The following is a 57,671-nucleotide window of genomic DNA, read 5'->3' as shown; positions in this document are numbered from 1 at the left end:
TTACTGAGTTACGTGATGCTGCAGCGGAGTATGAAATAGACTTCCAGATCTATCTGGCCCGCAAAGCGAACAAGACCCTGGGCGCCATCGACAAAGCACGTGCCGAAGGTTGCGGAGTCGATGTTGCCAGTTTCCACGAATTAGATCAATGTTTGAAACGTGGACTGAGCGCTGAGTCATTGATTGTCACCGCGGCGGTCAAATCTCGGGCGTTGCTTGAACTGGCAGTAGCGAACAATGTGGTTTTGAGCCTGGACAATATCGATGAAGTTGAAGAGCTCTTGGACATCACCGGCGCAGCTGACAAGCCGGTGCAAGTGGCACTGCGACTCGCCTCGGATCAACCAGAAATCCCTGCTACCAGATTCGGGCTTCAGGCAGGAGCGTGGCTTGAATATTTGTCGGGCAGTGAGGCTAAAGAATCTATTGAAGTGGTGGGAGCGCACTTCCACCTCAACGGGTATAGCGGTGAACAGCGTGCACTGGTCATTCAGGAGTCCTTGGAATTTGTAGACAAGTTGAATGAGGCAGGGCATGAAGTGAAATTTGTGGATATGGGCGGAGGAATCCCCATGTCTTATCTTGATGACTCGCAGCAGTGGAACGGATTCTGGGAGGCGCTCGCCGAGCTACCCGAAGGTGATGAATCAATTACCTGGAAGTCTGATCGGTTAGGGGCTAACGGGCCGAATGCCAGCAAGGCAGTGTATCCGTATCATCAGCCACTGATTCGAGGGCAGTGGCTACGCCAGATTCTTTCTACTCAGAGCGCTGACGGAAAACAAACGGTGGCGCAGATGCTCAGGGAGAGAAGAATTCAGCTTCGGTGTGAACCTGGACGGTCGCTACTTGATGGTTGTGGCCTGACCCTTGCAGAAGTTGCTTTCACCAAAACACGTAGCGACTCGGTCGCTTTGGTGGGGCTGCATATGAACAGAACCCAATGCCGTTCAACATCAGCTGATTTTCTTGTTGACCCCATTCTGATCAAGACGGCCCAACAGCCAGTAAGAGATTCAGCTGACTACAGCGGGTTTTTGGTAGGAGCGTACTGCATCGAGGAAGAACTCATCTTGCGTCGTCGTTTTGAGTTCCCCCAAGGAGTCGCCAAGGGAGATCTCGTGGCTTTCCCCAATACCGGGGGATACCTCATGCACATTATCGAAAGTGCCTCACACCAATTGCCGTTGGCAAAAAATCTGCGCTGGGAAAAAGATCAGTGGATTCCAGATGGAATCGATGACATTCACCTGAGCTGACGTGCTGTGAGTAGGTGAAACTGTGACATTAGGTTAATTGACGGATGCTAGCATCGCGACAAGAATCAAGTTATGACGCGAATCTTCAAACCGCATAGTCGCTTCGATTTGGCGTCCTTAGCTCAGGGCCGTTTCTTCGTTGCCTTCGTTCTGGTGTTTGTTGGGTGGACTTTACTATCTACGGTCTGGGGCCTAGATGACCTAGACCGGGTGACACTTGCGCCGTGGATTCATCCGCGTAGCTTTGCTGGGCAAATTGCTGAAGCCTTTGCAATTCTCACGCACCCGGCTCTAGTTTTCGTTGTCATCTTGGTCATGGCGTTCTGGTCGTTGCGCCGCCGCATGCGCAGGCTATCTGGAGCGTTGAGTGCTGTCGCATTTGTTATCCCGGTGTCGGCCGCGATTCAACTGCTTACTAACCAGGCACGGCCTTCTTCACCTTATGAAGATTCGCTGACTTATTGGTTTTCGGGGTACCCGTCCGCGCATATGGTGGCGGTGACGGTATTGGCCTGGGTGTTGGCAACATTGGGTCAAGCCAGGAGGTTGACCACCAGCTCAGCGATCCGGTCGCGGATCGTTGCGGCGCTCTTGGTCATCATGGTGTTGGCGGACCAGTGGTTTATGCGTACTCAAACCACCAGCCAGCTTATTGGCGGGATACTTCTCGGGCTGACCTGGGCCAGTGGCGTCTTAGTGGTCACAGGGGTGGGGCCCATTCTGCAAGGTTGGGCCGGACTCGGGCTACCCGCAGAACAGAATGATAAGCGTGCCGCAGTCATCTACAACCCCACCAAGGTATTGGACTTCGGGCTATTTAGGCGCCGTGTGGAGTATGAGTTACAGGCCGCCGGCTGGAAGCCGCCGCTGTGGTTAGAAACCGAGCGTGAGGATCCAGGAGTGAAGATGGCCCATCAAGCCATCGATGCCAAAGTAGACGTGGTGATCGTGGCCGGTGGCGACGGCACCGTGCGTGTGGTGTGCCAGGAATTGGCAAACCAAGGAATACCGGTGGCGCTGATCCCAGCGGGCACCGGAAACTTGCTGGCAAGAAACCTCGGGGCTTCACTGGATGAAAGTGAAGCGATTCGTACCGCACTGGCCGGTGAGGAAGTCCCGGTTGATCTGATTCGTTGCACCACGGACGCCGGCAGCTCTGTTTGTGCTGTGATGGGTGGGCTAGGTTTTGATGCCAAGATCATGGGCAACACGAATCCAGAGTTGAAAAAGACCATCAAGGCCGGAGCCTATGTGGTGGCTGCCGCGCAGCAGTTTAGCCTCACTCCTTTCGAATGCACGATGAGCATTGATGGTCAGCCGGTCCAACAGCATTCTTCGATCATGACATTGGTGGGCAATGTGGGGCGGCTGATGGGTGGAATCAATCTGATCCCTTCTGCGGTTCCCACCGATGGAAAAATTGATGCGATGATCGCTTCTCCTGCCGGTGCACGAGAATTAGCATCCCTGGCTAGAGGAATTGTTTTAGGTACTGAGGCGAAGTCGCTGAACTATCAGCAAGGTCAGGTCATTGAAATTCGTGCCGATCAACCGGTGGCTTGCCAACTAGATGGTGACTATGCCGGAGAATCAACCTTCTTCCGTGCCGAGGTCATGCCAGCGGCACTGTCCATCATGCTTAATCGAGATGCGCCACGACCTTGGCAAAAGTAGTTCAGCGCATGTACTGCCAGAGCAGTAGTCAAAGTGGTCCGAATAGACGACGCTGCGAACTTAGAACACCGAGAGACTAGATATACATCGGGAACGACCTGGTTCTAAGGAAGGAAAGTTATGAGCATTCGTAAGGCAGTCGTCGCCGTAGCCCTAGTGGGAATCGCAGCTTTCACCTACCGGTTGGTTCGCCGCAGCGCGTACAAGAAAGCACTTAGCACGCAGTGTAAAGCGCAATAGGCAGAGCTGGAACAGTATGGAGACATACGGTTCCAGCTCTGTGTCATTAGTGCTGTTGCTACGGGGAAGACCGTGGCTAACCCACGTGCACCCAAGGGCGACGCTGTAGATTCGGCTCAGCTTCGCGCAGTACCTCGCGGGTCAGCGGAGCAATCTCACCTTGTCCAAGGAAAATGAACTTGGCAACGTTCAGCAGCGGATTGCCTTCGGTCCAGCGGAAGTAGATGTGGGGCATCACTTCATACTGGTCACGTATGGCCAGACAAATCGCTGCGATGGATGTTGAGACGGACGGTGCTGTGGCTTCAAGAATCCATTGACCGTGACGGGTGATACCGCGTACCTCGATGTCTTGAGCGAAGTCCGAGTAATCACTGACCTTGATTTCCAAGAACACTACCGGGGCTCGTTGGGGAATGTGGCTGGCGAGAATGGCATGTTGATGCTTGTGAAGGTAGCGACGCTTAGAAATCTTGACTGGTTCGTGGGCAATGAGCCGAAGCAATCCTGCGCTACTGGCGCGCTGGATAATTTCCACGGCTTGGGTATCAAACATGACCGAGGTGGCGCGAAGCTCGGTAGAGCGACGGAACCTTGAGAGCAGTGAGACGACAAGTACTGCACCAATGAAGAAGGCGGCAATCTTTAGACCGTCGGGCCGTTCAACGCAGTTGGCAATGGTGGTGTAAACGAAGACCACGCTGGCGGCGCCGAAAAGAATTGTTTTACGCTTTTCACCTTTTCGTTTTGCCGAGATTGTTACTGCTATGGCTGCAGAACTCATCAGCACCAACACACCTGTCGCGTAGGCGGCACCCTGTGCATCTACGCTTGCCTTGAAGTGAAGGGTGATCCCCAGGGCAACGAGGATGACCACCAAAACTAGTGGGCGCACTGCACTGGCCCAGGCCGGGGCCATACCAAAGCGTGGCAGGTAGCGGGGGATCAGGTTGAGCATGCCGGCCAGTGCCGAAGCTCCGGCAAACCAGAGAATCAGAATGGTTGAGATGTCATAGACAGTGCCAAAACCATCGCCCATGAGGTGGTGAGCCAACCACGAGAGCGCACGGCCATTAGCCGCACCACCAGGCTCGAACTGCTCGGCAGGAATCAGAATGGTGGTCACGATGGAGGAGAGGACCAAGAAACCACTCATGATCAGAGCCGCGGTGGTCAACAACTTCTTGGCACCCTTGATGCGTCCCGCAGGGTTGGCCTCGGTATCGCCGGGAGCCTTGGAGATCTGCGGCATCACAGCAACGCCGGTTTCAAAACCTGACAGGCCCAATGCCAGCTTGGGGAACACAATCAGGCAGACCAGCAGCATCATGATCGGGTCCCCATGAGCGGTGAACAATGAATCCAACCAGTTAGAGACCGACACTGGGTGACCGACGATATTGACCGCCGCAACAATGATGATCACGAGGTTTAGCGCCAAGAAGGAGAACACCAGAGTCACTGCAATCCAGATGACTTCAGAGAAGCCGCGCAGGAACAAGGCGCCGAGCAACAATAGCAAGACGATGGTGATCGGTACTTCTTTACCGGTGAACCAGCTCGGGGTGAACGGGTTCTCAATCAAGTGAGCCGAGGCATCCGCAGCAGAGAGGGTTGCGGTGATCATGAAGTCTGTCGCGGCGAAGCCCAACAGGACTAGGACAAAGACCTTGCCCTTCCAGTGCGGCATGAGCCGTTCGAGCATGGCGATGGAACCCTGACCGTGAGGAGATTCCTGGGCCACCCGACGGTAGACCGGCAGTGCAGCAAAGAGGGTGACGGCAACAAGGATCAGGGTGGCAAAGGGTGCCAGTGCACCGGCGGCCAGTGCGGCAATAGCCGGCTGGTAGCCGAGGGTGGAGAAGTAGTCCAAGCCGGAGAGGCACATGACCTGCCACCATTTGGCGCCATGCGTTCCGCTGCTGTTCGGATCTTCCTGACCGACAGAACTGTCTGTCAGCCAGCGACGTAGGCGTGATGGCACCGTGGATTGTGGTGCCTGTTCCGACCCTTGGATCGGCGCAGATGTTCTATTCACGAAGATGAACAGTACGCCTGAAATCGAGGTAAAGCACCGTCTCAGAGCAATTATTTTTTACGCGCCAACAAACCGGCAAAATCTTGGGTCTGTTGATAGGGCTTGACGAAGAAACGGATAGCCGAGGGAACGGTTTGAAAAACGCTCTCGTCATCAATATTAGTCATTTGATCAGTCATTTTAAACAACACTGGATGGAGTGAATCGTTTATCAGTCTTCGTGAAAATCGAAGGTTCACAGCGTCGGTGGTCGAGAAAATTTACGCAAAAAATACTGTGTCCTCAGACACATTAAAATTAGGGCGTAAAGGACTTATCAAGATTTTTAGCCATCGCATTAAGGGGGCGTTAAAAGCAGGTCAGTGGTGGAGTCGTGAGAGGTGCAATGGAAACGTACTCGTGCCACAAAGTGGTGTCGCTCAAGTTGCCAAACGAGTAGAAGATCATTGAATAAGTACAGCAGTGCCCACCCAGCCTCATTCCGGTACGATCGCTTCGTACCGGCTAAGGATCCCGAACGCCAAGGAGCACTATGGACGTGTCGAATACCCCGCCGCTAGTCCACCCCTTGGTGATTGTGGCGCTCTCAGGCCATGCCGGGTCTGAAGACTTGTTGCGTCACGGGTTGGTGCAGGCCTCCCAGATGCCCGGTGCCGAAGTGATGGCAGTTCATGTTCCCGAGCGGGGGATGGGCACCAGTAGTAGCGAAAGAGACAGCGAACTGACTCGGTTGCGTGAACTAGCGGAGAGCTCTGGTGCCACCTGGCATATGGTGTTGGGCCAAGACGTCAGTGAAGCTCTACTCGGCTTTGCTCGTAGCGCACAAGCCACCCACCTGGTGGTGGCAGGAACGCTAGCTGGCAAGAGCAATCGCCAATTAGCGCGGCAGATATCTATCCAGCTCTTGCAACAAGCCACTGCTCCTGCCGACCCGCAGATTCTGGTCGTTCCTGAGTCAACTCAGAGTGAAAGGGAAACTCGCGCTCCGTCGCAGGCGGTTGCCAAACGCCACAGGCCGCGTGGCCCGCGTTGGATCCTTAGTTGGTTATTGGCCATCAGTGGACCACCTTTATTAGCTGTCGGCTTCCTACTAGGCGGCAGCGAAAGTGAACTGTTGACCTTGAACTTCTTAGGCCAGCTCTCCTTGGTGGTCTTTGTAGCTCTTTTGGGAGGCTGGTGGCCAGCGGTTACTGCAGCCTTGCTGGGCACTGGAATCTTGAACTGGTTTTTCACCCCGCCTACCGGACAATTACATATTTATGAGCCCTTCAACGTTGCGGCCCTGGTGATCTTCCTATTGGTGGCCGCTGGGGTGGCAAGAGTTGTTGACGTGGAGGTCAGACGTACTGCAGAGGCTGGTCAAGCCCGACATCAGGCAGACACGCTCTTTGAATTATCTGGCTCAGTGATCCGTGAGGGGCTGAGCGTACAGGCTCTGTTGGAATGGCTCTGCCGTTCTTATGCATTGCGTGGGGTGGCGCTGGTCAGACGGGACTCAGAGTCTACGGCGCAGAGCGCAACTGTGGCATCAGCCGGTGATCCGCCACAGGGTGAGGAAGCCAGTGATTATGCGGTAACCGTGGATACCGAGCACTTGTTAGTAATTGATGGGATCCCACGTGAGGCCTCGGATCAGGGAATCTTTGAAGCGTTCGCCGGACGCATTGCGGCGGTATTGCAACAGCGAGCCCTTTCCGAAGCGAGGCTCCAGGCTCAAGAATTAGCGGCCGGTAATGCGATGCGCACCGCCTTACTTGCTGCCGTATCCCATGACCTGCGCACACCCCTGTCAGGCATCAAGGCTTCGGCATCGAGCCTGCGCATGCAGGATGTGGTGCTCAGCGAAGAGGACACTGCCGACTTGTTGGCCACCATCGAAGAGTCTGCCGACCAACTCAGCGAAAGGATCGAGGACCTGCTGAATATGAGCCGCATCCAAGCCGGTGAGCTAGTGGTACACCGCAGCCCTATCCAGGTTGAAGATCTTGTGGCCTCCGCGGTACGTGATGTGTCAGGGCAAATCAGCCCGGCCCAGGTTCAGATCCAGCTTCCCGAAAACTGCCCAAGGGTTCGCGCAGACTACGGGCTCGCCGTGCGTGTGCTGGCCAACCTGCTAGAGAATGCGGTTCGCCACGGTGGGGGACCGTCAGTGCAGCTACGTGCCGTTCCCACCAAAGACGAGGTGAAAATTCTCGTCATTGACCACGGTGCAGGAGTACCGAAATCAGAGAAGGACCGTATTTTCCGTCCCTTCCAACGGCACGGTGACCGGGATAATTCCAGTGGCCTGGGACTGGGACTGGCTGTAGCCCGTGGTCTAGCCCAAGGTATGGAGGGGCATGTGAAAGCAGAAGACAGCCCGGGAGGTGGGGCCACAATGGTCTTCAGCCTGCCGGTAGTCGAGGAAGAACTATGAGCACCACCGTACTGATTGTTGAGGATGACGCGCAGATTGCTCGCGCCTTGCTGGTGAATCTCAGGGCACGAGGCTACCGCACACTTCATGCCGCCACCGGGGTTCAATGCCTACAGTTGGCTGCCGATGCGCACCCAGATGTGGTCCTACTGGACCTGGGCTTACCTGATCTGGAAGGTGGGGATGTGATTGACGGGATCCGTGGATGGTCAACGGTGCCGATCATTGTTGTTTCTGCCCGCCATGATTCGCACAGCAAGGTGGACGCCTTAGATCGGGGCGCCGATGATTTTGTCACCAAGCCTTTTGCCATGGATGAACTCCTAGCCAGGCTGCGGGCTGCATTGCGCCGTGCGTTACCGGATCCTGGACACGCGGTGGTGGAAACCTCTGATGGGCGTGTGCGCATCGATTTATCCGGCCACTCGGTGAGCGTCAACGGGCAAGCGGTGAGGTTGACCCGCCTGGAATGGCGCGTGCTGGAAGTATTAGCTAACAACCCGCATCGGCTCATTGGCCGGAGCGAATTGCTGACCACCGTGTGGGGTCCGGAGTATGGGGAAGAAGCCAACTACCTGCGGGTGTACATGTCGCAGCTTCGCACCAAATTAGAACCCGAACCTTCTAATCCCCGTTACTTCCTCACCGAGTTGGGAATGGGGTATCGCTTTACTCCTTGAGCAGGCAATAAATCCCTAGTACGTCTTGCCCGAGTAACCTAGCTTGCGGGAAATCTGTGCGGCGGTGGAACCCATCACGGATTTGAGTGCCTTCATCCGTTCATCGGGCATATATGGGTTGGTGGCTGACATGCTGATAGCGGCAATGATTTGTCCGCTTCCGTCGCGGATCGGTGCCGCTACACAGCGGATCCCCGGTTCGTTATCTTCTAGGTCCAGCGCAATGCCTTCATTGGCGTAGTTCTTCATTCGTGCCAAGAAAGCGTCTTTGGTTTGGTGTGGTGCCTGTTCCACCGGAGACTCTGAATCGAAGGTTGATTCCCAACGCTCTGGTGTGTCCAGTAGTAACGCTTTGCCGATACCGGTGCGGCTCAGCGGCATGCGCTGACCGACGCGTGAGCGCATCTGTGCCCCACGGGTGCCGGGAACTTTGTCGACGTAAAGTACCTGCGCTTCATCCTCTACTGCCAGGTGCACGGTGTCCTGATACTTGCGGGCGAGCTCTTCAAGGATGGGCTTAGCAATGACCGGAACTGGGCTCTGATATAGGGCGTGGAATCCGAGCTCAATGAGCGCCGGGCCCAGGCTGAAGTCAGTGCCATGGGTGCTTCGTAGAAATCCACGTTGCACCAAAAGCTTCACCATGCGTTGCGCAGCACTCTTTCCGATGTCCGCCGCTGTGGCGACCTCATTGAGGTTTGTCGCTCCACGCCCCACGGCACGCAGAATGTCTAGGCCTCGGGCCAAGGTGAGTGTTCCGGGCGGTGGTGTCTCGGCCGAATCATCCGTAGTTGGATCAGATTCTTTGACCATGTGGTCGTCCCCTTTGAAGAAACCTATGAAATCACTTCATCCCACTATATACAACGCCTTTTGAACTATTGGGATAGCTCAGCCACTATTCACATGTGAAGGGGAGCACATCTGAAAGATGATGAGCGGTCCACAAAATGAAAACAGGAGTTATGACAAACATCGCCGAAGCCCAGTTGATTGCCTTGGACTGGGGAACCACATCCGCCCGTGCTTATCTCATAGGCAATGGCGGAAGCATTGTGGCGGAACGCAGTTCAGCCCTCGGAATCATGCAAGTGGCGGCGAAAGCTCAATCAGAATCTCTGACATTGTCACGGGCATTCAATAACACCCTGACCGAATTATGCGGTGACTGGTTGGCGAGCTTTGAGAGTATCCCTGTCATTGCCTGCGGCATGGTGGGCAGTCAACAAGGCTGGGCAGAAGCTGCCTACCGGCAAGTTCCGGCAAATCTGGCAGACCCAGAATTTGAACTAGAAACTGTCGAGATTGCACCGGGCCGGGTCATGCACATCATCCCCGGGGTTTTGGACCTCAAGGAACTTCCCGATGTGATGCGTGGGGAAGAAACCCAAATCCTGGGTGCAATCGAACTCAGCGATCTTGCGCCTAATAGCCACGATGAACAGTGGTTCTTACTTCCAGGGACACACTCGAAATGGGTGAAAGTTTCCGGACGCACCATCACTGAGTTCTCCACATCGATGACCGGCGAAACCTATGCACTTCTGAGTTCACAGTCCATCCTGTCCAAACTCATTGAGCCTTCGGACAGTGTCGATTGGAATGCTTTTGAACGTGGAGTTCGGGTGTCCCAGTCACCGGAGGGCGGAGCCGACCTGATGCTGACGGCCTTTTCCGCTAGGACTCTGGTACTGACTGGACGCCTGGGGAAGGCCGAGGTCGCAGATTACCTGTCCGGTCTCATGATTGCTGCTGAGATCCGTTCTGTCATTGGTACCTCGATGACCGTTTCTGTACCGCCACTGACAATCTGTGGAAATAAAGAACTCAGCGCGAGATACACCAAGGCGCTCAATGTTTTTGGAATTGATCAGGTGCGAGAGCTTCAAGGTACAGCGCCCCGAGGCATCTGGGCGATTGCCTGTACCCAGGGCTTACTGCAGAGCGCATCGGTCTGAACCTCGAACATGATTAACGATTTTTTAGAGAAAGGGTTTGCTATGAATGAACCAAAGACTGCTTTGAAGACCGCTGGACTGGTGGCCATCTTGCGAGGGCTACATCCATCAGAAGCGCAAGCCGTGGGCGAAGTACTTTACAACAGCGGTTTCCGCTCACTGGAAGTGCCACTAAATTCCCCTGAACCGCTAAAGAGCATCGAGATTCTTCGCCGGGTACTTCCCAAGGACGCAGTAGTTGGCGCGGGAACTGTGCTCACGGTGGAGCAGGTCCGAGACTGCCAAGCAGCCGGTGCACAGATCATCGTTTCACCAAATACCAACGTGAAAGTCATTGAAGAAACCGTTGCCTTGGGAATGGATTCGTTCCCGGGAGCCGCGACTCCAAGTAATGCCTTTGACGCGATTCAGGCCGGTGCAAAGAACGTCAAGATCTTCCCTGCCGAACAAGTGGGCCTTGCCGGTTTCAAAGCATGGACCGCAGTCATCCCGAATGAGATTGGCTTGATTCCTGTCGGAGGGATCAACGAGGAAAACATGACGCAGTGGGTAGAAGCCGGAGCGACAGGATTTGGCATCGGCTCATCTCTCTACAAATCCGGCCGAAGCCTAGAAGATCTAAAAACGCGGGCGGACAACTTAGTCGCCGCCTACAAAACGACCCATGAGATGAGGAAGTCTGCATGAAAATTACAAAACTGACCACGTACATGGTGCCTCCACGTTGGCTATTTTTGAAGATCGAAACTGACGAGGGAATTGTCGGCTGGGGTGAGCCAGTACTTGAAGGCCGCGCATCCACCGTCGCTGCAGCTGTCGAAGAACTTTCCGACTACCTCATCGGTCAGGATCCAAGGAATATCGAGGACCTTTGGACCGTCATGTACCGTGGCGGCTTCTACCGTGGTGGCGGAATCGTGATGAGTGCGCTCGCCGGCATCGACCAGGCACTGTGGGATATCAAAGGTAAAGCCCTCGGGGTTCCAGCCTATGAACTACTTGGTGGCAAAGTCCGTGACAAGATCCGTGTGTATTCGTGGATTGGCGGAGACCGTCCTTCGGATACCGCAGCAGCGGCCAAGGCGGCCGTTGACCGCGGCTTCACCGCAGTGAAGATGAATGGCACCGAAGAACTGCAGTACATCGACACCTGGGACAAGGTCCAGGGGTGTTTGGAGAACGTTCAGGCTGTTAGAGATGCCGTGGGCGACAACGTAGGCATTGGTGTGGACTTCCACGGCCGTGTACACAAGCCAATGGCCAAGGTACTGCTCAAAGAACTTGAACCGTACAAACTGATGTTCATTGAAGAACCAGTGCTCAGCGAAAACGTGAACTCGATGCTGGAACCACTACGTAACTCAAGTACTCCCATTGCCTTGGGAGAGCGTCTGTTCTCCCGTTGGGATTTCAAGGATGTCTTGGCCAGTGGAGCGGTAGACATTATCCAGCCAGATCCATCGCACTGTGGCGGCATCACCGAAGCACGCAAGATCGCTTCAATGGCTGAAGCCTATGACGTGGCCGTGGCATTGCATTGCCCGCTAGGTCCAATCGCGTTGGCCGCCAACCTGCAGATTGATGCAGGTGCCTACAACGCATTCATCCAGGAACAGTCCCTGGGTATTCACTACAACAAATCCAACGATCTCCTTGATTACGTCAATGATCCGTCGGTCTTCGCCTATGAAGATGGCATGGTTGCCATTCCTGATGGCCCAGGCCTGGGCATTGATGTCAATGAAGAGTACGTCATTGAACGCGCAGCTGAAGGTCACCGCTGGCGCAACCCAATTTGGCGTCACAAGGATGGATCCTTCGCAGAATGGTAAACCGTATGTCTCAGTCGACAATGTCGTCAGCTGCCACAGTCAAAGGCACTGGGAAAGCGACAAAGATTCGCTACGCCGTAGCGTTTATGTTGTTCCTTACCGTAGTTATCAACTACATGGATCGTTCCAACCTTTCGGTAGCAGCTCCGCTGATTTCCGAAGAATTTGGACTGGACACTGCACAGCAGGGTCTGTTGCTTTCTGCCTTTGGTTGGACCTACGCTGCTATGCAGCTTCCCGGCGGATGGTTAGTAGACCGGGTTCAGCCCCGGTTGCTGTACCCAATTTGCCTGGTGCTGTGGTCTGTAGCGACCATCTTCATGGGCATGGCTGGAAGCTTCATTGCCTTGATCGTATTGCGTTTGGCGGTCGGTGGTTTCGAAGCGCCGGCCTACCCCATCAACAACAAGGTAGTCACCGCATGGTTCCCAGAACGTGAACGTGCCACAGCTATTGGTTTCTACACCTCGGGCCAGTTCATTGGCCTGGCACTGCTGACCCCGGCCTTGATCTGGTTGCAGCACGCACTGACCTGGCACTGGGTATTTGTTGTCACCGGTGGCATTGGTGTTCTCTGGGGTTTGATCTGGTTCTTTATGTACCGGAATCCTGTGGACTCGAAGAAAGCCAATGCGGCTGAAATTGAGTACATCCGTCAAGGTGGCGGACTCGTCGACCTTGGCAGCTCAAAGGCAAAGGCACCAGCTGCCAAACTAAACAAGGCTGACTTCGCGTTGGTCCTTGGACGCCGCAAGCTTTGGGGTATTTACATTGGTCAGTTCTGCCTGACCTCTACCCTGTGGTTCTTCCTGACTTGGTTCCCCACTTACTTGGTGACCTACCGTCACATGGACTACATCAAGACCGGATTCTTGACGTCGTTGCCATTCATTGCGGCCTTGGCCGGCGTACTGATCAGTGGTGTTCTCTCTGACTACATGCTCAAGCGTGGAGTAAGCCTAGGCACTTCCCGCAAGCTGCCAATCATCACCGGACTGTTGCTCTCCATGAGCATGATTGGTGCAATCTTCACCGACAGCACCGCACTGGTCATCACCTTCATGTCTATTGCCTTCTTCGGCAATGGCCTGGCTTCGATTACCTGGTCGTTGGTTTCTGCACTGGCACCGTCACGCCTGATTGGTTTGACCGGTGGCATGTTCAACTTCATCGGCAACCTGTCCTCGATTGCCACACCGATCGTGATTGGCTTACTGGTCTCGGCGACCGATTTCGGTCCAGCCTTCATCTATATGACGGTCATCGCCGCGATTGGCATCCTCTCCTACGTCTTCTTGGTAGGTAAAGTACAGCGCGTCGAAGGCTAAGACATACGTTTAATTGTTAAAGGCCACGCTTCGTTTTCTCCTAGAAGTCGAAGCGTGGTCTTCTGCGTCCAGCTGCGCCAATTAGCCATGACACTCGTTCGACTTTTCCGCTTCAAGGTGTTGTCTTGTCCGCCAGCCTGCAAAGTGTCCATGTTGGCAGATAAGATCACTGGTAACGGTAGTAGTCGATTAATGTATACGTCAGTGGGGAATTGGGTTGAAGAAGCAGATCAACGTTGTCGGGGCCGTAATCGTTCGAAACGATGAGATCCTTTGCGCGCAGCGCGGTCTTGGGGGCAGCCTCGGTGGCATGTGGGAGTTCCCAGGCGGCAAAATCGAAGCCGGCGAAACTCCTCGCCAGGCACTCGAACGTGAAATCCAAGAAGAGCTACTCTGCACCGTGGAGGTAGCCGATGAAGTTACCAGCACGACTCATGAATATGATTTCGGGATCGTGACTCTGACGACCTTCTATTGCGAATTAGTTGAAGGGGAACCGCAGCTGACGGAGCACGAAGCTACAAAGTGGCTAAAGCGCGGCGAGCTGGACACCTTGGAATGGGCTCCTGCTGATATCCCCGCCGTTGAACTCATTAAGGCGGCCTGATGTCCTCCAGCCTGGATATCTCATTCACCGGTGGGCTTTCCGGAGATGTCACCTATGGTTTTTTGGACGGCAAGAAACAGTCTCGTCGCCACCACCATCCACGTGTAGTCCTCAACGCGGACGGCAATACGGTTCTTCGTATTCTGCGCGAAGAGCTAGCACGATGCGATGAGTTCATTTTCTCAGTCGCCTTCGTGACACCTAACGCGATCGCAATGCTCAAGCAAGAGCTCGTGGAGTTTTCGGGCCGCGGCACGATCGTCACCTCGGACTATCTGGGATTCAACTCGCCGTCTGCCTTCAGCGAGTTACTGAACCTGACGAGCCTCGGCATTGATGTCCGAATCCACAACGCTGACGCATTCCACCCCAAGGGCTACATTTTTAGGTCAGCCGATGTGGTTACGGCAATGATTGGAAGCTCAAATCTTACGGGCAACGCCATCGTCAAGAATCATGAGTGGAATCTTAAAGTTACGGCAGCGAACGACAGTGACTTGGCCGGTCAGTTGGCTAACCTTGCCGGCAACCAACTCGCTGAATCTCAATCGCTGAGCCAAGAATGGATCGATCTCTACGCAGCGCAATACACCCCACCCCCACCGCGCAAGAGAATCGAAATTGCCAAGAAACTAGAGCAATCGGACGAACAGATCATTGATGAAGTCGCAGCAGGGCTTACCGAATCCAGTGGACTAGGTGGCGACATCAACTGGGCTGACCAGCTCATGCCGATTCTGCCCAACCAGATGCAGTCAGAAGCACTCAAAGCATTGGAGAAGGTTCGCCACAGCGGAGAAACGAAGGCCATTGTCATTTCGGCAACTGGCACAGGAAAAACAATACTGTCGGCACTTGAGGTGCGAGCTGCCCACCCGGAGCGGTTCTTGTTTGTTGTTCACCGCGAGCAGATCCTGGATAAGACGATCAAGGAGTACCGCCGTGTTATTGGAGGTGATCCGGAGCAGTTCGGCAAGCTAGCAGGAGCCTCCAAACAGAGTGACCGAAAATATGTTTTCGCCACAGTACAGACCCTGTCTCAATATTCGGTGTTGCAGGCGATTGAACCTGACGCTTTTGACTATGTCATTGTTGACGAAGCCCACCGAGTTGGTTCGCCGACCTACAAGAAAGTCCTCGGCTATCTGGAACCTAAATTCCTCCTGGGTCTAACCGCCACTCCTGAGCGTAGCGACGGGTTCAACGTATTCGAATTCTTTGACTACAACGTGCCTTATGAGATCCGCCTGAACCATGCTCTGGAAGAGAACATGCTTAGCCCGTTCCATTACTACGGGATAGCGGACGTGACACTTGACGATGGTTCCATCCGTGAAAGTTCGGATGATCTTTCGCACTTGGTAACGCCTGATCGAGTACATCACGTAATTGATGCTTTAAAGAAGTACGGCCAGGCGGGTACCAAACCCAAAGGTCTAATTTTCTGTTCCCGTAACGATGAAGCAAGTGCGCTATCAGCTGCTCTCAATAAGCAACAGCTGCGTGGAAGACAACTGCGAACGACCAACCTAAGTGGAGACGACTCTGTAGAACGTCGCGAGCACGTTGTCGCTCAGCTGGAATCTGGCGAACTCGACTACATTCTCACAGTGGATATCTTCAACGAAGGCGTGGACATCCCGGCTTTGAATCAAGTTGTGATGCTGCGGCAAACGCAATCAGCAATTGTCTTCGTCCAGCAGCTCGGTCGTGGACTTCGCAAAGCACCGATGAAGGATTATCTCGTTGTTATCGACTTCATTGGAAATTATGCCAACAACTACATGATTCCCATTGCTCTCTTTGGCGACGAATCTTTGAACAAGGAATCGCTCAAGGAGAAGCTAATCGCTACCGAGCAAGCTGGAGCTATGGCTGGCTTATCGAGCGTACATTTTGACAAGATTTCCCACCAAAGGGTTCTCGATTCAATTCGGAACACGAAGCTGGACAATCATCGGAACTTGTTAAAAGCTATGCAAGATATGCAGGATCGGTTGGGCCGAGTCCCAAAATTGTATGATTTTTATCGTTTTGAGTCAGTTGACCCTGTTCTGTTGGCAACGAGAGAAGGTAGCTATCCTTTACTGGTCCAAAAAATTTTGAAAGTTGATCATTTTCTCGACGAATATGAATTGTCTGCATTAAGGATGCTTTCTCGCGAAATATTACCTGCTAAAAGAATTCATGAGTTTGTACTTGTAAAGGAATTGTTAGGAGACGGAGTCGCTCCCTTAGGAAAAGTCAAAAGTAAACTGTCCGCTTTAGGGCTCAATGTGTCAGATCGAGAACTGACGAGTGCAGCTCATACTTTGACACTCGAGACTCACAACATAGTTGACAAGAACAAGTACGGTCGACCGTTAGGGGAGCTGAGAAACGATGTCGTTATTGCGGAACCTAATTTCTTGAATGCTTACAAGAATAACCCCGTGTTTGCTGATCAAGTTGACGATCTAGTTCGCACAGGTGCTGCAATTGCAGAATCCCGATACATCTCTGGGGATCCTTTCGTGACCGGTAGCCAGTATTCGTCTAAGGAGGTTACACGACTACTGGGGCTACCTCGCACCTGGGTTTCGACGTTGTTTGGCTACAAGACAGATTATGAAAATATGGTTTGTCCTATATTTGTGAAACTCGAAAAATCCGAAATGATTTCGGCCAGTATGGCCTATGAGGATGAACTTGTTGACTCAACTCATATGCGTTGGTACTCAAAGTCTAAAAGAACTCTAAAGAACAAAGAACTGCGTTTGATCGCCAACAACGAGGTTACGCTTCATGTTTTCGTGATGAAGAACGATGCAGAGGCAAAGGAATACTTCTACCTAGGGCGTGCCCACGTTGACGACGCGGTAGAGACTCATATGCCAGGTGAAAATATGGAACAGATCAATGTCGTTAGATTTGAGCTACGCTTCGAAAGTGCTATTGACACGGCGCTTTATGACTTCCTTACGCTGCGAAAGAACGCTATCGCCAGCCGTTGAAAATTTATCCTTCCATGGCTGTGGAACTGCGTAGAAGTTGCACACGTGATCAGCGTGTATCCAACCGGTCGGTTGGCGCAGGACAGATTGGCCGTTGAGTGCGCCGAAGCGTACAACGGCGGGCACGTCAGCGGTGCTGTCAGCGAACAATGCGAAATCCTGGAAAGCGGGAGTTGATCACTTTTAGGCATCAACGAAACTCAATAGAAGCGGGGAACAACGAATGAGGGTGGAGCGAATAGTAGTCGACAATGACACCGGGATCGACGATGCTCTTGCCTTGGCCTACCTCTGCTCGCTTGACCATGTGCAGATCGAAGCGGTAACCAGCACCCCAGGCAACGTCGACGTTGAGCAGGTCGCGGCCAATAACCGCGCACTGCTCAACCTCTGTGGAAAGCCAGAGGTTCCGGTACTCATCGGCGCACGCGAGCCACTCGAAATTCCATTGGTGACAACCCCTGAGACCCATGGCTCTCAGGGCGTCGGTTACGCAACGCTTCCAGATCCTGGCTCAGGTCCATCGGCAAGCAATGACGCAGCTGACTATTGGATCAAAGCGGCGCGTGCGAATCCCGGGGAACTGACAGTTCTCCTCACGGCACCCCTGACCAACTTCGCTCTGGCGCTGCGCCGCGAACCCAAGCTGCCGTGTCTGCTTCGCAAAGTGGTCATCATGGGCGGCGCCTTCTACTACCAAGGCAACACCACGCCCACCGCCGAGTGGAACACTCACGTAGACCCCCATGCGGCAAAGGAAGTTTTTGCCGCTTACACTACTGCAGCTGAACAAGGTCTTGAATCCGAGAAGCTACCTATCGTCTGCTCGTTGGATACGACAGAACGTTTCGAGATGCAGCCCGAGTTCCTAACCAAACTGGCCGAGGAAGCAGGCTGCGATGAACCAGAATTAGTTCTGGCCAGTGACGCCGAAGGAACGCTCAGCAAGGCTTCTAGTCCGTTAGTGCGCTACCTTTCTGATGCTTTACGTTTCTACTTTGAGTTCCATCGGCACTACGACCAGGGCTACATTGCTCACGTCCATGATTACTTTGCCGCCGGTGTTGCTGCCGGGACCCTTGATTACGAAACACGTCCTGCGACTATCGATGTCGAGACAGAATCACAATTACTATTTGGAACCACCATTGCGGACTTCCGTGGGCTATGGGGTAAACCAGCGAATGCGCACGTGGTCTCGCACAATGACCCACAAGCCGGCTTTGAAGAATTGGTAAGGGGCCTAGGCGCTCTGGCTCGTAAAGTAGCCACGGACTCTTAGCCGTTCAGAATGGTCAGCTAGAATTGTCAATTGGGTCGAGGTGACATAGACCCGCAGCTCGCGCGCGCCAGCATGAACTTTGGTGCGCAGTCATACCCGTACCTCAGGACTGCTTCATCATGTCATCAAATCTTCTCTTGCCCGAAGAAACTTCGTCGCAAACCCTTCGCCGCCGGATCATGGCCATTGCCGGAACCGTCATCCTCGTGGCCACCTATATTACCTTGATCACCACTCAGCCAATGGGAATCGTTGAAGGCTTAGGACAGGGCGTTGCCCTAGGTACCTTTGCTGCCTACCTGGTAGCAGCGATTCTGCTCTTGCTAGCCGTGTTGTCTGATCTCCCTGTTTCCACTTTGACTCTGATTCCAGTCGCCTTGGTCCTGAACATCATTCTTGGTCAGTTCGTTGGTTCGGTAATGATTCCTCTGTACATTGACTCCATCGGTACGGTCATCGTTGGTTTCCTTGCCGGCCGCCGCGCCGGAGCTGCCACTGGTGTACTGAGTACCTTGGTCTGGTCGCTGTTCGCTCCCACCGTTCTGCCTTTCGCAGCCGGTGCAGCACTTGTAGGTTTCCTTGCCGGAACCGCTGCACGCTTTGGCGCACTGCGTCGCATCTACTTGGCACCTATTGCTGGCGTTATTGCCGGTGTGTTGGTTGGTGTGGTCTCGTCGCCAGTAGCAACCTTCGTTTACGGTGGCACGTCGGGTGTTGGTACCGGTGCACTGGTCGCTGCGTTTAGTTCCATGGGTGATTCACTGCTTTCAGCAGTGACCAAGCAGGCGCTGATTTCTGACCCTGGAGATAAGGCTGTGGTCTTTCTGGTTGCAGCCATACTGGTGTATGCGTTGCCAAAGCGCTTGAGTGGTAGCTTCGCCTTTGTGCGTCGCTACAGCGTCTTGGGAAAGCGCGTCAGCAAGTAGTCGATACCCCATGTCCCGCACCATTAGTCTTCACCCGTTCACCATTCTGGCTGTTGCCGTAGCCGTCATTACCGTGACGACTGCCGCTAGCCAATGGTGGCTGAGCTGCACCGTCATAGGCCTGTGCCTGCTCATATCGGGATGGGCGGGAGACCTGAAGAAGTTGGCTGTCCTTAGCGGCGCCATGCTACTGCCAACGTTCCTTTCCCTGCTGTTGATTCATGGATTAATATCCAGAGATCCCGCACCTGCCATTGCACAGTGGGGGCCTATGCGCATTACCGTCCACGGGCTTGAAGTGGCTTTGTCTTTGGGCCTGCGTACGGCAGTCCTGGTCGTAGTTGGTCTGCTGTGTGGATTGCTCATTGATAAGCATCAGCTGGTAGCTGCCATTGACTTATCTCCGGTTCCTCCGCAGCTGGGATATTTGTTGGCGGCCACGTTGTTCTTGCTGCCGCAAATGGGGGAGAAACAACACCAGATCGGTGAAGCGCAGCAGCTACGCAAGGTGGGAATTGGCCGAGGGATCATCGGCTGGTTCCAACGCGTGCGGCTACGAGCGGTTCCGCTGGTTCTTGCTTCCATGCAGGATGCCCAAGACCGTGCGGTTCATTTGTCGGCACGCGGATTCCCTGCATCCGGACCACGCACGCGTTTGCGTACTGTTCCTGACTCATCGGTTCAACGTGGCATTCGTTGGGCTGCTCTGGTGTGTGCAGTGCTTGGGCCGGTACTCATCTTGGCGATTACACTCGTGGGGAGCCAGTAATCATGGACCGAAAACTCTCCGAACAGTCCACCGCAGTACTGGGGATGGACCTACACAGCTTCACCTATCTGGATAATCACGCTGCAGTCCTGCATGACATTCAGCTGGATGTACACCCAGGTTCCCTCACGGTCATTGCAGGACATTCGGGCTCCGGGAAATCAACGATCGGCGCCATCCTGGCAGGCTTACTTCCACGCCACGGCATGGACGAACTAATCGGATCTATCAAGGTAGACGAAACTCAGATTGAATTCTCTTCGTCTTCCACGCCGCGCATCGATGTCGCTCAATGGGCGAAGCATGTAGGCCTTCTGCCACAAGACTCAGGACACTACTTATCGGGCATTCGTGGCACCGTTGCTGAAGAGCTGGCCTTCTGTTTGGAAAATGCAGGAATGCCCAGAGAGCAGATGCTTCAGCGAGTCAACGACCTTGCGCAGAAGCTTTATCTTGAGCACCTGCTCGAACGCCACCCACAACAACTCTCCGGTGGCCAGGAGCGTCTGGTTGCCTTAGCTTCTTTAGCAATGAGTGAACCGGATGTCCTTGTCTTGGATGAGCCACTAGCTGGTCTGGATAAGCGGGCTACGCAGGTGGTCTCTGCGATGATCGATCTGCTTCGTGCCAACGGAACGGCACTTGTGGTGCTTGTTGATTCGGTAGGGATCTGGGCTGAAGACGCGGATGATCTTTGGCGACTAAACCAGGGGACTTTACACCGCGTTTCCGCTGCGGAACTTCTTCAGCGCACAGCGCCGTCGCTGCATCACCGACCGGTGGCTATAGACGCACAGATCTTACTGGAGCTGGACACTGTGCAGCTGTCATATCCTGGTTCATCTGGGCCTGCGGTGCGTAACGTGAACCTTCAGCTCCGTGCGGGCGAATGCCTTGGGCTGGCTGGTGCCAACGGCTCGGGTAAAACGACTGTGCTCAAGGCAATTGCGGGCTTACTGAAACCAAATGCTGGAACGCTGACACTGTCAGGGGAATCTGGGCTATTGCTGCAGAATTCTTCTGACCAACTCTTTGAACGTACCGTCCTTAGAGAAGTTTCCTTTGGAATTCCAAAGAAGAGTTCCGGGCGAGATCGAGTTCCGGAAGTTCTCGCGCAACTCGGCCTTGAATCCTACGCGCAGACTCATCCCTACGAGTTGCCGGCTTCGGCACGCAGGCTGGTCGCCCTAGCCACCGTGCTGATCCATGAACCGCAGATTCTGCTCCTTGATGAACCGACGGAAGCGCTAGATGAAGCTGGCGAAGCAGTACTCCAAGAGGTGATCGCATCGGTGCTGGATCGTGGGGGAGCGGTGGCGCTGTCTACGCATGATGAAACCTTCATGAACCGCGTTACCCGCCGGGTCATCCAGATAGGACAATCCTAAGCGCATTGAGGACTTCTTCGCCGGGCGAAGTTGTTCACCGAAAAATGATCCAGCTCATATTTTTTGAATGTGTGGAATAGATTCTCGGATTCGCTCGTTGTCCTATGCAACTGCAATTTTCCAATTCCACTTCAGGAGTCCCACCCCATGGATCTGTTCTCCCCACTAGAGCTCGGCGACCTTAAGCTGTCCAACCGATTGGTCATGGCACCATTGACCCGATCCCGCTCAGGCAAGGACGGCGTGCCCAACGCTGACGTTGTTGAGTATTACCGTCAACGCGCATCCCTTGGACTGATTGTTTCTGAAGGAACCTACCCAAGCTTCGCTGGCCAGGGCTTCGTGCGTCAGCCAGGACTGGTGACGGAAGAACAGGTTGCTGGCTGGAAGAAGGTCACCGACGCTGTGCACGGAGAAGGCGGTCTCATTGTCGCTCAGGTGATGCACGCAGGACGCGTCACCCACCCAGAAACCACCGGTGTTGACTACGTTGAGGCACCAAGTGCTATTGCCGTTGAGGGCGAGACTCGCACCTACACCGGTAAGTACGACTACCCGGTTCCACACGCGCTGGAAACCGAAGAGTTGCCACGCATCCTTGAAGAGTTTGTTGCTGCTTCCCGCAATGCTATTGCTGCTGGCTTTGACGGTGTAGAGCTCCACGGTGCCAACGGTTACCTGTTGCACGAGTTCTTGGCTCCAACCTCCAACACCCGCACCGATAACTACGGTGGTTTGCCAGAGAACCGCGCACGCTTTGTGATCGAGGTTGTCACCGCGGTAGCTAACGCCATCGGTGCCGAAAAGACCAGCCTGCGTATTTCCCCTTCGCACAACATCCAGAGCGTTATCGAAACTGATGCTGCAGATGTTCTTGCCACCTACACGGCACTGGCTGAAGGTATTGCACCACTGGGTCTATCCAGCCTGAGCATCCTGCACCATGATCCAGCTGGCGAATTGGTTCAGTCCATCCGTAAGGCTTTCGGCGGCCCAGTTATGCTGAACACCGGCTTTGGTGAAATTACCACCTACGAGGAAGCTGCTCGCGTGGCTTCTGAAGGCTTGGGCGAAGCTGTTGTAGTGGGCCGCGCAGCGATTGCTAACCCGGACTTGGTGCGTCGTTGGAAGGAAGAGCTTCCTCTGAACGAACCAGACTTCGCGACCTTCTACACCGAGGGCCCTGTCGGTTACACGGACTACCCTTTCTGGCAGAACTAGGGCTGGAAGACCTCTGATTTAGATACCAAGAAGCTACCTCTTTCATTGACAAACGAAAGCGGTAGCTTCTTTGTATCTAGAGGGTCACAAGTCGCGGTTTAGAAGAGTTTGAGTTGTTGCACATAGATGCTCGACTTTTGGATAAAGTTTGCCCGGCAGCTCACTGTCACCGATGGTTTCTGATTCATTTTCGAGAACTTGTGCCAACGCTACGGGCAGTGCGTACGTCATCGTACGCACTGTCATCCGTAACCACTCCTCATCGATCCGTGCCTCACGAGCAAATCTTGACCAATGTTTTGATGAGACTCGCCCGAACTGCCGCTCGCTGCCGATAGACATAGCGGCCTTCCGTAACCCATCCTTTTTTTGCGGAAAACCGTCAGCGTTGACGTGCTCGTAGGGTAATCCAGATGCAATGTCGTAGAACGGCGCCAGTTGTATACCGCCATCCGGAAGATGCAATATTGAGTAGTTTTTGGCATGTGCATCAGGAGCGCCTAAAAGGTAATTTCCAATGAGGCCTTCAACGAACTTTTGAACTTCAGTTTCAGGAGCGCGAGCTTGCCGAAGGGTCATAATGATTTTTAGTGCGCTGGGTCCTTTGCTCGACTCGTACTTATTTATGGGTAGCGTCGAAGTGGCCTGACAGAAGTCCTCTTGATGGATTCGATAGACGTTGTTTTCATCAAAGAGCCGATCGTACCGTTTGACGACAATCGCAGATTGCCCGTCGAACTGCATGAAATTGGTTTCTGCAACTTGCAGCCCCATGAGTCCTAGTGCCTTGAGACAAAGATGCTCATTGAGTGCTTGATCGCGAAAATCTTGGATTCCTGGCTTGAAAATGTGAGTTGTCGGTTCGCTGCCTGTGGCTTCATGCCAGCCATTCTGCCATCTCAGCGCAAATTTGCTTTGAGCCCCAGCTAGCGACCACCGTTCACGACGGACAGTCCAAGTTCCTTTGGGAGAAGAAGACAATGCCTTGATGCGCTGACCGATTTCCTTGTCAGTGCAAGGCACAAGCTCGCCTTGTGAGTCCAGGAACTCATCAATTTCATCAGGACGTACGAACTGCACGGCACCGGCGCACTCAAGTCCAATATGTTCCAGAAGGGCGAAGGGGTTCCTTGCCGAAATGCCAAAGTTATCAGCGAATGACTGGCGGACACCTTCACCTTCTGGAATTAGCCCTTCAATGAACGGATCTGTAATGGTGCGCGGGTAAGGGGCCTCGCGATAGGGTATTGTCAAAGATAATCTGGCTCTCCCTGATTCTTGCGGAATGAATCGAAACTTCCTGTTCCCAGATTGGTCCTGCTGAAGGATTCCGACCGGTTGCCCGTAGAGAAACGTCAGAAGTTCTTTCATTGGAGGCTCGAATCGTTGTCGTCAGTCCTGTTCTCGTGCTCATCGCCTGCATCTGCATCGAGACGTGTTTGATCAAATTCTTCTTCGATGTCCAGAGCAGTATTCGCGTCAGGATCTAAAGTAGAAGCATCTGAATGAGTCACTTCTCTTTGGTGGGGACGCCGCAAGGATGAAGCCGTGATCACTGACGAGGCAAGCTTCTGGAATGCAGATTCAGAGAGGGGTGATGCTGCAAGGTTCCGGAAGCCCGTCTGGTTTCCAAGTTCCTTGGCTAACTTTTGGAACGAGGACTCCCCAAGTGCCGAAGCGGCCAGGCTCTGGAATGCCGATTGGCTGGTGTTCGAGGACGCCAATTTTGGAGGAAAAGACTGGTTTGAATTTGTTGCTTTCTTTAGCGCATCCCTCGCAGCGGGAGAGAAGTCAGCCAACGATTGGTGCCGAGCATTATCTGATGGCTCGACTTGAGGTTCAGTATTGATAGAAAGATTTATTGAAATGCCGAGTGCGTCAAAGGTATCTAGAATTTTGCCGAGTTCAGCGCGCGTGCGCACTCCCTGCTCCAGTCCTATAAGCCATTTCCGAGAAACTCCCGCACGTTCAGCCAAGGCCTCTTGAGTTAGACCGAGTTTTATCCGCGCGTCGTACACAAAAGATCCAAGTTCCTTTTGGGTCGAAACTTCGCGATTCATGAGTCCTCCCATTGTGTACGTATTTACACATCAGGATAGGTGAATGTATGTACACAATCAAGAAAGTGAATGTACGTACACTTTAAGAAATGTGAACGCTTGTATACATTCTCAGATACTGGTGAACGTGTGACTAAGCCTCTGAGCCCAGATACCGAGGAAGTCTAAGAATTAGCGTCTCCAATAAAATCCTGCAATCGAGATCACGCGGAATCGGCGCCAGTGGCATTCGAAGCAGGAAGTAGCATTGCAACTTGTTGCTTTGACGGCGCAAGGAGGGCGGCTCGTTGTTTTGCACCAATGCGAGGACGTCCGGCGCACCTCGGTCGATCCTTATAGGCACGCTCTTAAGTGCGCAACCCTAAGAATCGACGATTTGAATATCGTCGGGAATCATATCCCACTGTAAATCTTGGTGGTTGTCGACGACGCTGCAGGCGGCTGACGGTTCATTGCCGTTGCGCCGGTCAGCCATATTTCTACCTCTCGCGGGGAAACGTCAAGATCATACGTTCACGCTGATCCGGCGGCTCGTCTAAGCGACTTTGCATATTCGTCGAGCACTTTAAGTACTCCACCATGTTGCCAGATTCGGTTTCGGTTGCGTCCCGATTTTTCAACCAAGACTCCACGTTCGGTCAGTTGACTTAGCGCCCGTTGAATCGTTGCATCGCCTAGACCAAGCTGATCTTTCAAGTAACGAGAGTTCACTACTGGTTGAGAGATGAGCCGAGGAAGAATTTTCCAGGCAGCTGAACTGGAACGTAGGCCTGCCAACTTTGTAGCTGATTGATCTATTTGGGTGACAAGTGAGTCGATCAGATCCTTTCCTGTGTTGGATGCGAATATTGCCGCGCTGGTAAAGGTGTCAATAATCGGCGCTGCGTTTCCTATGCGGAACGCTTTCAGTGCGTCAAAGTATGCACTCGTATTTCGTAAGATTCCCGCTGAGATTGGTGCGGTGGTGTACTGGGTAACACGGCGGCTGCGGAGCACGCTATGAACAAGTGCACGTCCCGTTCGTCCGTTTCCGTCCACGAAAGGATGGATAGTTTCAAATTGGGCGTGAGCTACTGCCACTTGAATGATCGCTGGCAGATCGGTGCGAGAAATGAACTCAACAAGATCTTCTAGGGCATCGCGCACCTGCTCGTGTTGCGGTGCGACGTAGATGGATCCGCGCGGTCCAGCAGTATCCGATCCACCGATCCAGACGAGCTCGTCCCGAATTTTTCCGGCTTCATCTTCCATACCAGCTTGTTGATTCATCAGGCTCTGATGCATTGAGAGAATGCTATCGAGACTGATGTTTTGGGCGAGATGGAGTGCAGATTCCATGGCATGGACGTTTCCCACAACGGTACGGGCGTTCGCCTTATCGCCTTCATTCAGTTCTGCCAGCGCAAGCTGGCGAGCTGTCGTCGTTAGCTGCTCAATTTGAGAGCTTGAGGAGCTTTCGGTTCTGAGTAGAACACTGGACATTGGACCTAGCTCGGGACTGTCGTTGCCTAGTTTCAACAATGAGTACACGTCGAAGTCTTGGAGAGCATGCAGGGCTTCTTCCAGCGAGGGGAACTTCAAGTCCTCTGGCTGAGGCGACCAGTCGGCAATGCGTGCTGGTATAGCTGACTTGTAAGTACCGGTTTGCCGCTTCACTTCAGCATTGCTGAAAATGTGGGGATTTGAAGGCTGCCAGGACAGTTCTTGATATGTCGTGGCAGGGACGCTGATCATCGGGTCTGCAGCGAGAGGTTTCACCAAGACGTCCTCCAAAGTGATAGTAAGATTTATCTTACTATCACTTTCTAAGAAAGTGATAGTAAGGATTTCTTTACTTTCACTTTCTTCTGCGCAGATGTACGGGTCCTGCCAGCTATCCGAACCAAGGCTTTTCAGCAGCCTTCAATGTCCCGTCATGCTTGGACATGTTCAGCCACTGATTGACGTACTCCTGGAACTGATCATCGCCCAATGGTAATAAGTACGCTTTCTGCGAGAAATTGAACGGCTTATCAGGGTGAACCGCACAGAGCTCCGGATGCTCATGGGCCACCCAACGAGTTTCTGAAGCATCAGTAGTCATCACGTCTGCACGCCCAGCGATGATCTCATCAAAAATCTTGTTGTTGTCTTTAAAGCGAATGATCTCGCCTTTGGGGTAGTTCGCGTCAGCGAACTTCTCATTGGTTCCACCGATCGGGGTAATGGACCGTACCCCTGGCTGGTTAATTTCTTTGATGGTGTCGTACTTGTCCACGTTTTCACACAGGGTGATTGGAGTCTTACCCTCATCTAGGGTGGCTTCGCTGTAGTAGGCCTGCTGGGAGCGTTCAAGGGAAATCGATACTCCACCCACCGCGATGTCGCACTTGGAAGTGAAATCAGGCATCAGATCTTTCCATGTGGTCTGCACGAATTCGGCCTCAACTTCCAGAGACTTCGCTAGGTTCTTAGCCATGTCGATATCAATACCGGACCACTCTTTAGTCTTCGGATCTAAATAGGTGAATGGACGGTAATCACCGGTGGTGCAGACCTTGAGCTTTCCGGAATCGGTAATGCTGGTCAGCCGTGACGCTGATTCTTGGGTTTCCACGTTGCTGTCCTCGGTGGGCGACTCGGGTGCGGTGCAGCCAGCTGTGAACAGAAGTGTTCCTAGAGCAAGCACGGACGCGGAACGGATGAATGACGGGATCTTCTTTGAACTGTCGGTCATAGCCATCAAACCTATTCGTTCCCTACTCAAGGGCACAAGAGATCTGACTTTTCTTACGTTCTGGAAAACCTAGCTGACTTTGCGCACTGCTGATGTAGCGTCCAATGCAGCCACAAGATCTTGGCTGTGCTGGTGTAGGGGAGCATTCAAGAAATCGGTCAGTCGGCGGTGCTCAACTAGTTCACCTTCAAAGAAGACTGCGACGTTATCGCTGACGTAGCGGATCACGTCCATGTCGTGGGAAATGACAACGAGGCTTAGCCCCATCTTGTCTCGCAACTCAAGCAACAGGTCAAGGATGTGGCGCTGCGCTACCGAGTCCAGTGCAGAGGTCGATTCATCACAGATCAATACCTGAGGTTCAGTTAATAGTGCGCGCGCGATGGCCAGCCGTTGCAGCTGTCCGCCAGAGCACTGGCTCGGACGGCGGTCCAAGAGTTCTTCGGGTAGACCTACCTGCGTTACGGCCTGCTTCATGCGTTCTCGCCCATCAGCTTCCGACAGTCGGTGTACCGCCGCGCTCATGCTGGTTCGAATTGTTAGCCGCGGATCAAAGGAGGAGAACGGTTCCTGAGCAATGATCTGCACCTGGGTAGGAACATCATCGTGCTGGTTGATGATCTGACCGGTAGTTGGCTGCTCCAGTCCGGCAAGCAATCGAGCGAACGTGCTCTTACCCGAACCCGAGCGGCCCACTACACCCAGTACCTGGCCACTATGCAAGCGCAGTGTGGTTGGATTCAATGCTGCTTTTCCCTTGGCCCGACGGGTGTAATTTTTGCTGGCACCCGCGGCTTCCAACAGGCAGACAGAGTCGCCGGCACGAGGCGACCTGATAATTGGCAGACTAGCTTCAATAAGCTCACGCGTCTTGGCATGACGATCTTTAGAGAACAATTGCGCGGTAGGGCACTGATCAACAATTTGTCCCGCGCTGACCACCACAACGCGGTCGGCAATGTGTTGGATACTGGCGATGTCGTGGGTAATGAAAAGGACACCTACGCCGCGCTCTTGCTGCTTATGGCGTAAGAGTTGCAGTACTTCAGCCTTGAGAATTGAATCTAACGAGGAGGTCGGCTCATCAGCCAGAATGAACTCCGGGTCACCAGCCAAAGCTATAGCCAACATGGCACGTTGAGCCATGCCACCGGAGAGTTGATCTGGTCGCTTGGCAGCGATGTCCTTGGCGGGGGAGAGCCCCACTTCTTCTAGCAAGGAAAGTATTTGCGTTTCGTGCGCCTTGGCTTTACCCCACCCATGAGCGCCCATAGCTTCTAACAGGTGAGCGCGAATGGTCATGCGAGGATTCATGACCCGCTTTGGCTGCTGGAACAGCATGCTGATCCGCCCACCACGCACAGCGTCCATTTCCTTGTCGCTGAGCTGATCCAGGCGTTGACCGTCAAGGAGAATCTGCCCCTCTGCGCGTAACTGATCGGGTAGTAGACCCATGATTGCTTTGGTCAAAAGAGTCTTGCCTGAACCTGAACGTCCCACCACAGCAACGAGCTCACCTGCTCGAAGAGCACCGCGAGCTTCAGAAAGTAACGATTGTTCTCCAGCGCTCACACTGAGATCGGTGAACTGAAGTTCTTTAGTCATGGATTTCCACCTCGGACTCCGTAGCCAGCACGTCCTCTCTACCGAGTACGTGGGTAATTCGGTTACCCACCAAGGTGACACAGAAGCTGACCAGGAAGATTGCAGCGCCCGGAGCGATCATGCCCCACGGGGAGCGAATGGCGTGAGGTTGAGCCTCGGCCAACATGGAACCCCAGTCAGATTGAGGTGGTTGAACGCCGATGCCGAGGTAAGACAGGGAACCGAGCAAAACCAACAACAGTCCAAAGCGCAGCGCCGCCTGGGCCAAGACTGGTCCCGCAACAAAGGGCAGAACATGGTGGCGCAGGATGAACCAGCGTGAGGCGCCTACGTGTCTTGATGCTTCTACGTGATGAGTAGACAAGACTTGCGCAGCCATGGAACGTACTAGCCGTGCTGTTGGAGTCCAAGAAACCACGCCCACCGAAAGGACCATGGTGAAGAATCCTGGACCCATTACCGCGATGATCAGCAATGCGATGACGATTTCAGGTAGCGCCAACAACAGGTCGTTGATGCGCAGGAACATTTCGTCTATCCACCCGCCGCGCAAGGCACTGAGCAGTCCGAGGACCGTTCCTACGACTAGCGAGAAGATGGTGGTGATCAATGCTACGGATAGTGAGAACTGCCCGCCGTGCAGTACACGGCTCAGGGTGTCGCGGCCCAAGGCGTCCGTGCCCAAAGGGTGTGAGAACGAAGGGCTCTGCAAGCGCTCCGCCAAGCTTTGAGTATCTGGATCATAGGGAGCGATCCATGAGGCGGTGATGGTCACGAGCGCTATAGCTAACAAGATGAAGGCAGGTGCAGACAGCAGAATCTTGGAGACATTGTTCTTAGCCATGTCGAACACCAATCCTCACATTCGGATCACTGAGCTTGTGCACCACATCGATGATGCCGGTGGCTAATACCGCGCAGGTCACCACGACCACCACTCCGCCTTGGGCTACTGGAATATCCGCATCGGTAATGGCGTCAAAAATCAATCGGCCCATACCGGGGATGGCAAAAATGACTTCCACAATGACTGATCCTCCGAGCAACCCAGCAAACCAGACACCCACCATGGTCCACAGTGGAAGCAAGCCATGAGGTATCACGTGGCGGATTAGCGCTTGGGTTCGGCTCAGACCCCGGGCTCGGGCAGCCAGCACATGTTCTGAGTCCACCGCTTGGTGCACACCGGAGCGCACCGCGACGGTGAAGAAGCTGATGGGGCGCAAAGAAAGAATGAAGACTGGCAACACCATGGAGGCGGGGGAGTCAAAACCTGCCGAAGGTAGTAGCGACCAGCGCACGGCAAAGAGCAAGACCAACAGCGGAGCCAATGCGTATTCCGGGATGGCAATCAATGCGTGAGTCGCCGAAGTGATGAGCTTATCGGGCCACGCCCCGGCACAGGTGGCGGAGAGGACGCCAAGAAGTATTGATACAAGAACCGCCACCAAAAGCGCGGTACCCGCCAGCGATAGCGTGACACCAATGGCTGGTAGCACCTGATCCGCTACCGGCGTTCCACTGATGTAGGACAGGCCCATATCCCCGCTAAAGAACTGTCCCAGCCACCTACCAAACTGCACCAGCATCGGATCATGCAGACCAAACTGATCCGCGTAGGCCTGCACTGTGGCTTCATCGGCTTCACCAATATCCATTCGCGCGCGCAGCAAGGACCGCACGGGATCCCCCGGCGAGACAAACGGGACCAAGAATACCGCGAAGGATGAAAGCAGAACTGCTGCGCCGAGTCCTACAACTCGGCGTAGCACGGTGGTTAGTGGTGACAAATTACTTGGTCTTCGCTAGATCCTTGGTTAGCACGTAGCGGGTCAACGGATCCTGCACGTAGCCCTGTACCTGATTGCCTACGCCATCGATAGCCTGCTCGTTGACCAACCACACGTTGGCTGCGTCTTCGGCCAGGATGTCGCCAGCCTGACGGTACAGATCATTGCGCTTGGTCTGGTCATTTTCTGTCAGAGCTTCAGAAATCAGTTTGTCGTAGTCCTTGTTGCAGTAGTGGCTCAAGTTGTAGCCACCCTCGCAGGTGTAGTCCGCCTGCAGGAAGCCGATAGGGTCAGCGATATCAATCATGCGGTTACGCTGGCTGAGGATCATGTCGTACTTGCCAGCCAGTACATCAGGCTCTACAGATCCGTAGGACTTGGTCACCACGTTGGCTTTCAAACCAATCTGCTTGAACTGCTCTTGGATGATGGCACCTACGCCAGCAAATTCAGCACGCTCGGTGATAGCAATGATCTCCAAAGGCTTGTCCTGCTTGTAGTCGGAGGCCTCAACAAGCTTCTTAGCTTCTTCGATGTTGACTGCGGGCACTGCCAAATCAGAGTTGGCCCACGGCTCGCTCGGTGCAAAAGGACCTGTGGCAGGCTGGGCTGCCCCTTCATAGATACTCGCTGCCATCGCTGGAAGATCCAGAGACATGGTCGCTGCCTTGCGCAGGTTCACGTCATCGAAAGGTGCGCGTGAATTGTTCAAGTACAAGGTCGAGGTACGTGGGGAGTCAGCCTTGAGCACACTGATCTTGCTGTCGGCCTCCAAGGTAGCTAAGGAAGTGGCTGGAATAGACATGGAGATATCGGCTTCACCGGTCTGCACCTGAGTGGCGCGGGTGGCGCCTTCGGTGATGTAGCGGATCTCGCCACCGGCCAGTTTCACGTCTCCGTCCCAATAGTTCTCATTGCGGTCCAACGTCAAAGACTGACCCGACTTTTCAGAGACTGGGGTAAAAGGACCAGTGCAGTGATTCATTGGATCAATGCCCTTGGAGGTGTATGCCGCCGGGGAGAGCACGCCTGCGTTCACGCTGGCCATGCGGTAAGGCAACAGTGGGTCGGCAGCCGGGGTGGTCACCCGCACGGTATCGGCATCAACGGCTTCAACCTTCTTGATGGTCTTTGGATTCACCGCGCGTGCTGGAGCAGTAGCTTTCAAGACGTGGTTCATTGCGCTGGTGACAGCCTTGGCATCAAAGGCGGTGCCGTCCTGGAACTTCACGTTCTTGCGCAGATCAAACTCCCACACAGTATCCGAAGTCTGCTTCCAAGAAGTGGCGAGCATTGGCTCAACCTTCTTCTCGGTCTGGTCATACTTGGTCAAAGTTTCCAAGCAGCCGGCGATAGAGAGCACGTATGCGTCATCGCTTTCCAAGGCCCAATTAGATACTGGTGCGCGGAAGTTGGCGACAACTACCCGGGCATCCTTATCTGCAGTGGCATTGGATGCAGAGCTAGTGGAGGTTGAACTGCAAGCAGTTAACGCAAGGGCAATAGCAGCAAATCCTGCGGCTACGCGCAGTTGTCCAAGCTTCATGGAAGGTCCTTCGGCAATACGTGATGAATTGGCTTTGAAAGTATCAAAGCCTCGGTAAGCGTACCCTAATTCCGAGTCTTGCTACGAAGTGACTAATGGGTCTGAAAAGTTGCCTCGCGCAACCGAATCTTGGGTTGTGCCAGAACAGTATCTGAGTAGCGGAAAGTTGATGTTGGCTGTGGAGGTTTTGACTGGGTTTTGCGTTTTGTGTCGCAGCTCATCATTAGTGCCCTGCGGGAATGCTTCGGCGAACTACGCGCGCTCCAAACCAGGACGCCAGCAGTAGCGGGATGATCAAGACCAGCCACGGAAGGAAGACAAATGTCTCTCCGTGTTGGGTGATGGAGAGTGACCAGCCAAAGAGCATATTGCCCAGCAGTACCGCTAGCCCGCCACAACTGGAGAGCAGGCCGAAATAGGAACCGGCGGGATGAGAGCCGGCAAACTTTGGTACGAGGCTCAGCGCTGTTGGGTTCACGCTCATGTGTCCAAGAGTCATCAACGTGACTGCGCACAGGATCCGCAATAGTTCACTGCCAGCTCCGAAAATGGTGGCAGGAAGAAAAGCCAGCAGGCTAAAACCAAGGGCGCTGCACAGATAGCCAAGACGCAACATTGCGGCCGAACCAATGCGCGCTGCAATCCATGAGATCGGAAGCTGCAGGGTCAATGTCGTGATGGAAATCCATGCGAAAACTAGTCCCAACCATTGGGTGGGCGTGTTCTGACGTTCTAACTCTAGCGGGATCGCCAGATACAACTGGTTATATGCCAAAAGGTCCGCCGCATGTAACGCACAAAAGCTGAGGAATGCTCGGTCCTTGAGGCATTCACGCAGGCTGCCACGAGGTTTGGATACTTTTCGAAGCGTGCTTTCCATTGGCGCGCTCGCCGGTTCCGGGTTGCGCAAAGTACAAGCTAAGAAGATTCCAATGATGACAAAAAAGACGGCGCCAAACCCAGCGACCGTGGAAAATCCCCAACCCCACAGGGCCGAGCCAACCAAAGGCCCGGTTACGGCACCAATTTCTCCGGTGATGCTCAACCAAGCAAAAAGTGTGGCCCTACGTACCGGCTGGTGATCGCCCTGTTCACGGGCCACCTGGGCGGCGGCCACCAGAATGTTCAGTCCAGGAGAAAACAATGCGCCACCAAAACCGGTCAGCAATGTGCCCACAACGAACAGCCAAAGCACCGGAGCACTGGCCCACAATGATGCAGCTAGTGTTAAGAATCCGGCAGCGCGCACTGCACATCCGATGAGGATCATCTTTCGTGCGCCAAAGTGGTCAGCCAAGGTGCCTCCAGCAAGGAAGAGACCCTGCTGCGCAAACGTTCTGATTCCAAGGATGAGACCCACCGCGGTGGAAGCCAGCAGGAAATCATTGGTGAGTACCACTGCCAAGAACGGCACGACAGCGTAAAAGCCGATGTTGAACAGCGTTTGGGTTCCCAGCAGTACCGGAACTTCGAAGCGTGACGAACGAGTTTTCATAGACCTTTTAGAAGCGAGTGGAGCGCTGAGCTTGGCAAGAATCTCTAGCCAGTTCATTGATCATAACCAACTGTCACCTGCCCAGATACTTCTCAGCGCACACGAAGTAATGAAGCTGGTCTGAAGAACACCCTAATTTTTCGTTTGCAACCTTGTGCAACGCTTCCACCACGTGGTGGCTGAGCGTAACGTGAAGTTGTCAGGCAGTTTGATGTCGGGCGCGGACGCCAGAGAGCAAAAACGGGGAGTAAAAATGAAAGCCGCACGCTATTACGACCAAAAAGACATTCGCATTGAAGAGATTGAAGAGCCAGAACTGCAACCTGGGACGGTAGCTATCGACGTAGCCTGGTGCGGCATCTGCGGCACTGATCTCCATGAATATCTGGAAGGGCCTATTTTTATCCCACCTGCTGGTCACCCACACCCGATTTCCGGAGAAAGCGCGCCGGTGACCATGGGCCATGAGTTCTCGGGAACCATCACCGCGCTGGGCGAAGGAATCGATGATCTTCGGGTGGGCGAAAACGTTGTGGTTGAGCCGTATATCATCCACGACGACGTGGACACCTCTCAAGGACAGCAGTACCAACTCTCCAAGGACATGAACTTCATTGGACTGGGCGGACGCGGCGGTGGACTAGCCGAGAAGATTGTTGTGCAGCGTCGTTGGGTTCACCCCATCGGGCAAATCCCCTTGGACCAGGCTGCACTCATTGAGCCATTGTCTGTAGCTCACCATGCTTTCGTTCGTTCTGGAGCGAAGGAGGGACAAGTCGCCATTGTTGGTGGCGCCGGTCCGATCGGGCTACTTACCGCGGCAGTACTGAAAGCCAAGGGTCTGAAGGTCTACATTTCCGAGCTTTCCGAAGCGCGCAAGGCAAAAGCATTGGAAACTGGCGTCGCTGAAGAAGTCTTTGACCCGCGTGAAACAGACGTTGCCCAACGCGTCCGCGAACTCACCGGTGGACGCGGAGCGGACGTCGGTTTTGAATGCTCTTCGGTTCCCGTGGTGCTCGACATGCTCGTGGATGCGGTGGCTGCCGGCGGTGTTATCGTCAACGTATCCATCTGGGGTCACAAGCCCGCAGTGGATATGCCCAAGCTGGTCCTGAAAGAAATCGACCTACGCGGAACGATCGGTTACGCCGGGGATCACCCGGACACGATCGAGTTGGTGAGCAGCGGAAAGCTAGATTTGGCACCGTTCGTCACTGGACGTATCGGGCTCGATGGACTCATCAGTGAAGGTTTTGAGCAGCTGATAAATAACAATGAACATCACGTAAAGATCATCGTTGACCCAAGGGGATAGCCTCTAAGCTTGCGCCCCGAGCTCTATGCTCTGTTCTGCTCAAGTTTTCGGGGAGTAGTTCAAGGGCTTCGCTCGTCTTAACGGAAAGAACCTGAAGAAGACCAATTAGTCATAGCGCAGGATTGTGGGTGTCGACGTGGCCATTCGAGTTGCAGTGGGCTCGTGGGGATTAGCTCTGAGCGTACAGGCTTTGCCCGGGGTGTTGCGAATGGACTCCAACTGGCAGACTGACAGGTGGAACCATTCATGAGCGACCTCAGGAGCGATATGAGTACTTACGCAGTGACCAATCCTGCCACTGGCGTGGTGGAAGCAGAATTTCCTACCGCAACCGACGAGCAGATCAAGCAGGCCGTGGACCTTAGCGCTCAGGCCTACACCCAGTGGTCCGTTTCAGAACTCGACGAACGAGTAGCGCTGCTCAATCGCGTGGCCGACATCTACGAGACCCGCGCCGAAGAGTTGGCAGCAATTATCACCCGCGAAATGGGTAAGCCGATCGAGCAGTCCCTGGGCGAGATCAGCATTGTTGTGGCCATCTATCGTTACTACGCCAAGAACGGTCCGAAGTTCCTTGAAGATGAAGAGCTGGAGATTGCATCAGGTGGACGTGCGCTAGTCCGCAAGGAATCCGTGGGTGTATTGCTGGGCATCATGCCATGGAACTTCCCGTATTATCAGGTGGCCCGCTTCGCGGCTCCAAACCTGATGAACGGCAATACGATCCTGCTCAAGCACGCACCGCAGTGCCCGGAGTCGGCTGCTGCGATGGAGCAGATTTTCCATGAGGCCGGCGCTATTGACGGTGCCTACGTCAATATCTACGCCACCAACGACCAGGTCGCTGACATCATTGCTGACCGTCGGGTGCAGGGCGTTTCACTGACCGGTTCGGAACGTGCCGGTTCCGCGGTTGCTGAAATTGCAGGACGTAACCTGAAGAAGGTCGTACTGGAACTCGGTGGTTCGGATCCATTTATCGTCTTCGACGATGCCGACATCGCCAAGACCGCCAAGCTGGGCCTGCGCGCACGTTTCGGCAATACCGGTCAGGCCTGCAACGCGGCCAAACGATTCATCGTTGACTCCTCGGTCTATGAGGACTTCTCCTCGGCCCTGGTTGAACAGGTCTCCGGCATCAAGGTGGGAGATCCAACCCAGGCGGAGAACTTCGTCGGTCCACTGTCGTCCACAGCAGCTCGTGACGGTTTGGCTGAACAGGTGCAGGACGCGATCGATAAGGGTGCCACCGTTTTGGCTGGTGGTAAGCCCGTTGATGGTCCCGGAGCATTCTATGAGCCAACCATCTTGGCCGGGGTGACCGAGAAGATGCGTGCCTTCTCTGAAGAGCTCTTCGGACCTGTAGCAGTCTTGTACAAGGTTGAGAGCGAAGAGGAAGCTGTGGCGCTGGCCAATAATTCTGATTACGGTTTAGGCGCTTCGATTCATACTCAAGATCAGGAGCGCGCTGATCGTATTGCAGCACAACTGAGCAGTGGCATGGTGGCCATTAATGAACCATCCTCCACTTCGCCAGAGCTGCCATTTGGTGGTGTGAAGCGTTCTGGTATCGGACGCGAACTGGGTAAGTTTGGTATGGATGAATTCATCAACCGTAAGCTAGTGAAGATCGCCGGACGTTAAGTCTGGACGAAAACAGGCAGCGCTCCGATGAATTGATTTTCAGTTCATCGGAGCGCTGTTGTCTCACGCGTTCCTTAATGCTTTAGACGCCTAAAGATTTACGTAGACGAGATACGTGCCCCTTGGCATCAACGCAGTATTCAATCTGCGCAATGTTTCCCGCAGTATCAACAACCGCCGTGGAACGCAGAGTTCCCTCGAACGTCTTCTCGCCAAAGGTCTTTTCACCGTAGGAGCCGTAGGCCTTGGCCACGGCATTATCTGGGTCTGAGAGCAGAGGGAAGTTTAAGGACTCATCGCTGGAGAAGCTGGCTAGTTCCTCTGGCTCATCGGGCGAGATGCCTAGGACTGAGTAGCCTGCGCCGAGCAGCGAATTCAGATTGTCACGGAAGTCGCAGGCCTCGGTGGTGCACCCTGGGGTGGCAGCTTTTGGGTAGAAGTACACAATGACGTTCTTGCCCGCGTAGTCAGAAAGTGAAACGGTTTCACCTTCGGCGTTGCGCAATGAGAATTCTGGAGCTTTCTGGCCCACGGACAACGGAGCTGAGTTTTCCGCCATGGTTCCTACTTTCGTATTGTGGTATTTGCTTTTCATTCTATGATTACTTGCTGTCTACGGCTAGTGCTGCAAGGGAAACATCCAGCCATACGTAGCTCGTTCAATTGCTCCAAAAGCCCTGCCAATGCCAGTTTCCCGATGGAAGAACCCAATGAGAAATGTTCCACTGAGACCGTACACATTTCTAATGGACCAGTAGTGCCTGCATGAAGAGGAGCCAGATGAGCGACGTACCTACAGCGATACGCACCGTTGGGATCATTGCTGATCCGGGCATCGCCCAAACGCTGGCGTCTCGGGCTTCGCAGAAATTGGAAGACCGGTTGAACCAAGCCGTCGATGCATCGTATAAGTGGAAAATCCATGTAGATTCGTACACCTTACCCATGGGCAAATCTGGTCGAGTCGCCCTGAATGACAAGGTTCCGACGCTGCGTGAGAAGCACGGTTGGAATTACATCATCTATCTCACCGATGTACCGCACTACGTCCAAGACCGTCCGGTGCGTTCGGTGGTTAGTTACCAAGAATCGTCTGCTGTAATCAGCGTCCCCAGTTTAGGCTTTGCCCGGCTAAGTGTACTCATCAAGCATCTGGCTAAACTGATTCAGGAACTATCTACCGGTCAGCCTCCCGTCGCTCCGCCGTCCCAGTTGCGTAAAAAGATCAGCATTGAAGCTAGCTTGCCCGACGGAGAGCAATCACAAGACCGGGTAACGAGCATTGAAGGTCTACGTGGTCGGCTATTGCTGATTGGCGGGATGATTCGCAGCAATCGGCCGTGGAGGCTGGTACCCAAATTATCCTCAGCGATGGCCGGTGCTGTGGCCACTGGAGCATTCGGTGTGTTCTATACGAGCATCTGGTCAATGGCCGATTACCTATCCACCCCCAGGCTTGCCTCAATAACAGTTTTCAGCATTTTGGTGCTCACCTTGTGGCTCCTGTTGCACAACCGCCTATGGGAGAAACCAGAGGGGAGTCGGCGCCGTGAACGACTCATTATTTACAACACCGCCACGGTGCTTACTGTTGCCCTCGCAGCCAGTGCGATGTACATACTGCTGTTTATTGCGCTAATGGCTGGTTCGCTGATCGTGATTGACCAAGATTACTTAGCCTCCCAGTTGGCTCACGAAGTGGGGTTGGCTGAGTACTTCAACCTGGCTTGGCTGGCCTCGTCCTTAGGGCTACTTGGAAGCGCCGTCGGATCCAGCTTTGACGACGTGGCCCGCGTTCAGCGGGCCACGTTCAGTCAACGCGAATACGAACGGCGAAACATGGAGTTTTCCATAGATAACTCTGAAGCCGACTCAGCTTAGGGAATTTGTCTAAGGCTGATTTTTGCCGCCGTTGACGTGAATGGTCGAGCCAACGATGTAGGACGCTTCATCACTGGCCAGGAATACATAAGCGGGAGAAACTTCCACAGGCTGCCCTGCACGGCCAAGCCAGGTATCGTGCCCGAATTCTGGCAAAGCTTCAACGGGCTGACCATCCGAGGGTTGCAAAGGAGTCCAGATAGGACCCGGTGCCACGGCATTGGCACGGATACCCTTCTTAGCCGCCTGTGCAGCCAGAGACTTCGTGAAGTTACTGATAGCTCCCTTGGTCGCGGCGTAGTCCATCAGATTATCCGAAGGGTCAAAGGCTTGAATTGAGGTCGTATTAATAATCGACCCGCCCTCAGGGATAACCTTCAACGCAGCCCGAGACAGGGCGAACATGGCAAAGATATTCACGTCGAAGGTTGCTTCGACTTGGTCGTCACTAAGCTCTTCAAGAGAGTCAACGCTGATTTGCTTACCTGCGTTGTTTACTAGGATGTCCAAGCCACCTAAAGCCTTGGCCGCCTGTTCAACAAGGGAATCACGGTAGGTCCTGTCGCGCAGGTCGCCCGGGAAATGCTCAACCTCCACACCCGCGTCTTCTAATACCTCCGCCACCGATAGCGCATCCGAAGCTTCCACTGGCAAATAAGCCAATGCAACGTCGGCACCCTCACGAGCAAAGGCGATTGCCACCGCTGCACCAATTCCCGAATCACCGCCAGTAATCAAAGCGCGCTTACCCTTGAGTCTGTCGTGGCCTTGATAGCTTCGCTCGCAGTGATCTGCCTTGGGAGTCATTTTGCTGTCTAAGCCTGGTTCGGGCTGGTGCTGTTCCGGCGGGCTGATCCGTTCTTTTCCTGCCCGCTGGGAATCTGTGGATTGCTCTGGCATATGAAGTCCTCCTGCAGCTGGTGAAAATTTCGGACGCGACATGAGCCTCGTCCACGAACTCTTTCATTCTTCTCGCGAGATCCAGTTTGGTGAAGCCCGAGTGCCTGGCTTTGAGAAAACAGCCAGTTAGTACTGCATGGGACTTCAGTTTCTTGAATGGGCAATTCTGATGTGTTAACCATGGTTTCTGAGTTCTGACATAAAACCGTGCCGACCCCCTTTTATCTAATGCGACAGTTAGTTAGCGTGGGTCGCGTAAGGACTTGTAATCATCAATGGACGTAGCGCCATGATCCACAGTCGGAGGTACCAAGTGGCAGGCAAAGCTCAAAGCCCTATTAAAGATGAAGAGCTCTATGAAGAACTGCGCGATGAAGGCAACTCCAAACAAAAGTCAGCACGCATCGCCAACGCAGCAGCTCGCGACGGTCGCTCTGCAGTAGGTAAACGTGGTGGTAAAGCTGGCGATTATGACGATTGGACAGTGGCAGAATTGCGTAGCCGCGCTGCGGAAATTGGAATCTCTGGACGATCAAAAATGGTCAAAAGTGAACTGATTGAAGCCTTACGTAACTCCTAAGAACGCAACTCTCTCACGAAGCGGAGGACACAGCGATGAACGATCGAAAGAACCCAGAAGAGGGCGCGCGAACCACAGAACCTGACGCCCCTGCAGAACCCGGCGATGAGCGTGTGGTGCATCGCGGGGAAATCAGCGAAGCCAACGAACAATCAGAAGATCCAACCGATGATCGATTTGATGCGGGCTAGAAATTTCGACCAAATAACTACCCCCGCCGTTGTCCTTGACGTCGGGTCAAGCAATATCCAAGCACAATAAGAATGGAGAAAGCTCATGGGATTTTTGGACAAAGTCAAAGAACTGTTCGGTCAAGCCGCCGATAAGGTAAAGGACCCAGATCAGAACTTGGTTGAAAAGACGTGGCCCGCTGGCGAACCCGATGATGAACACGTGCCACAGGACGGTCAGTCGCTACCGGGCGTAGACGAGCAACTTCCTGAGTCGATGGATGGTGAAGGACAATCACCTGTGCCAGAACAGGTGGATCCAGTTCTTGGCGTTGATCCAGAACTGGATGCGGACCCGCAACTCGAAAACGGTCCAGAATTCAGTGCCGACTCCGAGGGCGATGCACCTGAGGACTTCCAGCGCTAAGCACTGGGTGAAACCTGCATCAGAGAACACCACTATGGAAGGTGCAGAATGAGCGACTCAGACATTCTCGACAATCAACAAGTCACCGACTACTTGGTGGATCTGCCTGACTGGCGACTAGTCGATGACGCGCTTCGAACGGTATTCGAAACTAAAACTGCGGCTCTGGCTATTGAGCTATTCGGTGACATCGCTGCGGCGGCGGAAACAGATAATCATCACCCCGACGTTGACTGGCGCTACAACCGGCTGTTTGTTTCCATCACGTCCCATGATGTTGGGTCGGTAGTGACCACGCGAGACATTGCCCTGGCTACTAAGATCACTGAAAGAGCCGAGGCTCGGCGTGCTATCACGCGAACGGAGCTGATCTAAATCAGCGCAATGTACCAAAGGATGGTGCGATCGCAATTGCGTTCGTCGATACTTTCCCGGGAAAGCACCCGCCAAATGCAACTGAAGATGTGCTTGGACGAGCAGCGATAAGATTCGCGCGTCAGGCCTGGGCCAACGCAGAAGTTTTGATCACGATGACCGATTGGTAAAAATCAATCGCAAGGATGGTTCTACTAGTCGGTGCACCGGGTTAGGCTAGTAATCGCTCTTCAATCATCGCGCCCTTAATCCGAAGTGGTCTGGTGCCGGAGAGCCTGATGCCAGCGAGGATTTTCCACATGCTTCTCAAGCTCATCTTGAAACATTCCAAGCCTTATACGGGCTGGATTATTGCCGTAATCATTTTGCAGTTGGCCACCACCATGGCCACTCTTTACCTCCCCAGCCTGAACGCCAAAATCATTGACGTAGGCGTCACTACCGGCGATGTCGACTACATTTGGCGTACCGGCGGACTAATGCTCATCGTGGCCCTCGTACAGGTTGTCACGGCTGTTGCAGCCGTCTACTTCGGGGCCAAAACCGCCATGAGCGTGGGCCGCGACGTTCGACAGTCAGTCTTTGAAAAGGTCTCTACCTTCTCAGCTCAGGACGTCAACAAGTTTGGCGCCGCCACTTTGATCACCCGCGGCACCAACGACGTTCAACAAATCCAGATGCTGACCTTGATGGCGTTGAACTTCATGGTCAACGCACCGATCATGTCCATTGGCGGCGTGATCATGGCCATCCGTGAGGATCCAGGACTGTCCTGGCTCGTTTGGGTCTCGGTGCCATTGGTATTGATTGTTGTTGGCCTGCTGGTTATCAAGTTGATGCCACTGTTCCGCGATATGCAGACTCGCATTGACGGGATTAACGGAGTTCTGCGCGAGCAGATCACCGGTATCCGCGTGGTCCGTGCCTTTGTGCGTGAGAACCATGAAACCGAACGTTATGCAGATGCCAACCAGAAGCTGACCGACCTTGGCGTCAAGGTTGGTAATCTCTTCGTGCTGATGTTCCCGGCCATCACGATGATCCTTCACCTTTCCACTGCGGCTGTGCTGTGGTTCGGTGGTCACCGCGTGGATAACGGGCAGGTCGAAGTTGGTGCGCTGACCGCGTTCTTGCAGTACATGTTGCAGATTCTGATGGCAGTCATGATGGGTACCTTCATGGCCATGATGATTCCCCGTGCCATGGTTTCAGCCGACCGCATCTCTGAGGTGCTGGACAGTGAACCATCGATGCAGGACGCGCCAGACCGCGCAGTTCAGCTTCCCGAACCAGGCACCGTGGAATTTAGGGATGTGACTTTTGGGTACCCGGGTGCAGAAGCGCCGGTGCTATCGAATATTTCCTTCACTGCTAAGCCGGGGGAGACTACCGCAATCATCGGTTCTACCGGTGCCGGCAAGACCACCTTGCTCAACTTGATTCCACGTCTGTATGACGCCACCGAAGGCGAGATTCTCATTGGTGGAGTGCCACTAAGGGAACTGGGCCGTGAGACTATTTCACAGAATATCTCCTCAGTTCCACAGCGGCCCTACTTGTTCTCCGGAACTATCGCTAGCAACCTACGCTTCGGTGCTCAAGATGCTGAGGAAGAAGACTTGTGGGAAGCCCTACGCATCGCGCAAGCTGAAGGGTTTGTCGCCGAGCGTGAAGGGCAACTGGACTCCAAGATCTCTCAGGGTGGTACCAACGTCTCTGGTGGACAGCGTCAACGTCTATGCATTGCCCGAGCCTTGGCCGCCAAGCCAAACACCTACCTCTTTGATGACTCGTTCTCCGCGTTGGATGTCAGCACAGATGCCAAGCTACGTGCAGCGTTGGCAGAACCAACCAAGGACGCAGCGGTAATCATCGTGGCCCAGCGTGTTTCAACCATTACTGCAGCGGACCAGATCCTAGTGCTGGACCACGGCGAAATTGTTGCCCGAGGAACCCATGACGAACTCTTGGAAACTTCGGAAACCTACCAAGAAATTGTGACGTCCCAGCTGAGCGTGGAGGAGGTGGCCTAAATGGCGAAGAAACAGAAAAACGTTGAACCTGAGCAGCTTGATCAAGAGCTAGCAGCCGTTGACGAATTTGAAGTAGCTGCCGGTGCAGATGACTGGAGCGGTGGCGCACCTACCCGTAAGGCTGAGCACTTCTGGCCATCGGCAAAGCGCCTTGTTGGGCTGATGTCCCCCTACAAGTGGGGCATGGTTCTGGTCTTTGCTTTGATCACCGTATTCGTCGTTCTTTCGGTGATAGCGCCGCGCGTTCTGGGTAAGGCCATGGACGTCATCTTTGCTGGCTTGATTGGCAAGAATATCCCGGCAGGAACTCCTGCGGATGTTGTCATTCAGCAGATGCGTGACGCCGGCCAAAACACCCAAGCTGACATGATGTCTAAGGTGGATTTTGTGCCCGGCCAGGGCATCGACTTCACCCAGCTTTCGCACTATATCCTGATCGTGTTGTCCATGTACTTTGTGGCTTCACTGTTCTCATGGGCTTCGGGCTGGTTGCTGAACAAGCTGGTCATGCGCGTGGTGTACAACCTGCGCAAGGATGTTGAAGACAAGATCAACCGTCTTCCGTTGAACTACTTTGATACCCGCCAGCGTGGTGACCTGCTCTCACGCGTCACTAACGACGTGGACAATATTCAGAACGCATTGCAACAGGCGCTGAGCCAGTTGGTGCAGTCCATCATGACGGTCATCGGTATTGTCATCATGATGTTTGTTGTCTCCTGGCAGATGGCACTGATCGCTCTGGTTGCCTTGCCACTCTCCGGTGTAGCTGCCGGGTTCATTGGTTCCAAGGCGCAGAAGCTGTTCACCGCGCAGTGGAAGAATACCGGTGCACTGAACGGTCAGATCGAAGAATCCTTCTCCGGCCATGAGCTGATGAAGGTATTCGGCCGCGAAGAAGATATGGTGGAACGTTTCACCACCCGCAACGAAGAGTTGTATAAGGCAAGCTTCGGAGCCCAGTTTGTTTCCGGCATGATCATGCCAGTGATGAACTTCGTTTCCTACCTGTCATACGTTGGTATCGCTGTGGTTGGCGGTCTGCGTGTGGCTTCGGGAACTATGAGCTTGGGTGATGCGACCGCGTTCATTCAGTACAGCCGCGAGTTCACTCAACCTCTGGGCCAGATTGCCGGTGTAGCTAACATGCTGCAGTCAGGCGTGGCCTCGGCCGAGCGTACCTTCGAGCTGTTGGATGCTGATGAGCAGGAGCCGGATGAAGTCCGTGCATCGTTGCCAGCACGCACCGATGGTCACGTGTCCTTCCAGAATGTCACCTTCTCTTACACCCCAGAGAAGCCTTTGATCGAGAACCTGTCCTTCGATGCGGATCCGGGCCACACCGTGGCCATTGTCGGTCCGACCGGCGCGGGTAAAACCACGCTGGTGAACCTAGTGATGCGCTTCTACGAGTTGAACTCGGGCAAGATCATGGTTGATAACCACGACGTTACCCAGATCTCTCGTGCAGATCTGCGTTCCAAGGTGGGTATGGTGCTCCAAGATGCGTGGCTCTTTGGCGGTTCCATTATGGAGAACATCCGTTATGGACGTCTGGATGCTACCGATGAGGAAGTCATCGAGGCAGCTAAGGCGACCTTCGTCGATCGATTCGTTCGTGCCCTTCCAGATGGCTACGACACCATCATCGATGAAGAAGGCACCAACGTCTCGGCCGGTGAAAAGCAGCTGATCACTATCGCTCGTGCCTTCGTGGCGAACCCGTCGCTGCTGATCCTTGATGAAGCCACCAGCTCGGTGGATACCCGTACCGAGTTGTTGGTGCAGCATGCGATGGCTGCCTTGCGCAGTGACCGTACCAGTTTCGTGATTGCCCACCGCCTGTCAACCATTCGTGACGCTGACACCATCTTGGTGATGGAAGCTGGCCGAATTGTTGAACAGGGTAATCACGAAGAGTTGCTGAAAACCCAGGGTGCGTACTACCGGTTGTACCAGTCGCAGTTTGCTGGTCCTGCCGAGGACGTGGATTCAAATCCTGATACCGCGGCCGTGAACGCTGTGACAGCAGGTGCTCCAGTAGTTCCTGACCTGAGCGAAGAAACGAAGGAAGAAACCGAGTAGTTTCTGACTTTGAAGCTAGCCCCGAAACCAGCAACATTTTCTGGTTTCGGGGCTTTCTTTCTGCTAGAAATTTCATCTGAGGAAAGTCCTCTGTTAGTTGGAGGACTAACGATGGCTGGTCATAGCAAGAAAGGTGATGCAATGGACTCATGATGCTTCGACAACTGGAATACCTGATTGCACTATCGAGCGAGCAGCATTTTGCTCGTGCGGCCGAAGAATGCGCAGTTTCCCAGCCTGCACTTTCTGAGGGTATTCGGAAGCTGGAGAAGGAACTCGGAGTACCACTGGTTCGCCGTGGCCATGCTTTTCAGGGGCTCACCGTTGAGGGTGAGACCGTGCTGAAATGGGCACGAAAGCTAGTGAAAGACCATGAGTCACTAAAACAAGAAGTGACGCATCATCAGGCCGGGCTAAATGGGACGCTACGGGTGGGAACAGTACCGGCAGCCTCATCCACGGTCGTGGCGCTCACCGATGCGTTTGCCCGTGCCCATCCGCAGGTAAAAATTAAGGTGCAGGCCAGTCTTCACTCGGCGGAGATTGTTCGACAGATCAGAAACTACGAACTTGATGCTGGGCTGATTTATGCCCAGCCTCAGGATGTGGCTGGGCTACTGAGCTTTCAATTGTATTCAGAAGAGCACGTTCTACTGACCGCTCCGCAGATGCAAATCAGACAGTCACCCAATTCGTGGTCCTCGGCGTTACAACTACCGCTGTGCCTGCTTGATTCATCACTACGAGGACGGCAAGTGCTAGATCAGGCTCTTTCGCAGCACGGCATGAAAGCAACACCTCGAATCGAGTGCGATTCGATCGTTACGTTGTTGGCGCACGTTTCAACGGGACATTGGGCCAGCATCGTCCCACGTCAGTGGTTGCCGCCGATAGGTGCTCTTCCCGGCATAGTGCAGACCCGCTTGGACGATCCAGAAGTTACTTCGCAAATCTCGTTGGTTATGGAAGATGGCGAACCATTAAGTCTTATGTCGCAAGCATTAACGAAGCTCATATCCGAGATTTTCCCGCAGAAAATACAGCGTGAACAGTAATGATAACTATTTCTTATGAACTGATTGGTTCTGATTGTTTGATCTGATCAACTCAGATCCTCCAAGCTGATTGCAGCACCCACTCGCCTCGCAGTGGGTTACCTGTATCAAACACGAGGAGAGAACCTTGGATCAGTATGTTGTCCCAAAGACAGCGAATTCGTTGTGAATCTCGGACGCAGCTTCCTCTCTCCGCACCTTGCACCAACGCTGCGATCCAAGCTGAGCCCAATAGCGAACTGGCAACTTTTCATCATTTCGCATAGTCCCGAAATCAGGCCTGCGCTGCGTGTAGGGATCGGACTTGCGATTCCAGGAACCGCGCTGTTACTGACCGGCCGGGTTGATCTGCTCGCCTACGCTGTCTTCGGATCTGTTGTGGGCATGTACGGGCGAGATCCCCGTAGGCTACAACGACTCAAGAATCAGCTCCTCGGGGCTGCCCTGATGCTCTGTGCAGGAATCTGCGGAATAGCGATGGCACCACTGGGCTTGCACGGATGGGCTCTGCTGGCCGGAGGAATTTTTTGGGCGGTGCTCAGTTCGGCGGTAGCGGATCATCACGGGTTGAAACCCGGTGGGGCCTTCTTCCCACTCTTTGCTTTCGGAGCGTTAGGTACGCTACCTGTGGGGGAAACGCCGGCCATCGATGGGATGATCGCTTTCATTGCCACCGCGCTATTCAGCATTCTCTTGGGGCAACTTGCACGGTTTGGGCCGGCAGGCGAACACGGCGTTGAAACGCTGTCCATGCCGTGGCCCAACATCTTGCGCCGGTCCGCAACATATCTCGTGGTGATTTTCGTAGCTGGAGCCATCGGCATCAGCTTTCAGGTGGAGCATTTGCAATGGACCATGGCTGGGGCGGCCGTTCCATTAGCTGCTGGCCATGCACGAGGCAGAATCAAACGCGGAGCTCATAGAATTGCCGGAACACTTGCCGGGATCGGTGTACTGCTGGGCCTTCAGCTGCTGGAACCGAGCGAACTAATTATCGGGTGTTGCATCATCTTGCTCATGTTCCCAACCGAGGCGTACATGGTGAGAAACTACGGTCTGGCACTGAGCTTCTTTACGCCGCTGATCATTCTGATGTTGCAGCTAGCCAATCCATTTATTGGCGCCCAGATGATGTGGGACTGCGCAATGGGCAATCTGTTGGGTGTTGTCGTGGGGATTTTGGTAGCTGCAGTTATTGAGCGTAGGCCAAGGCAGCAATACTCCAGTGGCGCCATCGGATGATGAATCGAGCAACAACTTCGAAAGATCAGCGCTGAGATTGAGTGTTAACTATCTGAGTAGAGAGTAGTTCACGAGATATACGGAAATATTTGGCACAATCCCTATCTTTGGTCTCAGTCATGTACCTAAGCTGGCCTTGAACTCGCAATATTCATCGAGGAAAGGGAAGAAAGCATGTCAGATATCGCCGTGCCCACCGTGGGCGCAAAACTTTCGGCAGAATTCTTGGGCACATTTGTGCTGGTCTTCGGTGGCTGTGGTTCGGCCATCTTCGCGGCTAAGGTCTTGGCCGATAATTCAGTGAACATGGGAATCGGATTTGTCGGCGTTTCACTGGCCTTCGGTCTGACCGTGCTGATCATGGCTTACGCCGTGGGACATATTTCCGGCGGACACTTCAACCCAGCGGTCACCCTAGGTACGGCTTTCGCGGGGCGTACACCATGGAAAGACGTTGGACCTTACATCGTGACCCAGATCGTTGCAGCTTCAGTAGCTGGCGCAGTGCTGTTCTGGATTGCTTCGGGCAAGGACGGGTTCGACGCAGTTGAGTCGGGCTTCGCTTCGAACGGCTATGGGGACCGCTCGCCAGATGGGTATTCGTTGGTTGCCGCCTTGGTTGCGGAAATCGTACTGACCGCGATCTTCCTTTACGTCATTCTTGGCTCCACCGACGAGCGTGCGCCTAAGGGATTCGCACCCATCGCCATTGGTCTGTCGCTGACGTTGATCCACTTGGTCTCGATCCCGATCACCAATACTTCGGTCAACCCAGCTCGCTCCCTTGGCGTTGCATGGTTCGCCGGTCCAGAAGCTCTGGGCCAGGTCTGGCTGTTCATCGTCGCACCGATCATTGGTGCTGCCATTGCCGGTGTTAGCTACAAGGTCCTGTTCCCAGCATTTGTGGACAAGGGCCGCGAGGGCTTCGATCGCAACTAGTTTGAACTGAGCAGTGGATGCAGCCATTGCTATACGAGACCCCGTGGTTGGTGTTGTGCAGACAGCGTCCGCCCCGGGGTCTCGCCGTGTACGCGGTGTCATGTGAAGTGATTCAGAAGTCTGGTGCCTAACAGTTTTCAGCAATCCACAGACAACACGTTTAGGCTTGTACCATGCAACAATGGCCAGAGCACCCAGTTCAATATATGGCTGTACGGCCTAAGCAACGCGTCTTCAACGCTGGTAAGTTCACCAAGGGTGACTTGTTTACGGTTATTGCCTACGTGGTCCTCTTTATTGGTGGCGGCGCAAGCCTCATCACCTTGATCCCCGGCTACATGTCCGCGTTTGATACACAAGAGCAGGCGCTGTTTGGTATCAACCTCATTCTGTATGTCACCTTCTTTATCCTCGCGATGATCCAATGTGGTCCGCAGTTCTTCGAGTCCTTCAAAACCATGAGATACAACCCGTGGGCCAAATGGCTGATGTTGCCCGGTGGCTGGTTGCTGACCATCATGATCAATGCTCTAATCGCAGGGCTGACCGGCCAAACTGTCACCAGTGAAAATCAAGCGGCTCTGGAGGGCATGGCCACCTCAGTCCCGCTTCCCATCATGTTGGTAGTGACCGCATTCTTTGGCCCTTTTGTTGAAGAGTATTTCTTCCGTCATCTGCTCATTGGCAAACTCTCGCGCAAGGTCAACGTCTGGATCACCCTGGTGATCTCCACTGTTCTGTTCGCCGGGATTCACTTCATCGGCGGTGGTGTGGGATCGTGGCTGGAAGTTATTCCTTACCTCATGCTGGGCATCATGATGGGACTGGCTTACATTCTCAGCGGCAAGTCCATGGCGTACTCCTACATGTTCCACGTCCTGAACAACACCATCGCCTTGCTGGTGGTGTACTTGCTGTACCCGCTACTTCCTCAAGGAGTTTAGTCAGTGTCCTTCACCGGTCACGAACCACGAACACCTGCCTACCGAGGTATGTTGCTGGCACTGTTCGCCAGCGGTGTTGCCACCTTCTCGCAGCTTTATGCAGTGCAGGGATTACTCCCGGTCATCTCCGGATATTTCAACGTCACCTCGTCCCAAGTTGCTTTGGCTGTCTCCTCGGCCACCCTGGGTTTGGCCCTTGCGGTGACACCGTGGGCCATCATTTCGGATCGCATCGGTCGGCGCAAAGTCATCTGCGCGGCGTTGATTGCCTCGGTATTGTTGGGGTTGCTCAGCACGCAGTCACCGAACTTTGAAACCTTGGTGACCATCCGATTCTTTGAAGGTGTTGCACTGGCTGGGGTGCCAGGTTCTGCCTTGGCGTTCTTGGTCGATGAGGTCAACCCGAAGGCGGTTGCCGTGGCCAGCGGAACCTACATATCCGGAACCACCCTAGGTGGGCTGGCCGGACGACTGGTAGCCAGCTTCGTGGGAGAACCAGCAGGCTGGCGCTGGGGGATTGCAGCGGTGAGCATTATGGCCGGGCTGGCCACGCTATTCTTCTTGCTCAAAGCCCCCACCGCTCAAGGGTTTGCACCTATTAGGGGCCAGAAGCTCAAAGACATTGCTTCCAAATTTGCTCTCGCATTGCACGGGAAAATGGCGTTGGTCTATGCCCAAGGCTTCTTATTGATGGGTGGCTTTGTCGCCGTGTACAACTACCTGGCGTTCCGTCTGGAAGCCCCGCCATATTTGATCCCCTCCTCCCTGGCCGCGCTAGTTTTCCTGGCGTACCTATCGGGAACTTACACCTCGGTGGCCAGTAGCAAAGTGGTGGCAAGAATCGGACGGCGAAACACCCTGCGCCTGAGCATTCTGATCAGCGCGATCGGTCTGGCCTTGACTTTGGCTGGAAACCTCATCGTGATTGTGATTGGTCTTCTGATCTTTACCGCCGGATTCTTCGCCGCGCACGCGGTGGCCAGCGGCTGGGTTCCGGTGCTGGCGCCGCAAGCGCGCGCCCAAGCCTCCAGCCTCTACAACTTGTTGTACTACGTGGGGTCCTCGGTCCTCGGGTGGCTGATCGGCATCCCGTTCTTGCACTATGGCTGGGCCAGCGTGGTGCTCAGCGTGATCCTCTTGCAGGGGGTTGCCATGATTCTGGCGTCCTTCCTTTCCAAACGGGATCCGTCCTTGGGCCCACGCAGTGATAGCTGATGATCATCAAATAATCGCTACTCACAGACGCAATGTGTCAAGAACGTCATGCATTGCCTGCGAGAAATATAGACTGGTCACAGAGGAAATCTGACTCTCATTCGCCGGGCATCGTTCGGTGATCCAGGAACTGACCTAACGGTAGCGGGGAACCAAGTTGATTAAACCACGGCGCGTTGTCGCCACCTTGATTAGCGCCGTGGCTATCGGCGCACTGTCCATTATTACTGCCACACCAAGCACCGCGACCAATGCTGCGGCTGCTGTGGAAGTTGCACTACCTGCTGCTTCAACGAACATCACCGAGGTTAGGACGACGGCCAATCTCAATCTGCGTTCCTCTGCCGGTACCAGTGGCCGAATTCTGAAGACCATTCCCACGGGCAGTAGCGTTCCGGTATCTGACGTTGCATCCAATGGCTGGTACAAAGTCACCTACAAGGGCATGAATGGCTGGATCTCGAACAAGTACGTCACGGTGACCGCCAAGACATCGGAATCAACCTCAAAGAATACTGATGCTTCATCAGTGAAGTCAGTGAACCTGTGGCTGGCAGCCACGAGCAAGGTCAATATCCGCAAGAGCCCGAACACTTCCTCAGCGGTGGCTGGCAGCTTGCCGAAGCATGCGGCCGTGAAGGCTACCTCGCGCGCAGCCAATGGGTGGTACAAAATCACCTACAAGAAGACCACCGGATGGGTCTCGAATCAATACGTGCTCACCTGCACCAAGGGCTGCCAGGTGGATACCGGAGCTTACTCCACCAACCGTGCCGGGCTGACCGACAGGTACTACACCAAGGTCGCCGGCGCCGACCTCTATTCGGCTGCTGGGAAGCGACTGCGCATTGGTGACATCCCCAAAAACTCGGTGGTGTACCGCGACCTGAAATGGGAGAAGGCTGGCGGGCAAGTCGCTGGCTGGTACTTCGTGCGCACCCAGGGCATGGATGGCTGGATGAAAGCCTCCCAGTTGGGCCGAAAGAGCACCGCGACCACCTCGAATTCTCGCGGCTACACCCGTGCCAGCGTCATGAAGCAGAAAAACGGCAAGATCCCCGCATCGATGCTCGTCGCCATCTCACGGGATAAGGAAAAGACCTTGATTGCTGCTCCCGCGGCCAAGGACCTATCCCGACTGAATACCGCTTTTAAGAAGAAATTCGGTAAGAACCTGGACATTGATCTGGCCTACCGCACGCTAGAAACGCAACAGTACTACTACAAGGAACTAGGCCCCTACATTGCGGCCAAGCCAGGCACGTCCAACCACGGGTGGGGACTGGCCATCGATGTTCCAGAGTCCTACGACTATTCCTTTAGGGGCAAGTACTACAAGTGGCTGAAGGCCAATTCCAAGAAGTACAACTGGATTCACCGCAGCAACCTTGAAGAGTTCCGTGCCAATGGAACCCGTAACCCGTACGCCGAAGCTTGGCACTTTGAATACAACGGAAAATAGGTTGCGCTCGTCCGCCAACTGAGTCACTAAATGGTCAATGTCCTGCCCGCTTCGTAGAGTGGAAACTGTGAGCTCCTCAACATCCGCCGATTCCCCGAAAAGTATCTCTCGACAGATCCTTGCCCTAGCCCTACCCGCCCTGGGCGCGCTGATTGCCGAGCCGCTTTTCCTGCTGGCGGATTCGGCCATTGTCGGTCACCTCGGGGTTAACGAACTCGCAGGTGCCGCACTGGGCACCACGGTCTTGCAAACCGCGGTGGGGCTGATGATCTTCTTGGCCTATGCGACCACCCCCGCGGTGGCCCGAGCCATCGGTGCGGGCAATCGGCAGCAAGCCATGGCCGCCGGACGCGATGGCATGTGGTTCGCCGTAGCCTTAGGTGTGCTGCTTTCGGTGCTAGGTTTCTTCACCGCACGACCGCTGGTCCACGCCATGGGAGCCGAAGGTGTAACCGCCGACTTCGCGGTGGACTACATTCATTACTCACTACCCGGACTGACCGCAATGCTGCTGGTGCTGGCTGCCACCGGCGTACTGCGCGGAATGCAAGACACTAAAACCCCGCTGGTGGTGGCCACCGTGGGCTTTGGATTGAACGTGGTGCTGAATTTTGTGCTGGTGTACGGCGCGCATATGTCGGTCGCCGGTGCGGCCCTTGGCACCTCCATTGCCCAGTGGCTGATGGCCGCGGTGTACCTGTGGATGCTGTTACCGCGCATTCGTGAAGAGCAGGTTTCGCTGGCGCCGAGCTGGGCCGGATTCATCTCCACCGGTCAGGTCGGCTCCTGGCTCATGGTGCGCAACCTGACCATGCGCGCAGCCCTGCTACTGACCGTCTTTGTGGCCACCAGCGCTGGAACTCAAACGCTGGCGGCCCACCAACTGGTGTTTACCATCTTTAGTTTCCTTGCCTTTGCCCTTGACGCTTTGGCCATTGCTGCCCAAGCAATGATTGGCCAAGAGCTGGGGCGCGGGGACGCGCAACGGGTACGCAAGTTGACCGGCATTATGAGTCGGTGGGGCATCTACTTTGGCGTGGTCACCGGCGCCCTGCTCTTGGCCACCGCGTGGGTCTTCCCGATGATGTTCACCCCCGATGAGCAGATCAGGCACTTGACCACGGTAGGACTGTGGGCGCTGGCATTGTCCCAACCTTTGTGTGGACTGGTGTTTGTGCTTGACGGGGTATTGATTGGTGCCGGCGATGCCCGCTACTTGGGTTTGGTCAGCGTGCTGAACTTGGTGGTGTACCTTCCGATGCTGTGGGCGGTCTACGCGCTGGCGAAAGATCCACAAGCATCGATCTGGTGGATCTGGGTGGCCTTCGCGCTCGGGTTTATGGCTTCGCGCGGTATCACCTTGTCGGTGCGTGCTCGCGGCACCGCATGGATGCGCTTGGGGCAGTAATACTAACTTGCAATCACTGTAGCTTTCGAAGCGAGGGAGAGAACCATGGGAAATCTGAAACGGCAGATGCCAGATGTGGCAGCACTGACTAGCCTCATGAAATTCAAGGTGCCATCCCTTGATCGCCGAGCCACACGACTTGCAGGTGCAGCTGACATTTGGGATCTGAGAGCCATCGCCAAACGTCGGACCCCGAAGGCCGCCTTTGATTATGTGGACGGGGCTGCCGGACGAGAGATCACCGCGCAACGGGCCCGCCAGGTCTTTGACTCGGTGGAACTACTGCCCAGGATTCTGCACGGCACCGCACACTCGGATCTATCCACGACGATCGCCGGGGCACACAGTGCGTTGCCCTTTGGGATTGCACCCACGGGCTTCACCCGGTTCATGCATTCTGAAGGTGAGATCGGTGGGTCGAAAGCTGCCCATAAGGCGGGGATCCCCTTTACCCTCTCCACCATGGGTACCCGATCCATTGAAGAAGTCGCGCAGGCGGCGCCCGGAGGCGTGAACTGGTTTCAGCTGTACCTTTGGAAAGATCGTGAGAAGTCGCGCGCGTTGGTAGAAAGGGCAGCCAGAGCTGGCTTTGATACGTTACTGGTCACCGTGGATACCCCGGTGGCTGGCCAGCGTCACCGCGATACGCGTAACGGGATGAAAATCCCGCCGGAACTGACGCTGAAAACTATTGTTGATGCGTCGTATCGTCCAGAATGGTGGTTCAACTTCCTGACCACCGATTCGCTGAAGTTCGCTTCGCTCTCTGAATCTTCGGCCGATCTTCCTTCCATCATCAATTCCATGTTTGATCCTTCCTTGGACTTTGATGACTTGAAGTGGATTCGGGAATTGTGGAAAGGCAAGCTCTTCGTCAAAGGTGTGCTCACCGCCGAGGACGCTGCCAAAGCGCAAGCCGCCGGGGCCGACGGGCTGGTGGTCTCCAACCATGGCGGACGCCAACTCGACCGTGCGCCGATCGCCTTCGAAGCGCTGAGCGATGTCCGTGCCGAGGTGGGCCAGGATATGGAGATCATTCTGGATTCGGGCATCATGTCCGGTGTAGATATTGTCGCTTCACTCTGTGCTGGCGCAGACTTTGTGCTGATCGGCCGGGCTTATCTTTACGGTCTGATGGCCGGTGGGGAACAGGGAGTCACTCGGGCCATCGAGCTACTAGCCAAGGAAGTGGAAGTGGCCATGCAACTGATGGGTGCTGCCTCCATCAAGGACCTTGACGAGCATTTGATTCGCCGGCACTGGTAACTGGAGGGCACCGCCTTAGGCTGAGAATTGCCGCCACATCATTTTTTATGAGCAAATCGTTTGAAGGGCCAACTGTACGGGGGTGCCATACAAACTATGGGCAGCGCGATGGAACAGTACCTCATCAATGAAGTCAACCGACAGACCCGTCTTACAGAGGCTGCGCGCAATGCCATGTTGTCTTCCGCCGCCCGCCGGCCGGAGGGCATTTTTGGGCTTCATGCAAGCGGAATGAGTGTTCGTGCCATTGCAAGCAAACTCGGGTGCAGCCCTGCTGTAGTTCAGAGCGCGATAGCGCAGGCGCGATCGTCTAGACCCCAAATTGCTCGTCGGGAAAATCGAGTGGCCTACGAATTGCACCGAGCGGTCGCTACGCACCTAGATGAACGGCCCAACGAGGTCATTTCCAAGACGATGGAAAACGTTGCGAACATGCGTTCCAAGAAACGTGACCCATTTTCGTTGGGATGGGTTTCATTGTGGGAACAACTTCTTCAGGGAGACCTGGAACGGCTGAAGGAGTCCATGCTTGAAATTAGTACAGATGCAGAAGATTTGCGTCAGATGTCTCCATTCTCGGGAGTCCTTAGCGATGGTGAGCGACTTTTAGCAATCAAGAAAGCTGCCAAGTATGCGTCGAGAATAACTGGAAATCGAAACGGGACTGGCGAACCCCGACATCGTGATGAAGCGCATGACAACGCTTGAAAATGCACGTTCAACTCGGGCGCAGCAGCGATTTTCTTAACCACGTGACCGTTGCACGCCCCTTGGGTAAGTGGGAGAAACAAAGTGTGTTCCAGCAATGGAACGTCGGGGATGTGGTTTTCCGTATCCTTGTAGGCACCTTTATAGGTGCGGAGCTCAGTGTTGGTACCACTGAACTCCGCGGTCGAATGACCAACCAATTAGAGGGCTTCAATAATGAGCCTCAGCAAGGCCACGATAAGTCGAGAAACCTTGAGAATGAGTTCGGCTTTCGTGGCCTTTGGCTTGCACCCACAAGCCGATCTGCCCGGGCGACGAGCGCACCAGCCATGAGTTGAGCTTCGAAGAGACTCACGGATCGTGCGCCCGCCTTTCGATCTTCACGGCAAAAGGGCCAACAGTTCAGGCGCTTTGCCCCCGAACGCTGACACCTACAGCGTAGAGCTCGAGAAGCAAACGTAGTTCTCACATCCACAGGCGGCCAGCACCAGCCTCACTGAACTGGCGGTTAGTTCTATGCGCGGTAGAATAGAAATTGTGCCTGCACCAACAACCACCCCAGTTCAAGCCGAAGAAGTATTCCGCCCAGTAATGTTCCGCGGCGTAGCTGCGCTCGTTTATGCACTGCTCTCGATCTTCTGGATCGGTGCTGACCAGAACGCTCTGGCTTACACAACGGCCGCATTCTTTGTGGTCACCGGCGCATTAATGTGGCAGTACGTAGCTGTCGACAGTGCTCCAGCGAAGTCTCGCAGTCCCTATGTCTTTGGTGCTGGGTTGATGCTGCTGGCAGGTATCGCACTGATCTTTGTGGGCTCGGTGGCGTGGATTTGCTACATCGCTGCCTTCGCATTTTTGGTTACCGGTATCGCCGAACTATATGTCTTTGCGAAGTTGCGCGCCGACTTCCCACCGTTTAGAAACCAGCTGGTTACCGGTGCGGTAGGCGTGATCTTGGCCATTGCACTGAGCCTGTCCGGCGGCATGGATGCCCACGGCCTATTCGGTCTGATTGGCGGCGGCACCATTATCTTTGCGGTCTTTGAGCTGATTGCTGGCTTTGGCCATCGTCACGAAATCAAGGCTGCAGTAACAAAGAACAGCGATACACCAGAACCGGAAAGCAACTAGGCTTAAGGTCAGCAGGAAAAGTAGAAACGGAGTTCTTGGTGGGAAACAACAAGAAGAAGCAGCCGTGGAGCCAATCGATCAAGGGCCCGCTGAGCTTCTCGCTGGTGATGGCGCTCATCGCTGGAATCGTCGGCTTGGTCAGCTCCACCGGCGGATCATCTCATCCGCTGCGCTTCGATATTGGGCTTGCATGCTTCGGCATCGCCTTTATCGCCTGCCTGCTGGTCATCTCGGTGATGACCATGGCTGGCAAGGAGAATGATCCTGAATTGGGCAAGGGAACCGGCGTGAACCGATCCTCCTTGAACCCTGACAAGAAGTTTGAAGACTGATAATAGAGCTTGACCACGCAGCACGCGCTGGGACTGTCCACTATCGATAGTCCCAGCGCGTTCTCGTTTGTCGTAACCCGGATCAAGGATTGACCGTGAGTAGCACCAGCACCACCCCTGCAGCAGGCCGCACCCCACTGGGCAAGCAACTACGCCGCCGCAAGTCCATCAAAGCAATGGGCAACGACGCCGCTAATAACTCTGGCCTCGGGCAGTTGAAGCGCTCCCTAGGCGTGATGCAACTGGTGATGATCTCGGTTGGCGCCACCCTTGGTACCGGCATCTTAGTCATCCTTGGGTCCGCGGTGCCGGTCGCCGGCCCGGCGATCTGGATTGCTTTTGTGCTCGCGGGTATCACCGCGTTACTTTCGGCCGTCTCCTACGCCGAGATGGCAGGCATGGTTCCGGTCTCCGGCTCCAGCTACTCCTATTCTTACGCCACCCTAGGCGAAGGCGTGGCTTGGATCTGCGGTTGGTGTTTGGTCCTGGAATACGCGGTCTCAGCGGCTGCCGTTGCTGTGGGTGCCGGTGCGTACGTGAATCAGACCCTGCAAATCTTTGGACTCTCACTTCCTGATTCCTTGGCCGGCGGTCCAGGTGAGGGCGGGGTCATCAACCTATCGGCTTTGATTGTTGTGGTTTTGGCGACGCTGTTGCTGGTGCGTGGTGCCCGGGAATCAGCGCTAGCTAACACCGTGATGGTGCTCGTGAAGATCGCTATTTTGCTGTTCTTTGT

General features: G+C 54.4%; 49 protein-coding genes (2 of these 49 cut by a window edge). 36 read left to right on the top strand and 13 right to left on the bottom strand.

Translation table 11 applies throughout. The annotated features are described in order from the left end of the window. Positions 1-1,259: the 3' portion of an alanine racemase gene (locus FJV47_RS11390; protein ID WP_159613006.1), read on the top strand. 154 nt of this gene lie to the left of the window's left edge; the window shows 1,259 of its 1,413 coding nt (coding positions 155-1,413); its start codon lies beyond the left edge, outside the window; it ends in the stop codon at positions 1,257-1,259. A 72-nt stretch (positions 1,260-1,331) separates the two neighbouring features. Next, the gene (locus tag FJV47_RS11385; protein WP_159613004.1) at positions 1,332-2,933 is read left to right on the top strand and encodes a diacylglycerol kinase family protein; all 1,602 of its coding nucleotides are present in this window, start codon (positions 1,332-1,334) and stop codon (positions 2,931-2,933) included. Positions 2,934-3,249: 316 nt separating this feature from the next. Here FJV47_RS11385 and FJV47_RS11380 read toward each other — a convergent pair whose 3' ends face one another. Further along, positions 3,250-5,061 carry an amino acid permease gene (locus FJV47_RS11380; RefSeq protein WP_159613183.1) on the bottom strand — a complete coding sequence of 604 codons (1,812 nt, stop codon included), beginning with the start codon at positions 5,059-5,061 and terminating at the stop codon, positions 3,250-3,252. 688 nt (positions 5,062-5,749) lie between these two features. Here FJV47_RS11380 and FJV47_RS11375 point away from each other — a divergent pair. Continuing rightward, positions 5,750-7,627, top strand: a complete 1,878-nt coding sequence (locus FJV47_RS11375) for an ATP-binding protein (RefSeq protein ID WP_159613002.1) — start codon at positions 5,750-5,752, stop codon at positions 7,625-7,627. Continuing rightward, on the top strand, positions 7,624-8,307 hold the full coding sequence (locus tag FJV47_RS11370) for a response regulator (RefSeq protein ID WP_159613000.1): 684 nt from the start codon (positions 7,624-7,626) through the stop codon (positions 8,305-8,307). The genes FJV47_RS11375 and FJV47_RS11370 overlap by 4 nt, the downstream gene beginning before the upstream one ends. Before the next feature lie 15 nt (positions 8,308-8,322). Here FJV47_RS11370 and FJV47_RS11365 read toward each other — a convergent pair whose 3' ends face one another. After that, complete coding sequence (locus tag FJV47_RS11365) at positions 8,323-9,120, bottom strand: IclR family transcriptional regulator (protein WP_159612998.1); 798 nt, start codon at positions 9,118-9,120, stop codon at positions 8,323-8,325. Between the two features lie 152 nt (positions 9,121-9,272). Here FJV47_RS11365 and FJV47_RS11360 point away from each other — a divergent pair, with 152 nt between their 5' ends. From FJV47_RS11360 to FJV47_RS11310, 11 genes are all read left to right on the top strand, one after another. Continuing rightward, positions 9,273-10,265, top strand: a complete 993-nt coding sequence (locus FJV47_RS11360) for a 2-dehydro-3-deoxygalactonokinase (RefSeq protein ID WP_159612996.1) — start codon at positions 9,273-9,275, stop codon at positions 10,263-10,265. A gap of 42 nt (positions 10,266-10,307) precedes the next feature. Beyond that, positions 10,308-10,952: a 2-dehydro-3-deoxy-6-phosphogalactonate aldolase gene (locus tag FJV47_RS11355; RefSeq protein ID WP_159612994.1), complete on the top strand. Its 645-nt coding sequence runs from the start codon at positions 10,308-10,310 to the stop codon at positions 10,950-10,952. Next, on the top strand, positions 10,949-12,097 hold the full coding sequence (dgoD, locus tag FJV47_RS11350) for a galactonate dehydratase (RefSeq protein WP_159612992.1): 1,149 nt from the start codon (positions 10,949-10,951) through the stop codon (positions 12,095-12,097). Before FJV47_RS11355 ends, dgoD begins: the two co-directional genes overlap by 4 nt. 5 nt (positions 12,098-12,102) lie before the next feature. Continuing rightward, the gene (locus FJV47_RS11345; RefSeq protein WP_159612990.1) at positions 12,103-13,425 is read left to right on the top strand and encodes an MFS transporter; all 1,323 of its coding nucleotides are present in this window, start codon (positions 12,103-12,105) and stop codon (positions 13,423-13,425) included. A 217-nt stretch (positions 13,426-13,642) separates the two neighbouring features. After that, on the top strand, positions 13,643-14,032 hold the full coding sequence (locus FJV47_RS11340; RefSeq protein ID WP_159612988.1) for a (deoxy)nucleoside triphosphate pyrophosphohydrolase: 390 nt from the start codon (positions 13,643-13,645) through the stop codon (positions 14,030-14,032). Next, the gene (locus FJV47_RS11335; RefSeq protein WP_235026427.1) at positions 14,032-17,025 is read left to right on the top strand and encodes a DUF3427 domain-containing protein; all 2,994 of its coding nucleotides are present in this window, start codon (positions 14,032-14,034) and stop codon (positions 17,023-17,025) included. The genes FJV47_RS11340 and FJV47_RS11335 overlap by 1 nt, the downstream gene beginning before the upstream one ends. Positions 17,026-17,254: 229 nt before the next feature. Continuing rightward, positions 17,255-18,307 (top strand): nucleoside hydrolase, encoded by a 1,053-nt coding sequence (locus tag FJV47_RS11330; protein ID WP_200831994.1) that lies wholly within the window; start codon positions 17,255-17,257, stop codon positions 18,305-18,307. Positions 18,308-18,426: 119 nt separating this feature from the next. Beyond that, entirely contained in the window at positions 18,427-19,233 is an 807-nt protein-coding gene (locus tag FJV47_RS11325; protein ID WP_200831993.1) for an ECF transporter S component, read from the top strand. Positions 19,234-19,243: 10 nt separating this feature from the next. Continuing rightward, positions 19,244-20,002 (top strand): energy-coupling factor transporter transmembrane protein EcfT, encoded by a 759-nt coding sequence (locus FJV47_RS11320; RefSeq protein ID WP_159612983.1) that lies wholly within the window; start codon positions 19,244-19,246, stop codon positions 20,000-20,002. 2 nt (positions 20,003-20,004) lie between these two features. Then, positions 20,005-21,390, top strand: coding sequence for an ABC transporter ATP-binding protein (locus tag FJV47_RS11315; protein WP_159612981.1), 1,386 nt, complete (start codon positions 20,005-20,007; stop codon positions 21,388-21,390). A 147-nt stretch (positions 21,391-21,537) separates the two neighbouring features. Continuing rightward, positions 21,538-22,611, top strand: a complete 1,074-nt coding sequence (locus FJV47_RS11310; RefSeq protein WP_159612979.1) for an alkene reductase — start codon at positions 21,538-21,540, stop codon at positions 22,609-22,611. Positions 22,612-22,695: 84 nt separating this feature from the next. Here the strand turns inward: FJV47_RS11310 and FJV47_RS11305 are convergent, their stop codons facing one another. The 9 genes from FJV47_RS11305 to FJV47_RS11265 all read right to left on the bottom strand — a co-directional run bounded on the left by FJV47_RS11305 (position 22,696) and on the right by FJV47_RS11265 (position 33,880). Beyond that, entirely contained in the window at positions 22,696-23,982 is a 1,287-nt protein-coding gene (locus tag FJV47_RS11305; protein WP_159612977.1) for a type II toxin-antitoxin system HipA family toxin, read from the bottom strand. Further along, positions 23,979-24,671, bottom strand: a complete 693-nt coding sequence (locus tag FJV47_RS11300; protein ID WP_159612975.1) for a helix-turn-helix domain-containing protein — start codon at positions 24,669-24,671, stop codon at positions 23,979-23,981. Before FJV47_RS11300 ends, FJV47_RS11305 begins: the two co-directional genes overlap by 4 nt. A 513-nt stretch (positions 24,672-25,184) precedes the next feature. Next, a complete protein-coding gene (locus FJV47_RS11295) occupies positions 25,185-26,429 on the bottom strand; it encodes a Fic family protein (RefSeq protein WP_235026426.1) in 1,245 nt (414 codons plus the stop codon). A 115-nt stretch (positions 26,430-26,544) separates the two neighbouring features. Then, entirely contained in the window at positions 26,545-27,387 is an 843-nt protein-coding gene (locus FJV47_RS11290; RefSeq protein ID WP_159612973.1) for a transporter substrate-binding domain-containing protein, read from the bottom strand. Between the two features lie 69 nt (positions 27,388-27,456). Further along, positions 27,457-28,992, bottom strand: a complete 1,536-nt coding sequence (locus tag FJV47_RS11285; protein WP_159612971.1) for an ABC transporter ATP-binding protein — start codon at positions 28,990-28,992, stop codon at positions 27,457-27,459. Continuing rightward, positions 28,985-29,836 carry an ABC transporter permease gene (locus FJV47_RS11280; protein ID WP_235026425.1) on the bottom strand — a complete coding sequence of 284 codons (852 nt, stop codon included), beginning with the start codon at positions 29,834-29,836 and terminating at the stop codon, positions 28,985-28,987. The genes FJV47_RS11285 and FJV47_RS11280 overlap by 8 nt, the downstream gene beginning before the upstream one ends. Further along, complete coding sequence (locus FJV47_RS11275) at positions 29,829-30,782, bottom strand: ABC transporter permease (protein WP_159612967.1); 954 nt, start codon at positions 30,780-30,782, stop codon at positions 29,829-29,831. Before FJV47_RS11275 ends, FJV47_RS11280 begins: the two co-directional genes overlap by 8 nt. 1 nt (position 30,783) lies before the next feature. Next, complete coding sequence (locus FJV47_RS11270) at positions 30,784-32,328, bottom strand: ABC transporter substrate-binding protein (protein WP_159612965.1); 1,545 nt, start codon at positions 32,326-32,328, stop codon at positions 30,784-30,786. Positions 32,329-32,551: 223 nt separating this feature from the next. Next, a complete protein-coding gene (locus FJV47_RS11265; protein WP_159612963.1) occupies positions 32,552-33,880 on the bottom strand; it encodes an MFS transporter in 1,329 nt (442 codons plus the stop codon). Positions 33,881-34,076: 196 nt separating this feature from the next. Here FJV47_RS11265 and FJV47_RS11260 point away from each other — a divergent pair, with 196 nt between their 5' ends. Then, on the top strand, positions 34,077-35,138 hold the full coding sequence (locus FJV47_RS11260) for a 2,3-butanediol dehydrogenase (protein ID WP_159612961.1): 1,062 nt from the start codon (positions 34,077-34,079) through the stop codon (positions 35,136-35,138). A 267-nt stretch (positions 35,139-35,405) separates the two neighbouring features. Continuing rightward, complete coding sequence (locus tag FJV47_RS11255; protein WP_159612959.1) at positions 35,406-36,782, top strand: NAD-dependent succinate-semialdehyde dehydrogenase; 1,377 nt, start codon at positions 35,406-35,408, stop codon at positions 36,780-36,782. An 82-nt stretch (positions 36,783-36,864) separates the two neighbouring features. Here FJV47_RS11255 and bcp read toward each other — a convergent pair whose 3' ends face one another. Continuing rightward, complete coding sequence (bcp, locus tag FJV47_RS11250) at positions 36,865-37,341, bottom strand: thioredoxin-dependent thiol peroxidase (protein WP_159612957.1); 477 nt, start codon at positions 37,339-37,341, stop codon at positions 36,865-36,867. A 221-nt stretch (positions 37,342-37,562) separates the two neighbouring features. On the opposite strand from bcp, the gene FJV47_RS11245 reads away from it, so the two are divergent. Beyond that, positions 37,563-38,663: a hypothetical protein gene (locus FJV47_RS11245; RefSeq protein WP_159612955.1), complete on the top strand. Its 1,101-nt coding sequence runs from the start codon at positions 37,563-37,565 to the stop codon at positions 38,661-38,663. Between the two features lie 9 nt (positions 38,664-38,672). On the opposite strand, the gene FJV47_RS11240 is transcribed toward FJV47_RS11245, so the two are convergent. Next, entirely contained in the window at positions 38,673-39,563 is an 891-nt protein-coding gene (locus FJV47_RS11240; protein ID WP_159612953.1) for an SDR family oxidoreductase, read from the bottom strand. 313 nt (positions 39,564-39,876) lie between these two features. Between FJV47_RS11240 and FJV47_RS11235 the strand changes: the two genes are divergently transcribed. The 18 genes from FJV47_RS11235 to FJV47_RS11150 form a co-directional block, all read left to right on the top strand. Continuing rightward, complete coding sequence (locus tag FJV47_RS11235; protein WP_235026424.1) at positions 39,877-40,143, top strand: Rho termination factor N-terminal domain-containing protein; 267 nt, start codon at positions 39,877-39,879, stop codon at positions 40,141-40,143. A gap of 35 nt (positions 40,144-40,178) precedes the next feature. Further along, a complete protein-coding gene (locus FJV47_RS11230) occupies positions 40,179-40,334 on the top strand; it encodes a hypothetical protein (RefSeq protein WP_159612949.1) in 156 nt (51 codons plus the stop codon). An 85-nt stretch (positions 40,335-40,419) separates the two neighbouring features. Continuing rightward, positions 40,420-40,740, top strand: coding sequence for a hypothetical protein (locus tag FJV47_RS11225; protein ID WP_159612947.1), 321 nt, complete (start codon positions 40,420-40,422; stop codon positions 40,738-40,740). 48 nt (positions 40,741-40,788) lie between these two features. Beyond that, entirely contained in the window at positions 40,789-41,115 is a 327-nt protein-coding gene (locus FJV47_RS11220; protein ID WP_159612945.1) for a 4a-hydroxytetrahydrobiopterin dehydratase, read from the top strand. Between the two features lie 299 nt (positions 41,116-41,414). Continuing rightward, positions 41,415-43,148, top strand: coding sequence for an ABC transporter ATP-binding protein (locus FJV47_RS11215; RefSeq protein ID WP_159612943.1), 1,734 nt, complete (start codon positions 41,415-41,417; stop codon positions 43,146-43,148). After that, entirely contained in the window at positions 43,149-45,233 is a 2,085-nt protein-coding gene (locus tag FJV47_RS11210) for an ABC transporter ATP-binding protein (RefSeq protein WP_159612941.1), read from the top strand. It begins immediately after the preceding gene. 149 nt (positions 45,234-45,382) lie between these two features. After that, positions 45,383-46,288, top strand: coding sequence for a LysR family transcriptional regulator (locus FJV47_RS11205; RefSeq protein ID WP_159612939.1), 906 nt, complete (start codon positions 45,383-45,385; stop codon positions 46,286-46,288). Positions 46,289-46,453: 165 nt separating this feature from the next. Further along, positions 46,454-47,530 (top strand): FUSC family protein, encoded by a 1,077-nt coding sequence (locus tag FJV47_RS11200; RefSeq protein ID WP_159612937.1) that lies wholly within the window; start codon positions 46,454-46,456, stop codon positions 47,528-47,530. A 174-nt stretch (positions 47,531-47,704) separates the two neighbouring features. Next, complete coding sequence (gene aqpZ / locus FJV47_RS11195; protein WP_159612935.1) at positions 47,705-48,469, top strand: aquaporin Z; 765 nt, start codon at positions 47,705-47,707, stop codon at positions 48,467-48,469. A 173-nt stretch (positions 48,470-48,642) separates the two neighbouring features. Continuing rightward, the gene (locus FJV47_RS11190; protein ID WP_159612933.1) at positions 48,643-49,413 is read left to right on the top strand and encodes a CPBP family intramembrane glutamic endopeptidase; all 771 of its coding nucleotides are present in this window, start codon (positions 48,643-48,645) and stop codon (positions 49,411-49,413) included. A 3-nt stretch (positions 49,414-49,416) separates the two neighbouring features. Next, complete coding sequence (locus FJV47_RS11185; RefSeq protein WP_159612931.1) at positions 49,417-50,628, top strand: MFS transporter; 1,212 nt, start codon at positions 49,417-49,419, stop codon at positions 50,626-50,628. A 157-nt stretch (positions 50,629-50,785) separates the two neighbouring features. Further along, complete coding sequence (locus FJV47_RS11180) at positions 50,786-52,090, top strand: SH3 domain-containing protein (protein WP_159612929.1); 1,305 nt, start codon at positions 50,786-50,788, stop codon at positions 52,088-52,090. Positions 52,091-52,127: 37 nt separating this feature from the next. Continuing rightward, positions 52,128-53,498, top strand: coding sequence for an MATE family efflux transporter (locus FJV47_RS11175; protein ID WP_159612927.1), 1,371 nt, complete (start codon positions 52,128-52,130; stop codon positions 53,496-53,498). Positions 53,499-53,543: 45 nt separating this feature from the next. After that, entirely contained in the window at positions 53,544-54,764 is a 1,221-nt protein-coding gene (locus FJV47_RS11170) for an alpha-hydroxy acid oxidase (RefSeq protein ID WP_159612925.1), read from the top strand. A gap of 96 nt (positions 54,765-54,860) precedes the next feature. Continuing rightward, positions 54,861-55,472: a hypothetical protein gene (locus tag FJV47_RS11165; RefSeq protein ID WP_159612923.1), complete on the top strand. Its 612-nt coding sequence runs from the start codon at positions 54,861-54,863 to the stop codon at positions 55,470-55,472. 537 nt (positions 55,473-56,009) lie between these two features. After that, the gene (locus FJV47_RS11160; RefSeq protein ID WP_159612921.1) at positions 56,010-56,603 is read left to right on the top strand and encodes a DUF308 domain-containing protein; all 594 of its coding nucleotides are present in this window, start codon (positions 56,010-56,012) and stop codon (positions 56,601-56,603) included. Between the two features lie 38 nt (positions 56,604-56,641). Beyond that, positions 56,642-56,935, top strand: coding sequence for a hypothetical protein (locus FJV47_RS11155; RefSeq protein ID WP_235026423.1), 294 nt, complete (start codon positions 56,642-56,644; stop codon positions 56,933-56,935). Between the two features lie 89 nt (positions 56,936-57,024). Continuing rightward, a protein-coding gene (locus FJV47_RS11150) for an amino acid permease (RefSeq protein ID WP_370515037.1) crosses the window boundary here: on the top strand, positions 57,025-57,671 show its beginning. It continues 835 nt past the right edge of the window; only the first 647 of its 1,482 coding nucleotides appear in the window; its start codon is at positions 57,025-57,027; its stop codon lies off the right edge, out of view.

Source organism: Glutamicibacter sp. JC586 (genome assembly GCF_009805585.1).
In the GTDB taxonomy this organism is placed as follows: domain Bacteria; phylum Actinomycetota; class Actinomycetes; order Actinomycetales; family Micrococcaceae; genus Glutamicibacter.
The sequence above is the reverse complement of the archived record's forward strand: the minus strand, read 5'-3'. Positions and strand labels throughout refer to the sequence as shown.

Excerpts from the sequence above, each read along its gene's own strand:
- FJV47_RS11385 (WP_159613004.1), top strand. The coding sequence starts at position 1,332 with ATGACGCGAATCTTCAAACCGCATAGTCGCTTCGATTTGGCGTCCTTA.
- FJV47_RS11380 (WP_159613183.1), bottom strand. The coding sequence starts at position 5,061 with ATGTGCCTCTCCGGCTTGGACTACTTCTCCACCCTCGGCTACCAGCCG.
- FJV47_RS11370 (WP_159613000.1), top strand. The coding sequence starts at position 7,624 with ATGAGCACCACCGTACTGATTGTTGAGGATGACGCGCAGATTGCTCGC.
- FJV47_RS11365 (WP_159612998.1), bottom strand. The coding sequence starts at position 9,120 with ATGGTCAAAGAATCTGATCCAACTACGGATGATTCGGCCGAGACACCA.
- FJV47_RS11360 (WP_159612996.1), top strand. The coding sequence starts at position 9,273 with ATGACAAACATCGCCGAAGCCCAGTTGATTGCCTTGGACTGGGGAACC.
- FJV47_RS11355 (WP_159612994.1), top strand. The coding sequence starts at position 10,308 with ATGAATGAACCAAAGACTGCTTTGAAGACCGCTGGACTGGTGGCCATC.
- dgoD (WP_159612992.1), top strand. The coding sequence starts at position 10,949 with ATGAAAATTACAAAACTGACCACGTACATGGTGCCTCCACGTTGGCTA.
- FJV47_RS11345 (WP_159612990.1), top strand. The coding sequence starts at position 12,103 with ATGTCTCAGTCGACAATGTCGTCAGCTGCCACAGTCAAAGGCACTGGG.
- FJV47_RS11335 (WP_235026427.1), top strand. The coding sequence starts at position 14,032 with ATGTCCTCCAGCCTGGATATCTCATTCACCGGTGGGCTTTCCGGAGAT.
- FJV47_RS11325 (WP_200831993.1), top strand. The coding sequence starts at position 18,427 with ATGTCATCAAATCTTCTCTTGCCCGAAGAAACTTCGTCGCAAACCCTT.
- FJV47_RS11320 (WP_159612983.1), top strand. The coding sequence starts at position 19,244 with ATGTCCCGCACCATTAGTCTTCACCCGTTCACCATTCTGGCTGTTGCC.
- FJV47_RS11315 (WP_159612981.1), top strand. The coding sequence starts at position 20,005 with ATGGACCGAAAACTCTCCGAACAGTCCACCGCAGTACTGGGGATGGAC.
- FJV47_RS11310 (WP_159612979.1), top strand. The coding sequence starts at position 21,538 with ATGGATCTGTTCTCCCCACTAGAGCTCGGCGACCTTAAGCTGTCCAAC.
- FJV47_RS11305 (WP_159612977.1), bottom strand. The coding sequence starts at position 23,982 with ATGAAAGAACTTCTGACGTTTCTCTACGGGCAACCGGTCGGAATCCTT.
- FJV47_RS11300 (WP_159612975.1), bottom strand. The coding sequence starts at position 24,671 with ATGAATCGCGAAGTTTCGACCCAAAAGGAACTTGGATCTTTTGTGTAC.
- FJV47_RS11290 (WP_159612973.1), bottom strand. The coding sequence starts at position 27,387 with ATGACCGACAGTTCAAAGAAGATCCCGTCATTCATCCGTTCCGCGTCC.
- FJV47_RS11285 (WP_159612971.1), bottom strand. The coding sequence starts at position 28,992 with ATGACTAAAGAACTTCAGTTCACCGATCTCAGTGTGAGCGCTGGAGAA.
- FJV47_RS11280 (WP_235026425.1), bottom strand. The coding sequence starts at position 29,836 with ATGGCTAAGAACAATGTCTCCAAGATTCTGCTGTCTGCACCTGCCTTC.
- FJV47_RS11270 (WP_159612965.1), bottom strand. The coding sequence starts at position 32,328 with ATGAAGCTTGGACAACTGCGCGTAGCCGCAGGATTTGCTGCTATTGCC.
- FJV47_RS11265 (WP_159612963.1), bottom strand. The coding sequence starts at position 33,880 with ATGAACTGGCTAGAGATTCTTGCCAAGCTCAGCGCTCCACTCGCTTCT.
- FJV47_RS11260 (WP_159612961.1), top strand. The coding sequence starts at position 34,077 with ATGAAAGCCGCACGCTATTACGACCAAAAAGACATTCGCATTGAAGAG.
- FJV47_RS11255 (WP_159612959.1), top strand. The coding sequence starts at position 35,406 with ATGAGTACTTACGCAGTGACCAATCCTGCCACTGGCGTGGTGGAAGCA.
- bcp (WP_159612957.1), bottom strand. The coding sequence starts at position 37,341 with ATGGCGGAAAACTCAGCTCCGTTGTCCGTGGGCCAGAAAGCTCCAGAA.
- FJV47_RS11245 (WP_159612955.1), top strand. The coding sequence starts at position 37,563 with ATGAGCGACGTACCTACAGCGATACGCACCGTTGGGATCATTGCTGAT.
- FJV47_RS11240 (WP_159612953.1), bottom strand. The coding sequence starts at position 39,563 with ATGCCAGAGCAATCCACAGATTCCCAGCGGGCAGGAAAAGAACGGATC.
- FJV47_RS11230 (WP_159612949.1), top strand. The coding sequence starts at position 40,179 with ATGAACGATCGAAAGAACCCAGAAGAGGGCGCGCGAACCACAGAACCT.
- FJV47_RS11225 (WP_159612947.1), top strand. The coding sequence starts at position 40,420 with ATGGGATTTTTGGACAAAGTCAAAGAACTGTTCGGTCAAGCCGCCGAT.
- FJV47_RS11220 (WP_159612945.1), top strand. The coding sequence starts at position 40,789 with ATGAGCGACTCAGACATTCTCGACAATCAACAAGTCACCGACTACTTG.
- FJV47_RS11215 (WP_159612943.1), top strand. The coding sequence starts at position 41,415 with ATGCTTCTCAAGCTCATCTTGAAACATTCCAAGCCTTATACGGGCTGG.
- FJV47_RS11210 (WP_159612941.1), top strand. The coding sequence starts at position 43,149 with ATGGCGAAGAAACAGAAAAACGTTGAACCTGAGCAGCTTGATCAAGAG.
- FJV47_RS11205 (WP_159612939.1), top strand. The coding sequence starts at position 45,383 with ATGATGCTTCGACAACTGGAATACCTGATTGCACTATCGAGCGAGCAG.
- aqpZ (WP_159612935.1), top strand. The coding sequence starts at position 47,705 with ATGTCAGATATCGCCGTGCCCACCGTGGGCGCAAAACTTTCGGCAGAA.
- FJV47_RS11190 (WP_159612933.1), top strand. The coding sequence starts at position 48,643 with ATGCAACAATGGCCAGAGCACCCAGTTCAATATATGGCTGTACGGCCT.
- FJV47_RS11175 (WP_159612927.1), top strand. The coding sequence starts at position 52,128 with ATGTCCTGCCCGCTTCGTAGAGTGGAAACTGTGAGCTCCTCAACATCC.
- FJV47_RS11170 (WP_159612925.1), top strand. The coding sequence starts at position 53,544 with ATGGGAAATCTGAAACGGCAGATGCCAGATGTGGCAGCACTGACTAGC.
- FJV47_RS11165 (WP_159612923.1), top strand. The coding sequence starts at position 54,861 with ATGGGCAGCGCGATGGAACAGTACCTCATCAATGAAGTCAACCGACAG.